This is a genomic window from Butyrivibrio sp. MC2013 (genome assembly GCF_000424585.1).
Classification (GTDB): Bacteria; Bacillota; Clostridia; order Lachnospirales; family Lachnospiraceae; genus Butyrivibrio.
Map to the genome: position 1 here is coordinate 57672 of NZ_AUKE01000001.1, position 57671 is coordinate 115342.

Sequence of the window (57671 nt, forward strand, 5' to 3'; positions counted from 1 at the left end):
TGCAAAATTAGCAATAAGCCCTGAGACCACTGTGCCGATATAGACACCTGCCAGACCTATCTTAAAGGCCAGGACAATGGAGATCACAAGGTTCACTATACCCTGGACAGGGGCCAGGATCTTATCCTGTTCAAAACGTCCTGCTGCCGTCTTGAAATTATTGACCACAGTCCTCTCTCCCTTGAGATAATACTCAATGAGGATCAGTGTGATGATGGACTGAGGCAGTATATAGTTCTCACCAAACATCAGGCTGATAAGGGGCCCCAGGAGCACGTAAAAGCCCGCTGCCGAAAAGCCATAGAGCCACTGCGCGGTAAACCTGTATACCTTAAACATGGAGTACTGCTTGTCTCTGGATTCTGTGGCTATAAGGTTGCCAAAGCCGGGCAAAGCCGCATTAAAAATAGTATTTACAAAGCTTGATACCGTATTTATCACCATGTTAAAGTTGGATACCACGCCTGTCACCGCTACATCTATGATAGTGGTAATGATAGTAGCATCTGTCTGGGTACGGGCAGTATCACCGATCTTGAGCCACATCAGAGATACTGTCTTGTCCTTTACCTCTTTTTTCTGGGCAGCTGATAGCGGTCTGACATCACGCTCCTCCAGATAGGGATAGCGCTTATTCAGATATACGCTTACGAATATCTTCTGGATCAGCTGTACCGCAGCATCTGTAAGCAGATATGCGTAGAAATTGGAAGTGACAAGGAGCACCACTATCTGGCAGCTGACGCTTACAAACTTGGTAATGGTCAGTATGTTGGTCTGTATATAAGTCTTTTGCTCCGCATTGACCAGGGAGTATTTGTAGGATACCAGATATGAAGTGGATGTATTAAAGAGGAATATCAGGTAATAGAGCACCAGGTCCCTTGGAGCTACGTTATGGGCATTCTTGATGATAGCGCCCAGGAAGGGACTAAGGGAGAGGCCTATCACCATGACCACCAGCGCTATCCACCTGTAGGCCTTCTTGTAGAGATGCATATAGGACTTGATGGTCTCTGTATCACCCTCTGCCACAGGCTTATAGAGACTGAAATTCAGGGCAGTACCTATGCCCAGCTCAGTCAGGGACAGGGCTGATAATATCTCTGTATAGAAGCCGTTTACGCCCAGCAGTATTTTGTCCAGGCGCATGACAAAGACCTTCCTGGCCACAAAGCCAAGGAGAGCTGTGATCAGAGTTCCCGTATATCCAAAAAATATATTCTTGACCGTGTTACGTACGCGGCTGTTATCACTCATCGGTTACGACCGTCCTTATTCATATTGACTTAAGCAGCTCATTTTCACCCGTATAGGTCTGTAATGCTGCTAAAGAAGGCTATCTCAGATTACCATTTTCATCGATCAGTATCCAGCCCTTCCAGAGGTCATGGAGCTCTTCAGGGATCGCCTCCTGGTTATTGCGCATCTTAAAGGTCCTGATCATGACCTTGTCCGCTCTTCTATTAAGCCTTGCCCCCCAAAAGGAAAAGGTGGAATTCGCACAGATATTGTATTTGCACTTTGTCATCAGCTGCATATCAAGGAGGGAATCCTTGCCGCTGTTGCCGGTCACTATGGTATAGCGCGCTTTGTCGCTATAGACCTCCTTGCAGTAGTCAGGATCATTGGAAAAGATGTAGAAATGCACATCAGGGTCCTTTTCTGCCACGTAGTCCATAGCAGCCTTGTAATAGGCATCCGTTGAAATATTGCCAAAGAGGGCAAAGTTCTGGGGCTCAGTGAGATAATCCCCGCGCCTTAGGTGTACAGAGCAGGAGGGGCGAGACTCCATCTCCCTCATCAGCTCTTCATTGGCCCTTTGCCCCTCAGGATCAGAATGCTCAGGAAATACAAACTCATCTGCCAGCTCATCAAGTATATCCGCGTAATACTTGTTGGACAAAAAGAAGCCGTTTAAATACTTGTCTTTAAAATCAAAAACTTCAGGATGATATATGCTGCTCTCCTCCCAGATCCTTGAGCTGGCAGGGATCAGCTTGCCAATCACCTTGGAAGCCAGGGATCTGTTTAAGAATCTCGCCTTCTCTTCGTCTGTACACAGATCCATCTTCACGTTCTTAAAATAATATAATTCGCAGTCTCTGGGCGCCAGCATCTTCTCCTGCACTGACTTGTCAAACCAGCCAAGGTCCAGCTTTACCTCTTTGCCCAGCTTCTGCAGCTTCCTGTACATGGCGTATTCCTGCATCTGATTACCCAGGCCGCCTGCGATACGTATAATGATCAAAACCCTCTCCTCCAAATATGGCAATTCCAAAACATTCTTTAATTTGATAGCAGCTAAACAAGTTCTAACAATACCACTTCTTAAAACACTACTTCTTTGAGTAAAGAAGGTAAGTGTTGACTTCACCTTCCCACTCCAGATCTTCAGACGCAATGAGCTCATACTGCTCATAGATATGCTCAGGATCGCCATTTCTGGACAACACAAAGTCGGTCCTGCCATTCCTGATATAATCCCACTGCACCTCTTCCACATCTGTGAGGTTGATGGTCTGAGTCTGAAAGAATCTGCATGTAGGCACTATACCTGTTGTAGTATAGAGGCCCGCATCAAAGCATTGTACATTAAGCAGTGTGGGATCCTCTATCCCGGACTCTTCTATGATCCTGGCAAAATGATACATCCAGAGGTCATCCTTATGATATTTCATAAAAGATATATTCATGGACATGGATGTAGATATGATCGCTGATGCGATCATCGCAAAAAGAGGCAGGCAAAAGCGGCTGATGCTGCTAATCCCCATCGGTATACCTCTTGCGACTGTTCCGACTATTGCAGTATATGCTCTTCCCACTGCCAGCGCAGCAAGGACTGTAAATGTGCACACAGGAAGATAATAATAGGGGAGCTTCACTCCGCCTATATATATCACCAGTACCAAAAAGATGGCCTGCATGAGAACATTTACCTTCTCGATCACTCGCCCCTTAAAGAGGAGGAAGGCCGCTCCTCCTGCTATTGCAGTAAGGCCGCTCCCCGGATTATCCAGGCTGTGGAAATACAGTACCTTGAGCATATTGATAAGACGCTCAGCTATGGGGAGCTTCTCGCTATACACAAAGATGTTGAGATAAAAATATACATAGAGCCAGTCCATGACAGCGCCGTTTATGGCAAAATAGATGATCCATGGAATGGTAGCTATGAGCATGCCAAGGAGAAACAATAGTCCATGTCTGATACAGACAAGGAGCTTTGCGCCAAGGCTCTCTTTCCCCCTTACAAGATCTGCGATGAGTACCATCAGCATCCAGGCAAAATAAAAACCAAGTGAGCTAAACTTGATATTAAGGACGCAGCCTGCAAGGATTCCTCCCGTGACCAGGTCCCTCCTGCTCATAGCCATGGGATAGCGCTCTCTGAAATATCTCATGGATATGTATAAGCCCCATACCAAAAAGGGCAGCAGCATCTCTTCAGCAGAACCTCCCCACCAAAAGGCTCTGGAGGAATATACAAGAGCTGCCGTGACAGCTGCCAGTATCATGGATACCTCTCTTGTAAGATATAGCTCCAGTATCCTGATAATACCGCCGATCATAGCTGCAGCGGCTATGAGCTCTATGATAAATACACCTGTAAAACTATTGTATGATATCAGCGATGCTATTGCGTAGAGAAAATAGTGCATGGGCCCCTTTTGATCAAAGAGGTCCCTGTAGGGCACCAGTCCCTTAAATATAGACTTGCCTACAGTAAAATAGCTGTTGGTGTCGTCCCAGTTGTTAAAGGGATAAAGAGGTGATGACCTGGTGCAGATCAGCATGATCACCAGCGCTGCCACAAGGCAGTAAGCCAGGTCCCAAAGCCCCCCTGCTGCTTTTCTTTTATTTGTCTGTATATCATTTGTCATATTCATCAGCCGGTATCCTAATAGTTTACTCTGTTACTTTGCTCATGTTTTGCGGGTCATAATGTTGTCAATAAGCCCTTAAAATTATACAATGGGTGAGTATCAAGGTCAAAACAGACCTTAAAACTCAAATCAAATCAGCTTTCGGAGGGTATTTGGATTATGGCTGATAAGCCGAAGATTTCCCTGATAATTCCCGTATATAATACAGCAGCATATTTGCCCCGCTGCATGGACAGCGTACTGGCATCATCCATGGAGGATCTGGAGATAGTCCTCGTAGATGACGGCTCTACTGATGGCATCTCCCCCTCTGTCTGCGACGACTATGCAGGCAGGGACAATCGCATCAAGGTCATCCATAAGGAAAACGGAGGCCTGCAGTCTGCATGGATAAGAGGCGTGAGAGAATCCTCCGCCCCGTATATATGCTTTATAGACAGCGATGACTGGCTTGACAGCGAGATATTTACAGAGCTCTATAAGCTCACAAGCGGGATAGACTCTGAGATCATCAGCTCAGGCTATATTATTGAAAAGGCTTCAGAGAGAAAGTATGAATACAACGGCCTGCCCAAAGGCGAATATACAGGCAGCGCCCTGACAGAGCTTCGCAGCCGTCTCCTTGGAGAAAAAAAACGCCCCGTCATCATGTCCAGATGCATGAAGCTGATCTCCAGACCCCTTATAGAGAACAATCTCCATTACTGCAATGACAAGATCCGACTTGGGGAAGACGTGAATATCATGCTCCCTGCGCTCTGCGATGCCACCAGGCTGGTAATATCAAGAAAAGCCTATTACCACTACAGGACAGTAGAGGGCTCCATGGCCAGGGCCTACAGCGAGAAGGTCATAGATGAGATCAGGCTCTTATGCAGCGTATGCAACAATATCCTGACGGACAAAAATATAGATAATGCTGACTACCAGACAGGAAGAGAATATCTGCGTCTGATCTTCGTATATCTTAAGGGCGCACTTAGGGCTCCCGGAAATGAGCACATTCCTTCCGTGATCAGCTTTCTTACTTCATCCGAAGTGACAGACAAGCTTAGCAGCTATCCCCTGGATATAAAGGGCAAGGCTGATAAGCTTCTGTATTTCTGCCTGAAACATCCAAACAGGCCTGTCCTTGGATTTACCAGACTGATCCTAAGTCTCTATGATAGGAAGACCAACTAAATCTTCTGATAGATCTCCACCAGCTTATCCCGCATGGCTACAGCGCTATAACTCTTAACTGCTTTATTCCTTGCTGCAGTCCCGAGCTCTCCACACAACTTAGGATCTGCCAGGAGCTTAGTAATCGCATTTTTAAGGGCAGGCATATCCCTCGGCGGTATCAACAATCCGCACAGCTGCGACTCATCATCCACCGTCATCATATTCCTGATATCTCCCACATCAGATGCGATGCAGGCTCTCTTATAAGCCATGGCTTCCATAAGAGACAGAGGCATGCCTTCATAATATGACGGCAATACGAATATAGGGCAAGTGCGAAAGAGCTCTTCCCTCCCGGCCGGATCCACCCAGCCTTCAAAGATTATATGTTCCGGGTCTCTAAGGACCTTATCCCTTAGGCTGCTGTCCTCAAAGAAGCCTCCCATATGGAGGCGAATATCAGGATAGTCTGCTGCAAGCTCTTCCACCGCATCCACCAGTTCTTCGCAGCCCTTGTCCCTGCATATGCGGCCCAAAAAGAGAATATCATGACTCTTATGATCACTACCTGTCTTATCATCTTCAGGCACTGCCACAGCATTGGGCAGGACATATATCTTATCCTTATCTGTGATGATATCCGAGAAGAAATCCCTGAACTTATCAGCCAGCACTATAAAAGCGCTGCAGGAATTAAGGAGTCTTAGCATCTCCTGCCTTGCAGCTCCCTTTAATGTCCCCTTGTAAAAAGCTTCCACATCTCCGCCGTGCTGATGGATAACCAGCTTCTTGCCCTTTCTGATAGCCATCTTTATAAAGAGACTCTTGCGATAATAGCTGGCTCCGCAGGCCATATTGATGTGGACTATATCATAGCGCCCCATAGAAAGGCCCGCCCTGATATAGGCAATTCCTGCCACAAGGAGCTTTCTTAATTTGCTCCCATCTTTCATCGTAGGGATATATTTGATACTGACCGTATCTCCCAGTCCCGCATCATAGAGATTATTGACTACTCCTGATACCCCGCCCTTTACAGACCTTGCAGGCCCCAGCATCAGTACTTTTATCCTGTCATTCATACCTCGTGATCCTTTTTTTCCACAGTAATTGCATCTGCATTTATCAAGTCATCTTATCAAAAGACATATTCATGATCACCATATCCAGTCTCTTCATCCAGGCATACATTCCCTGCCGCATCCCGAAGTATCAGATGTGCAGCAGAGCCTTCCGGGATATGGATATTATATCTGATAGCTTCGCTCCCGTCTTCTGCATTTGTATATTCCCAGCGCACTTCGATCCTGCCCAGTATAGAATCATAACTCCCCTCTGCATAGCCCAGCTGCCTTCCCGGATAAGGGCAGATAGTGATCTGCCTGCTAGCGGCGTCTATATCCATACCCAGGATATATTGATAGACAAAGCGTCCAATACTGCCACCTGACTCATGATTTAAAGAGCCATTGATGCTATAGCTCCCATCCTCATAGGTCCTGATCGCGCCAAGGCGCTCAGGAAGTGCTGTCAGGTCATATTTATCTAAAAGGCCTCCCCAGCTGTTATCTGCAGTGGACAAAAGGACCCTATAGGCATCATCTACATATCCGCCCTCTGCCAGTGCAGGAAGGAGATATCCCGAAGCCGCATAGCCTGTAGTCTGGCTATAGGCCGCTGCCTCTGCGCAGGTATGAAGATATGAATAGCCCTTATCCTCAAGCTCTGCAGGATATATGTGGAGCCCCAGAGGCAGGCAATATGAGCTCTGTGTCCAGGAGGCTATGATACCGTTCTCATCTATGAATCTGTCCCTGAATGCCTCTATATAGCGTGCTTCACATTCTGCATAATGCTCTGCGTCATTATCTCTTCCTATAGCCCTGCCTATCTCTGCCAGGTAGTGCATGACCCTGATGCAGGATGCTGTATGTACCAGGTCTGCAGGCACATCATTAAGCGCGCTGAGATCCCCGTATTCTCCCATTTCCGCAGGATAAATATAATTCTCGGACCTGCCAAGGAGATATTCTCCGTAAGAAGCCATGGAATCATAATAGCGACTGCAGGTTATATCATCTCCATAATATTTATACAAGAGATAGGGGATAGTCACTCCTGCATCTCCCCAGCCGGGATTACCTATACCGCTCCCCGGGATAAATGCTATATCCTGATAAGCTCCATCAGCTCCCTGAGCAGATACCATTCCTTTCATGAAATGCCTCATGATCAGGCTCTGATCCTCCTGGTATACTCCTGTGGGGGCATAGAAATTATAATCTCCGGTCCATGCAAATCGCTCATCCCTTTGAGGACAGTCGCTGGGATGGTCTACGCTGTTGCACACTCCGGATACATGCATGGCTTCCACCAGCCTGTTCAATATATCGCTGCCGCTGTCAAAGCTGTATACCCTCTTATGAGCACTGCTAATAGACACAGCTACTGCCAGATCATCCCTATCCATATCATCAGCGCTGATACCGCTTATCTGTGCATATCTAAAGGATCTCCAGGTCAGAGTAGGCTCATAAGTACATTCCTTATCCTCGCCAAATATATAATAATCCGTATCTGCTGCCCTGAGGAGATTAGCCGTATATATGGTCCCGGGCTCATCATCTGCGCAGGATAGCATATTGCTATTTAATATCTCTCCATATCTGACAGTGATCAGATCACCCTGAGAGCCCCCTGCATTTATCTTAAGTCTCCCGCTTAGCTGACTGCCAAAGTCAAGGAGCAGAGTATCCTCATAGGGCTTAGTCACGCTTACAGGCTTCCTCTCTTCTATGACCCTGACAGGTGCACGGGGAGATGATGTAAGTTCAGATATACAGCCATTTAATAGAGCTGCTGCTTCCCAGGAGCTATCGTCAAATCCGCTCTCCTGCCAGCCCCTTATTCCCTTCTCATATCCCGCATCATATATCTCGCCCTGATAGAAATCATCAAATCTGACAGGACCCTCACTGCATTTCCAGGAGCTGTCGGTAACCAGGCGCTCTCTGCTGCCATCAGCATATCTGATCTCAAGGCCTCCTATAAAGGCTATCTGATCTCCCCACTTTGCACCTGACCTGTCATACCAGCCGTGGCCCAGCACGCAGGAGATGGCATTGTCTGCTCCCCTTTTGACCAGATCCGTCACATCATAGCTCATGTAATTCACATATTCATCATATGAGCACGCGCCGGGGTCAAATATATTCTCAGTTACAGGTTCTCCATTGATGCTGATATCCATAATGCCAAGAGCCGAAGCATAGAGCCTGACAGAGGCGATATCTTTATCAGCAGTCCCAAACTCCCGTCTGAATATGGGAGCCGGATCCAGGTTACCTCCTGCCAGAGTGATCCCTGCAGGTATGAGAGCTTTGCCATCTTTTATAGTCAGGTACTGAGGAGCAAAAGAATCCTCACCCTCTGCTGCAACATTCTTTTCATCAAAGCTGTAATACTTCTTGCAATCAGAGCCTGCTTCAAGCCTCAGGTCATCTATATAGGCCTTCTTATCCACCCTGTCCTTATAAAGACCTGCCTTTGTGATATCAAAGGGAAGTATAGTTCCCACAGCCTTATATTCGTCAGGTGATAGACTCTCCTTTTTCCCATTTACAGTAAATGAGAGACTATCTGCACCTGCATCCACTGACACCTCGTAGTCAGCCCCCTTGGCAATAGGGCAGGTCACCTTCACATCTGACTGCAATTCTCCATTTTCTGCGCTCTGAAAGATAATAGCAGCCTCTTCTCCCGTATCATCTATGAGGATCACAAAGCCCCTGTCATATAGATCATCCATATCTCCAAGTATGATCCCCGATATAACGCCTTCACCCTCCAGGCTAAAGGATGCTGTAAAGTCAGTAGGCCTTGTTCCGTCATGAGATTCAGAGCCCTGCTCCATATCGGCATAAACGTCTTTGCCATTCTTTAAGTCGTCTGTGTTATACGACTTATCAGCGGAATCTGACACATCTTTGTATATCCACTCTGCATCAGGCCAGTAACTGTTCCAGTCAAGGACCCCTGTTTCAAAATACGAGTCCCCGGATGATGACAATTCTCTCCCCTCATCATCTCTTATGGTCACGCTATATGCATACCTGGTGCAGGGCGAAAGTTCATCGCCGTCATATGCTATGCAGAGGCTGTCATCGCTCTCTACCCAGCCGCTATCCCATACAGCATCCTTGCTGCTCTCTTCTCTCACCTCTATACGGTAAGCCTCCTGCCTGCGTACCTTGCTCCCTTTAGCATATCTCCAGGAGAAAGTTGGCATCTCATCTATGCCTATGGGATCTGTCATGTAGCAGACTGTGAGATCAGTGATCGGTGCACCGCTCTCTGTATTAGTTTCTTCATTAGTACCGGAAGAATTGCCGAGAGGCCCAGCCTCTTCATCTCCTCTCCTGCAGCCTGACAGACTTGTACAGATGAGCACAACTCCCATGCCCAGGCATATCTTCCCAATGATCTCCTTTTTCATTCTATTCCCGACCTTATCCTCTTTTGATTTATGCCAACTTCCATTCAGAAAGAGTTCTCTTCTCCGAATCAAAGCTGACTCCGATTTTGTAAAGAATACGTTTATCTGCCGCATAGGGAAGATCATATTTCATTTTCTCAATCTGCTCTATTGCTTCATCTACACTTCCATCTCTCTTAAATTCAAATATATATACATATCCTCTTGTCTCCACTACGCAATCTACTCTTCCGCTATATGTATGAAGTTCGCAGATAACATATTTACCAAGCATAGTGAAGAGCATATACAATACAGCCTGGAAATAATGTTCAAAGACTGTATCTGCTGAGCTATAGGGAATGCTTGCAAAAAGAGCAGTAACTGCATTCATAAATGCTTCCACATCACCGTTTTCGATAGCATGATCAATGGACAGAATATCTTTGCCTGTTCCTGCACCAATCCCTTTGGCATATACATCCATCAGATTTTCCAGGAAACCATATCTGACCTCGTCATTAGGGAAACCGATCCTGTAACTCTCTCTTATATCATCATAGCCAAGTATTGTAAGATATCCTGTCTGATAGAGAAGTGGCACCGGATTGTCATCATCCGCACGATAGTCTGCTATGTTCTTTTCTGTAATAAATAAAGATCCATCATTAAAGCTTTTGACATCAAAGCTTAAGTCCTTAACTTTTTTCAGCAGAAAAGAAGGTGTGCCGGTCTCAAACCAATATGAACCAAACTGTTTTTTGCTAAATGATTTAAGAAGACTATAGGGATTATATATCCCCAGCATATCAGAGCTAAAGCAATATCCATCGTATGATCTCCTTAGTCTGTCCCTGCAGTCCGTAGTGCTGATATTTCTCGTTCTTGCTACTTCTTCAATTTCAGTAGCAAAATATCTTCCAAGCTCTTCTTCAGTTATTCCGCACAGTCCGGCATATGCATTATCAAAAGTAATATCATCCAACTGGTTAAGATCGCTAAAGATGCTAACCTTATTGAATTTAGTCACTCCTGTTATAAATACAAATTTCAGATAATCATCAAAGCCCTTAAGACAACTGAAAAAGCCTTTAAACACATCTCTATTGTGTTCTGACAGTTCTTTGTTTTCAAAGATATCCAAAATAGGTTTATCATATTCATCTACGAGTACTACACAAGGTTTTCCGGTTTGCTTTACAGCTCTTTTGATCAGGTTCTGAAACCTTATAGCCGGAGATCTGTCCGGATCATCACACCCATATATTGCCTCCCATTCCTTAAGGCAGGTATCCAAAACTTCCTCCAGTGCATTTTCTGACTGATACCCTTCCCTGCTAAAATCAAAGCAAAATACGGGATATGCCTCCCAGCTTCCTCCATCAATCTCCTCCAGTCTCTCTATTGCCAGACCATTAAAGAGCTCTTTTTTGCCCTCCCAATATGCCTTGAGAGTAGATACCAAAAGGCTTTTTCCAAACCTCCTGGGCCTGCTTAGAAAATAAGGGATTCCACTATGTACCAGTTTGTATATATACTCTGTCTTATCCACATAGATAAAGCCCCCTTTCCTGATTTTCTCAAAGCTTTGTATCCCTATGGGAAGCTTTCTTAAGCCTTCTATCGCTACATCGTTTTCCAACGTTGTACCATCATCCATCAGTAGGTCTTGGGCATTCCATCCGGTAGCGGAGAGAACCCTGTCTATATGTCTTTCAAAAAAATTTGGATTATTTACACTGCCTTCCATAAGCTTATCCAATGTAGGACGGGAAACACCTATCTTCTCTGCAAAAAAAGTTTTGCTATATCCCTCGTCTATTACCAGTTTACGTATATTCTGGCCAACTTGTTTTCTCGCTTCAAATAATTCTCTATATTTCATCAAAGCATCCTCCTCGCGTATTGATGATATAATTTAATTATATCTGCTTTGTAAAAAATATCATCAATTTGCAAAGATTTCTTTTTGCAAATTGATGATATTTTTAACAGCAATCTATAATCTTTTTACATTTTAGATTGTAATGTAAAAGTTTTTCCTTTGTGTGAAAAAAAGTGATCACAGCAATTGTGATCACTTCGTTCATTTTTGTTCATAAATTATTATGCGTACTTGAGTCTGAACTTCTGAAGTGAACTGTCATCTGCAACCTTCTCTATCTGAGCACCAAGGTTGCGAAGCTTCTCGTCAAAGTTCTCATAGCCTCTCTCAATATATTCGATATTATCCACAGTGGTAAAGCCCTCAGCCATAAGCCCTGCTATAACAAGAGCTGCACCCGCCCTAAGGTCAGGAGCGGAGATGTCTGCACCAGTATATCTCTCTACGCCGTTTACGATCGCAGAACTGCTCTCCACCTTGATATTGGCTCCCATCTTGGTCAGAGCTTCCACATAACGGAAACGATTCTCAAATATAGACTCTGTCACTATGCTGACTCCACTGGCCACACCAAGCAAAGTAGTGATCTGAGGCTGCATATCTGTAGGGAATCCCGGATAGGGAAGTGTCTTGACATGAGTACCTACCAGTCTCTTGCTGGCAACCACCCTTACAGCATCATCAGATTCGTGGATCTGGCATCCCATCTCTATCAGCTTGGCACTGATAGACTCAAGGTGCTTGGGGATCACGTTCTTGATGGTCACATCACCCATAGTGGCAGCTGCTGCCATCATAAATGTACCAGCCTCTATCTGATCAGGGATAATAGTATAATCACTGCCGTGAAGCCTGTTTACGCCCTTGATCCTGATGATATCGGTACCTGCGCCCTTGACATTGGCTCCCATACTGTTGAGGAAGCTGGCCAGGTCAACCACATGAGGCTCCTTGGCTGCATTCTCTATGATAGTCTGTCCATCAGCCATGCAGGCAGCCATCATGATATTGATAGTAGCGCCTACAGAAGCCATATCCAGATATATATGGCTGCCTACCAGATGCTCTGCCTCAGCCTTGATCAGACCGTGCTCTATACATACTCTGGCACCAAGTGCATTGAAGCCCTTGATATGCTGATCTATGGGACGAAGTCCTATCTCACAGCCTCCGGGAATAGCCACCTCAGCTTTGTGATATTTGCCAAGAAGAGCGCCTATCAGATAATAGGATGCACGTATCTTCTTGATCTGATCGTTTTCAATAGGCTCGTTCCTGATCTGAGAAGCGTTGATAGTGACACTGTGTCTGCCATTTCTCTTAATGATGACACCAATATCCTCCATAGTCTTAAGAAGGGCATTGGTATCCCTCTCATCAGGCATATTATCTATATGAACTGTTTCATCAGTCATGGTGGCGGCTGCAAGGATGGCCAGCGCTGCATTCTTTGCGCCGCCTATCTCTACTTCGCCCACCAAAGGGTTTTTACCCTTTATAACATATTTTTCTTCCATCATAATCCTTCATTCAAGTATATAAGGTTGCAGGTTAACCTAGCACCTTGCATATCCTTTTCACACAAGGATTTATTATAACAACAGTGACGGTCTTTGTAAACAAGTCACTTACTTTACAGTTATATCAATGCTTTAGCTTTTAATTGCCGATATAGCTCAGCGGGTTGACCTGAGTACCGCCTATGAGTATCTCGAAGTGCAGATGCGCGCCGGTGCTGACACCGGTATTACCGCTAAGTGCGATCTTCTGGCCCTGGGTAACCGTATCTCCGGGTGACACCAATATTCTTGACAGGTGTCCATATCTGGTCTGCCTGCCATCAGGATGATTGATATAGACAACATAACCATATCCGCTGCCCCATCCGGCTCTGGCAACAGTACCGCCGGAGGATGCCACAACGGCGGTTCCAACAGGTGTAGCCCAGTCCACACCCTTGTGATAGGTGGATGCTCCCTTGGTAGGTCTGCTCCTTCGGCCAAAGCCAGAGCTGAGTCTTCCTCCGGAAATAGGCTTTATATATGAGGGAGGAACGATAGTTCCTCTTTCAACAATCTTGGGCACAGCCTCGTAGGTCACCTCTTCCTTGACCGTCTCAGTGCTGACCTTATTGTCATTTGCATAGCTGTTTAATACTACGACCTTGTGATGGCCATCGGAAGGCTCCTGCAGCACCACGCTCTTAGTGGTGTACCAGCTGTCATTGTCCACATACTGGACTTCCGCCTCATAGTCTTCCTCATAATACTCCAGATCGGAATGGAGCACTGTCAGCTCAGGCTGGGGAACTGTTACTATGAGTTCATCCTGAGGCCTGATAATGGATGACGCATCATCCAGAGTAGGATTCATTGCTATGAGATCGTCCAGGGGCAGTCCATATTTCTCTGCGATCACACCCAGAGTATCTCCTGACTGGACTTCATATATCTGATTCTTTTCCTGATCCTTGGTCACTTCCTCTATAGCTGCATCCAGAGGAGTGAAACTGTCCTCAGGAAGGTATGACTCCACTATCTCAACCTTATCTCCGAAGTCCAGGCTCTGTACGCCCAGGTCAAACTCTTCAAAGGCTGTATCCTCATCCTGTGTTGGAGCAGTTGCCAGAAGTGCCTTGGTGAGATATGAACTGATGCCTGCTTCCTGAAGAGGATTCTCGTTTATCTCCTCCTCCTCCTTGGCCTGGCGGTTAGTTACTACCTCGGTAGTGAGCACATTGACTTCCCTGTTGCTGTCCAGGACAAGTCTTGCTTCATATTCATCATCACTGTCATACTTATCAAGAGCGGCATTTAATATAGTCAGCACATCATCAATACTGGCCACGCTTACGCTAAAGCCGTTTATCTTCACGGTATAGCCGCGGTGCAGTGTAGTGATGTAATTACGCCTAAGTACCTCTTCCATTCTGTCTGTGACGGTCTTTTCATCATCCACCTCTGTCCAGATGGATCTGGAACCGTAGACGGCGAGTTTGGCATGAGTGAGCACCAGTTCGCTCTCTTCCAGCTGGAGGCGGCGTCTGGCATTTCTCAGGCACTTGTCCGCCAGTTCCTCATCGGATACCATGCCCACGTCTACTCCGTTTAATTTGATGGTGAATACATTATCTCCCGTAAAGTCCGTGTCTATAATGCTGGGCTCCAGGAATATCCAGATCACAGCACATAATAGTGCGGCACGGATGAACCAATATCTTATTTTTCTGTAATGTCTTGTAACGAATCTCATTATCTAAATATATTTAATCCTAGTATCTGTATTATTTCCAAAGCAAAAGCACCGGCGGCAAAAAGGCACGCCAGCACCATGATCCATGTTCTCTTCGAGAGGGCATCGACCCTGGTCTGAAGATCCTTGATCATATTCTCGCAGTCCTCCATGGACCAAGTCTTGCTATCAAGTGCTTTGGCCACGGCTGATGCAGCTTTATCAGAAACAGCAGCCGCGATCCTGTCGTTATCTCCTGCTATCCTGGTCATGAGCACATCATTATTCTTTTCCAGATCAGTCCTGACACTGGCCTGGACATTTCTGTATACCTGAACACCTATATCGTGGGTCTTGTTCTCGATATCCCCAAGTCTCTTTTCAAAATCTGCGGCTTTGGCAGTTATTTCTTTCATTTCCTTTTCATACTGAGCAGCCCTTGCTCTTACTCTCTCTGCTTCAGCTGCCTGAGCTGCTTCATTGGCCCTTATCATCTCCTGGGCACTGATCTTCTCTGCCAGTTTCTCCATCAGATTATCTGTGATCCTTTCTCCAAATGCCTGTCTCTTTCTGACCATGTCTTATCCTCCCCGATAAGAATGCTGTGTAAAAGACCCGCCATATGCTGTTACCTGCTCTGCTCCTGTCTCTCCCTCTCCATAAGAGCTGCTATCTCCTGGATTTCATTATTAAGAGACAGCATACGGGCATCAAGCTCAGAAACCATATGAGCACATTCCGTCAGCTCCGTATTGATATGTGCAGGAGCATTCCCCTCAAATTTGTACTGGATCTTGTGCTCAAGAGAAGCCCAGAAATCCATGGCGACAGTCCTGATCTGGATCTCAACCTTGGTATCTATGATCCTGTCAGACAGACACACAGGGATAGTCACTACCATGTGATAGCTCCTATAACCGCTGGATTTGGGATTCTGAATATAATCCTTGATAGCAAGGATACTAAGGTCGCTCTGATTGCTGATGATATCAGCTATCCTGTATATATCAGAGGTAAAAGAGCATATGACCCTGATGCCGGCTATATCATTGATATACTTTACCATATTTTCTATGGTAGGCTCATAGCCATGTCTCTTGAGTTTCTTTACTATACTCTCAGAGCTCTTGATCCTGGACTTGATATGTTCAATTGGGTTGTACCTGTGTACTTCCTGGAATTCATCATTGATGATCTCTATCTTGGTATTGATCTGCTTGAGAGCAGAATGATAGACCAGCTGTACTTCTTCCCAGGTACGGATATCCTGTTCATTACCTACTTTGAGTTCCAACTCAGATTCCTTTCTTTTGCTGCGGGATCATCTCCCGTATCAGCAGCCTGATATGCTTCTGACAGCGACATGGTAATAGGCATTTTCCCGTTTAATTGTACTGTAAAGCGAGCTTTAATTCCAGTAGTCTTTGTTCAGGCTCATATGCCTGACAAGTGGTCTGGGAATAGCCTTATAAGCGCGTCCCAGCTTAAAGCCCAGATACCTGCTGCCTACCAGCATCAGATAATAAGGTATGCGCAGAGGCCTGTGAATATCCTGGAGGTATCTGATAGTACCACTGACCATGCGCAAGCCCTCTGACTCATTGGACAAGCCCTTAAAGACCTCCGGATGCTCCACCTGTGATACACCTATATCAAAATTCCTGTGAAACTGCTGCCTGCAATTGTAATTGTGGGAGTGGATCACACCTGCCGTAGGCACATACCTTACGGCGTAGCCCTTCTGAATAGCTCCTCCCGCGTAGATCATATCTTCATTAAATATAGTCTTTCTGATAAAGCCTCCCAGCTCATCATAGATCGACCGTCTGTACATAGCAGCTACATTGGAACAAAAATATGTCTTGATCCCCAGCTTTGTCAGGTCCTTCTGAGTCTTCCTGACGGAATTCACAGGGTAATTAAACTTTCTGGCATAGAGCTCCTCGGGGCTGCAATCACTTCTTGGTACCTGCCTGGCATATGCTGCAGCAAGCTTATCATCATCCTTAAAAGCAGCCAGAAGATTCTCTATAAAATCCCTGTCTACAGGAACAGCGTCCTGGGTCATACAGATGAAGAATTCAGCAGCAGATCTTAATACACCTTCGTGCCTTGTCTTGCCATGGTCAAAATCCTTTTTGGCAATATTACAAAGCTCAACAAGGGGATATCTTGTAACAAGCTCATCCGTACTGATAAGCTTTTCAAGCTCGTCCTTCTCGGTATTCATGATCACGATCTTGCCGGGGAGGCGGGTCTGCTCACAAAGGCGGTCCAGAAGGGTAAATAACTCTTTGCCCGGCTTATAAGTCGGGATGATAACATCAACTGTGCTCATCTGGATATCGCTCCTGTCATCAATGTGCCAGCCCTGAAGTCTTGGAAGAGATGACTCCGCTGTAATCCTTGACTGACTGGGATACCTCATAGCCCTCATCACCAAAGAGGAAACCATGGAGCCATTCAACATTGGACTCAAGGGAAATAGGAGCTATCACGCTCTTGCCGCCGACCTTACCTGTGGCTCTCATAGATTCCTGAGGGAAGCCGTCCTCCGCTACAATATTGTAATGTCCAACATTTCCAAGAAGGTCTACGATATCTGTCAATCTAAGGGATGTAGCCATCTTCTTGTCAAAAATGTTATTGGCTGCATCAACAAGAGTATTTTTATCCAGGGTAACAGCCTTATCAAGGATAGCCTGGATCACTTCTCTCTGGCGGGCAGCTCTTGCAAAATCATCTCCTGCAGTATAACGGATACGGCAGTAAGCTGTAGCCTGAAGTCCATCCAGAGTCTGCACACCTGCAGACTTTACTTCTGTATACTTGATGCCCATGCTCTGAGCCATGGTGGACTGATAGTTATTAAGGTGCTCGATCTCATTTTCTTCAACAGATATCTCTACTCCGCCTATGTCATTGATCAGCTCAGTGAGACCGCCAAAGCCTATGGTCACAAAGTCCTTGATATCCATGTCCAGGTTCTTGTTGAGCATGTTGAGCGCCTGCTCTGGACCGCCATAAGCATACGCCTCGTTACACTTACTGTATTTATCACCGCTTTCGCTGCAGAGATTAAGATAAGTATCACGATAAACAGAGCAGAGCTTAACATTGCCGGTCTCTCTGTCTATGGAAGCAATGATGATAGTATCTGTACGGGTACCTGAATCAAGAAGATCATCCCTGGCATCTACGCCAAAGAGGGCGATATTCCAGTATCCCTTCATCTGTGCATTCTCTTTGACAGAGTCTGCGATATTCTCTTCTACTGCATCGCTGTTCATATTGACCTCTGTGATCTTGGTCACATCAGTCCTGAAGAAGAGCCAGTATGCTCCAAATCCGCATATTGCGATGATGATCAGCTCCAGGATAATGATAGCGATGGTGCCGCCCTTCTTCTTGCCGCCTTTCTTTCTTCCGGAAGGAGTGCGGGGGCGGCTATCTCCTCTTACGGGCTGCCTGTTCCTCTGAGGAGCTCCGTTTCTGCCCTGAGGCCTTGAGCCTCCTCTGTTATAGCCCTGTCCATTGTATCCCTGAGGTCCATTGTAGCCCTGTCCATTGTATCCCTGAGGCCCATTGTAGCCCTGTCCATTGTATCTCTGAGGTCCATTGTAGCCCTGACCTCCTGCATTTCTGTTATTATTTACAGGTCCTCGCGAGTTCTGACGCGGTCCTGCCCCATTGCGGCCCTGATTTCTGCCGCCGTTATAATCGTCTCTGGCCATTTTTCATATCCTCCAGTATTTGACATTTTGTGCCTAAAGCATAGTCATACACCATTTTGTATTGTGCCACAAACCACACAAATATACAAGTTGAGCACAAATATAAGCGCGGTGTGCTATGATATTATAAGACGAGGGAGTCAGGATCTTATCTTTACGCCCATCCCGTTATGCGTAAACATAGGTTATCTGCTGATCAAGGATACGGAAATAACTATTAAATTAATGAAAGAGATATACATTAAATGATAAACTCCATTGCCAAGACCATAAACTATGCCAGAAGAAATGGTATAGCAAATACATATTATGCTGTAAGGGAGCGCCTTGAAAACCAAAAAGAGCCCTACAGCTTTATTCCTGCAAGCGAGGAAGAGCTTGCTCGTCAGCGCCTCTTTGAAGAAGAGAGCCGCTACTCCTACGCCCTTCCATCCTTTAGCCTGCTGGTGCCCCTCTATAAAACAGCCCCTGTATATCTCAGGGCCATGATAGACTCCTGCCTGGCACAGACCTATAGCCGCTTTAATCTGATACTTGCAGATGCCACGCCGGATAACAGCCTTTTGGAAATCATCAAGGCCGAATACGCAGGCGATGACCGGATCATCTATAAGCATTTGGATACCAATGGCGGCATATCCGTCAATACTCTTGAAGCGTTAAAGCTTGCAGGCGGGGACTACTGCTGTCTCCTGGATCATGATGATCTTCTGACGCCCAATGCTCTCTATGAGATGGCAGCAGTGATCGCAGAGGCTACGGCCAGAGAAGGCAAGACAAGACCCTCAGATTGCAGCCTTCGCCTGATCTATTCTGACGAGGACAAGTGCGACGGCACAGGAACAGTCTTTTACGAGCCCAATATCAAGCCGGACTTTAACCTGGACTATCTCCTGTCCAATAATTATATATGTCACTTTACAGCCATCAGGAGAGACCTGCTCCTGGGCAATCCGCCCAGAATGGAATATGACGGTGCCCAGGATTATGATATGATCCTGAGGATATGCCTGCCTGCTGCGCTTCATGGCAAGGCCCACGAGATCGTACATATCCCCAAGGTCCTCTACCACTGGAGGTGCCACGACGCATCAACTGCTGCAAATCCATCCAGCAAAAGCTATGCCTATGATGCAGGCCTAAGATCCCTTACAGATAATCTAAAGGATGCAGGTATTGAAGCCCTGGTCACAAACCTTCCTCACCTGGGCTTTTACAAGGTCAGCTACCCCGAGGGTATCTTCAGGGCAAGGGCAGATGTGGGAATAGTGGGAGGAAGACTCATAGATAGCAAAGGACGGATATGCGGAGGCTATTATAATAAGGATAAAAGCACTCAGTTTCTTGGCCTGAACGCTCACTACAGCGGCGGCTTCCAGCACAGAGCAGCCTGTAGACAGGATGCATATGCTGTTGATCTCAGATGTATGAGAGTAAGAAGAGAGCTGCGTCCCCTTCTTAAAGAGATAACGGGGCTGGATTATCACGCTCCCAAGAAGTCAGGGAGCGAACGCATCATCATCCCCGACCAATGGGATGATGCCAAGATAAAAGATGAGAGCATACGCTTCTGCAAGGAAGCCGGAGTCCTTGGCTGGCGCATAGTATGGACACCGGATATGACTGTCAGGATCTGACACAGGGAGGATATATGACATCTAATACAACTGTAGTAATACCCAATTATAATGGAATCTCATATCTAAAGGCCTGTCTTGAATCAATCGAGAAGCAGACCCTCCTCCCTGAGCTTATCATTGTAGACAACGGCTCTTCCGACAAGAGTCTGACCTTTCTGGAGGACAACTATCCCCCTGTAAAAAAACTGCCTGATGGCAGGTCGCTTCATACAAAGATCATATCCTTTGACGAGAACAAGGGCTTTTGCGAAGCCGTAAATGCAGGCATCAAAGCCGCTTCAACAAAATACGTCTTTCTCTTAAATAATGATACTGTCTGCAAGCCTGATGTGGTAGAAAAGCTGGAAGAAACCATGCACCATAATAAAAAAGCTTTCTCTGTTCAGGCAATGATGGTACGCATGGACAATGAATATATCATCGATGACAGCGGAGATTATTACAATGCTCTGGGGTACGCTTTTTGCCCAGGCAAAGACAAGCTCCTGGCCGGAATAAGCGGCAAGAGCCGTATCACCAGCGCCTGCGCCGGAGCTGCCCTCTACAGAAGGGAAGCTTTTGATCATATAGGCTACTTTGACCCTGCACATTTCTGCTATCTTGAGGATGTGGACATAGGCATCAGGGCAGGGCTTTTTGGTTACATCAATATCGCAAGCCCCGAGGCAGTAGTCCTCCATGCAGGAAGTGCCAGCAGCGGCTCACGTTACAATGAATTCAAGCAAAGGCTCTCCGCAGGCAATAACATCTACCTGATATACAAGAATATGCCCTTACTGCAGCTTGTCATCAACTTTCCCCTCATACTCACAGGAATAGCGGTCAAGCTATACTACTTTAGCCGCAAGGGTCTGGGAAAGGCTTATGCAAAAGGCCTGATGGATGGGCTTGGCAAGATCGCAAAAGGAAGGGACAAGCATATCCCCTTTAAGAAAGAGCGTCTCCCCTACTACCTGAGATTCCAGCTGGATCTATGGAAGAACCTTTTTATCATGAGATAAAATACCGCCAGCTGCAGCAGCAAGCAGCAATATCGTCAATACTCTGACATTATTTTGATACTAATCGCCTCTACTCATGCTATAATAGCAGGAGTAAGGGCGGAGGAAGTATGATCAAGAACAATCAAAAACACCTCAACAGACTTCAGGTCTTCATAGACGGTGTTATCGTAGCACTATCCTATGTGCTTTCATATTACATAAGATTCTATTCACCACTTTTTAACCCCAATGATGTAAAGGTCGCACTTTCCATTGCGGTTTATTTTAGTGCCCTCTATTTCATAGTTCCGGGCTATATCATCCTCTATAATATTACCAATCTCTATACACCACGAAGAGCCAGGAAGGTCGGAGGTGAGATCTTCACCATCATAGAAGCCAATATTCTGGGATTCTTTGGCTTTACAGTAGTGCTCTACATGATCAAACAGAACCACTACTCCCGCTGGATGATCTTCGTGTTTGTAGTCGTTAATACTCTGATCATGTCACTGTCAAGGATCATCCTAAGGCAGATTCTTAAATTTTTCAGAAAAAAAGGTTACAACATCAAGCACGTACTCCTGGTAGGCTATTCAAGATCTGCAGAAGCCTATATCAGCAGAGTCAGCGAGAATCCCCAGTGGGGCTATTCCATAGCCGGAGTCCTGGATAACAGGATCCCCCTGGGTACCAAATACCGCGGAGTATCTGTTATTGGCAGGATTGACAACCTGCAGGAACTCATGGCGGCTAACAGCTATGATGAAGTAGCTATAACCCTGCCTCTTAACTATTATGACATGTTGGAAGAGCTGGTCTCCTGCTGTGAGAAGTCAGGCGTCCATACCAAATTTATCCCTGACTATACCTCTCTCTTTCCCAGCAATCCTTACACAGAAGACATCGACGGCCTGCCTATGATCAATATCAGATATGTGCCCCTTACAGATACAGGCAACCGTGCTGTGAAGAGGGCCATGGACATAGTAGGCTCAATACTTGCCATCATCATCTTCTCACCTGCCATGCTCTTTTCTACCATAGCAGTAAGGCTCAGCTCCAAGGGTCCTATCATCTTCAAACAGGAACGCATTGGCCTGGGCGGCAAGCCCTTTATGATGTACAAATTCAGGACCATGGAGGTCCAGGAAGAGAAGGCGGAAGCCAAGGGCTGGACCACCAAAAACGATCCCAGAGTCACAAAGGTAGGACGCTTCCTTAGAAAGACCAGTTTGGATGAGATGCCGCAGTTCTTTAACGTGCTCTTTGGCTCCATGTCCCTGGTAGGCCCAAGACCGGAAAGGCCTCAGTTTGTAGAGAAATTCAAAGAAGAAGTGCCCAGATACATGGTAAAGCACCAGGTACGTCCCGGCATCACCGGATGGGCTCAGATCAACGGTTTCAGAGGTGATACCTCTATCAGAAAGAGAATAGATCTGGACATATACTATATCGAGAACTGGAGTATCTGGTTTGACATAAGGATACTCTTTGGAACCGTGTTCCACGGCTTCGTCAACAAAAACGCTTATTGAGAGGGCGGGGGTCCATGGCTATATTTTCCATTTCGGGGACGCTCTCGCTCCACACGTCCTCGCAGCGGTACTATGCGGCCGTTTCACGCCCGCAAGTGCCGGCGGGCCGTGAGGCCCCTCAATCGGAAAATATAGCCATGGACCCCTCGCCCTTTGTCGCCGTGAGCGCTGAGAAGCCACGGATATATAGCCAAAAATATAAATATGCTAAAGCTCAAGGGATGTCAGTTATCTATTGATATAAAAAAGCAAAATGGAGCTGCCGGCTCAGATGATAGCTATCATCCGCCAGTAGCTCCATATTAAGGAAATGATGTCTCTATTTATTTATCAGATCATTCATCACCAAAGTCCATGAGGCCTTCTGTCTCATCCGTTACTACTTCCTCATCTTCAAGCTCTGCAGAAGAAGGCGTAGGAACAAATTCTGTCATATAGTCCTCGGGGCCCTTACCTGCAAGCATTGCAGGAAGGTTTATTACCACGCCGTCCATGTTGTAGGGAATGGGAAGTGATACCTTCACCTTGCTGGACTTGCCGTTCTTTTCCTTTGTGATCACCAGCTGCATATCAAAGGACTGTCCCATGGTCTCTACCATTCCGCGTTCGCCTTCCTTGAGCCTTGCGACCTTTTCTCCGCCTACCAGTACCTCTACCTTGTAGGGAGCTTCAATCTTATCGCCTGCGCTTTCAAAGGGCTTGTTGTCAAAATAAATGGTATGGCCTCTTCCTATGATGAACATCAAAACCGCTATAGCGATCACAATAAGGAGTGTCACGCCTCTGACTATCCATGTAGCCTTATCTCTCTTCTTAATCTTCATCGCTTACCTCCTGCTGCTGTGCCAGCATCTGTCCTTCCCTGCTCTTGGCCCTTCTCTTACCTGTCTCATACATGATAAGGGCAACGGTGATAACTGCATAGGATACAAACACACGGAAGTACTCTCCTATCATGGAGTCGCCTGTGATAACGGTTCCTGCCTTGGGAGCCACGATGAACATGGTATGGAAGAGTATGATACCAAGGAACACATTGCCTATGGAAGCCTTGTCTACAGAAGCTCCGCCTACCAGAAGGGCTGCGATACAGAACATACCAATCTGTGAATGTGAACTGTAGGTAGCAATGTTACCCATATTCTGCAGGTAGATGATCATACCGATACCTGCAAATACTGTTGAGAGGATCATAGAGATGATCCTGGTTCGCTCTACGTCGATACCTGCATCCCTTGCTACTTCCATATCCTGGCCTACTGCTCTCATATCCTGACCAAGCTTGGTCTTTCTGAATCTCACAATAACGATGCAGAGGATAAATACCACGATAAAGGTAGCCACAGGAATCTTGATGCCTGCAATATTAAGAGGGATCAGGTTATCCAGCTTCTGACGCATGGACAGAAGGGATACTGTATTTCTGATACCATAACCCCTGGGAAGCTTAATGGAACCGTGCTTGATAGGGATGATGGGTCCCATCATATAGAGCACTACCAGCTGGTAGATACCGTTGATAAAGAAGCTGATGATATAACTGGTGATCATCTCCCTGCCCTTGGCCATATTCAGCACCTTGCCGCAGAACAGACCCAGCAGAGCTGAGATCGGTACAGAGATTATCATAGCCAGGATCATACCGGGGATACCCACTATCTGCCAGTCGCAGACCAGTATCAGACCAATCTCACCTGCCATGGCACCCAGAGTCATGGAGAAGTTCAGACCCATACCTGCCATGATAGGAATGAGAAGGCTCAGGATCAGGAATGCATTTCTGCCCATCCTGGTCACGATCTCATTGATAAGATATGTGGGGGAAAGACCTGAAATAGGTGCACACACAGCACATATCAGCACAAACATAAGGGGAACTGAGAATCTCGTAACGAGATCTCTGATAGATGTTTTCTTCATTTTGTTCCCTCCGTTTTTCTTGTAAGTGCATAGAGGATCATACCATTGGATACCACTATCCTGATAACCTCACTCATATCCAGGTGGATCATGTTGTTCATTACCGTAGGAGTCATGGTCACGATACCCTGAAAGAGTATGGTTCCCACTATTACATTGGTGATAGTAGCCTTATTAACTGTAGCTCCGCCGATGAGGATCGCGGAAACTGCAGGCAGCGCCATATAGAAGGGCGCCATATAGAGCTGTACGAATCCAAAGCCCTGCTCATAAACCAGGATGCCGATGGCTGCCAGCCATGTAGACATCACTACAGAGATCAGGCGGATCCTGTCTACGTTGATACCGGCAGATCTTGCAAAGTCCGGATTGGAGCCTACCGCTGTCATTGCTGTACCTGTCTTGGTATGAAGAAATGCCCACATAGCAAAAGCCAGGATAGCAAAAAAGAGGATAGCACCTGTTGGGATAGACAGATTGCCGATGTTGATCTGAAGGATATTGGCAAGAGCCTGTGTATAATATCCCTCCAGTGAAATGGTGGTACGAAGTCCCTTACCTGCCATACCCCATACCATATTGGGGCTGTGATAAGGAAGAAGGAGCCACATCATACACATAAGGGATACAGATGAGAAGCCTACATAGGTAGCGATCATCATCTCTCCGCCCTTGATCTTGTTGAGGAGCCATCCGTATACACTTCCAAATACCAGCGCAAAAGGTGTAGCAAGCAGCGCTGCCATTACAAAAGAGAAAGGACCTGTAAAGCCCAGCTCTATGGAAAGTGTAGCTCCCAAAAGTCCTGAGATGATACCAAGAGGCAGACCAAAATTCAGTCCGCATCCGGAATGTACCATGGGCACCATTGCCAGGACCAGAATGCCGTTCCAGCTGAAACGGTTAATAATATTAGAAATCTGCGTCGGAAGGTCAGCTCCGACAAAAGGAGCGATGATCAGAAGGAGGATCAAAAAGCCTGTAATGATAAGCCTGGGAAGCCCAAAATCCTCTATAAAGTTCTGAACACGCTCTTTAATTGTTATTGACTGAGTCTGTTCACTCATAGATTCTTACTCCTTTAAACCTGCCGCCGCCTGTCAGACATAAGATATTTCCTATGCCTCATAGCAGCATCAGCAGTTCTTCAACATCAGTTCACCAAACTTCTCGCTGCTCTCAGCTGCGGGAAGGATACCTGCCACTTTACCGCCGGATACAATAGCGATCCTGTCGCAGGTCTGTCTCAGCTCTTCCAGCTCGGAAGATACCATAACTATGGTGACTTTCTTTTCACGATTGAACTTCTTAAGGGCTTCCAATACCAGTGCCTTGGCTCCCACATCGATACCTCTGGTGGGCTCGCTTACAAAGAGGAGCTTGGGCTCTAAGGCAAATGCCTTGGCCAGGCATACCTTCTGCTGGTTACCACCGGAGAGTTCCTTGGCCTTTTGCTTGGAATCTCTGCATTTGATCTTAAGCTCATCGATATATCTGTCTGTCACTTCCTTGATGGTTGCATCATCACGCCATTTGATCAGGCCTCCAAGGTAAGTCTTCAGATATTTATTCTGAATCTGCATTGCAGGGAAGGAAACATTCCATTCCAGTGACTCATCAAGGAGCAGGCCCACGCCTCTTCTGTCCTCAGATACAAAAGCAAAGCCCTCGTCCAGACACTTCCTGGGATTATTAAGTGCTATGCTCTCGCCGCCAAATTCCACTTCTCCGCCGGCCTGATAAAGACCCATGATGCCATTGGGAATACCAAGCTTACCCTGGCCTGCCAGACCGCCGATACCCAGTATCTCGCCTTCCTTGACATCAAGGTCTACATTTCTGACTGTTTCACCGGGCATGTCTACCCAGAGCTTCCTGACAGACAGGATGGTCTTGTCGCTGCGCACCCTATCATCCTGCTCCTTTGGAGCAGCTGCTGCAGATACGCTTCTGCCCACCATCCACTGGGTGATCTCTTTGACAGAGGTATCCTTTGCCGGACTTTCATTCACCACGTATCCGTCTCTCATGGTGACTACCTTGTCGCATACAGCCAGGATCTCATTTAATCTGTGAGTGATAAAAATAACTGCTATGCCGCGCTTTGACATACCTCTTATAGACTCGAGAAGGGCTTCTGCTTCCTTCTCAGTCAGTACTGCGGTAGGCTCATCCAGGATCAGGAGCTTTAGCTGCTCTTTGGACAGCTCTCTGGCGATCTCTGTAAACTGCCTGTGTCCTACGGGCATATTATTGATCTTCATGTTACGGTCTATATTGACGCCCATCTTCTGAATAGCTTCCTGGGCGTTATCGTCCATTTTATTGCGGTCCAGAATATCCATTCTGTCACTGACTATCTTGGACAAGACGCTTGTCCTCTTATCCTCTCTGTTCAGAAGGATGTTCTCAGTTGCCGAAAAACCGGGAATAAGCGAGAACTCCTGATGGACCATTCCTATTCCCGCTGCTATTGCATCAAAAGGGGACTGAAAATCAACTTTCTTTGAGTTGATCAGAATATCTCCCCCGTAACCACCTGTTTCCCTGATCACATCTGCCCCAAACAGAATCTTCATCAGTGTGGACTTGCCTGCGCCGTTTTCTCCAACAAGTCCGACCACTTCGCCCTCATGGAGAGTCAAATTGATATCACTAAGGACCTGATTGCCAAAAAAGTCCTTTTTAATGTTCTTCATCTCAAGAAGTGGTGCTTTTTCCATTTTTTTGTAAAACCTTTCTCAAAAATGTGGGGAGAGCTACGTCTCCCCACGGCTGTAGTAAAAATCAGATTACTTGGTTGTGAAATACTTTTCAGGAACTTCTACCTGTGTTGAACCCATGTACTTGCCGGGATCTCCCATGATGTATGTATCCTGATAGATCAGGAAGGTATTGTCAGCCTTAACGCCTGTATCTGCATTGGTGTAGTTGGAACCATTCCACTCTGCACCGGGAGAGAATACTTCGTATGCAGCAGAGATGTCATCGATATCTGTCAGATCGCTCTTGCCATCGATAACGTTCATAGCGTGCTGTGCAAGTCCTGCGGATACTGTGTAGCCATAAGAGTATGCCCATGTACCGAATCTGCCTGCGCCGCCTTTCTCTACGATAGCACTCTCAACCTTGGCAAGGATCTTGGCAAAGTCGCCTGCTTCCTCAGTCAGGTCAAGGCCCAGAGCTCCGGGATATCCCATAAGAGGTGAAGGAAGGTCAGCTTCGATGAAGTAACCACCGTTCTCTAACAGTCCTCTCAGAAGGGGCTCTGTGTGAGCATCATTGGTACAAAAGTATGCAGAATTCTGGCCATATTTCTCAACCCATTCCGGAACATGCTCTGCGATATAAGCCTGAGCACCGGGAACACCTACGTCTGTGGTAGGATCGGGAGCGGATTCCATAACGAATTCCATACCAAACTCCTCACAAGCTGCCTTCATGATAGCAACACGGCGGCTCATGGTCTCGTATGAAAGATGACGAGGGAATGAAATGTGTACGAATGTGTCGCAGCCAAGCTCGTGAGCAGTACGGATGATCAGATATCCTCTTGCTACGAAGTCGTTGTTACATACAAGATCAGCTGCGCTTCCGATCTCGGGAAGGTCTTCGTGAGACTCACCTGCGATACAGATGATGTCAGGTCTTCTCTCCTTGATCTGACGGAAAGCTTCTGTTGTTCCGGGGATAGCCTGGTTTACAACAATAGCCTTCATATCCGGATCATCAGACAGGTTAACGATTGTCTGAATAGTGGTTTCAAGCTCTTCTGTGAAGTTATCAGGATATGTAGCAAGGATAACCCTGTCCTCACCATACTGTGCCTGGAATGCCTCAGCACCACGTCTGTCATCCTCAGACTGAGATACTGAACCGGTTACGATACCAATGTGGTAATCGCCTGCTGCCTCTACTGTCTCCTCAGCAGCCTCTTCCTGCGCTTCATCAGCTTCTTCTGTCTCTTCTGCAACATCTTCTGCGGTCTCTTCCACAGTCTCGATGGTTGCAGCTGACTTGTCTGCGCATCCTGCGATCATGGATGATACCATTACTGCAGCTGCCAGAACACTAACCAGCTCCTTTTTCATGTTCTTCCTCCTTTTAAACCTTTTAAGTGTTAAAGTGTTACCCTTTAAAAGTATATAGGACAGATTAATTTTAGACAAGAAGATTAATTTTACTACATGCATAAATATGCTGACCTCTTTTTATTCAATTTTTATGACATATACGTCACAAGCCAAATGGCGATTAACGATTCATGCTCCTATGATTTTTTACCATTTGGTCAAAATGAATAAATTCTTATGATTAACTGAATAGGCGCCAAGTACATGCCCTGTCGTAGTTAGAGTTTTCTTGGCGATGCAGCATAAGTTTTTTCTCGTTCATGGCACTACAAATGGTATTTGCTCACAGTGGAAATAACAATTGATGTAGTACTATTATGTAATATCGATGTTGATCTTTGTACTATTTAAGCCAAATACATGCCCCTCAGATCAATTATTTATCTGGGGGGCATGTATTTAAATTAACCGTTATCTGATATACTTCCTGTATCTGTACATGTTATTTTGAAAGTACCAGCTTTATAGCTAGCCCAATTTTTTGTTTTATAAAAATGATATGATACTTTCGCATAAGCACTTCCTATACTAACATAATCAGTTGTTTTATCTGTTATCCACTTATTCTGTGATGAAGAGATACCAGATTCAAGTTTATAGGATGCTGACATAGATTTACATTTTACATATGAAAACATTCCTTCTGTTTTCCATTGAAAGGATGCTTTTAATGTGACAGTTGCATAACCTTGAATTATTCTTTTTCGAGTTACAGAATCAGAACCATTTTTACTCATAGAGCCAACAGGGATATCTGAGATATCTGTAATGTAACTACCTGAGGCATCCCGATATATCTTTTTTATTGTTATACGCCCATTCTCAAATGATTTATATTGAGTTATGAATTTATAGTCGGGTGACAAAGGATCAATTTGTAATAGTTCAAAATTAGTCGAGTCAGCATTGGCTCCTATATTTGGGGTTGAAGCGATTGAAACTATGGATATATTAACAAAGAGAGCTATTACTACCGTTAAGGTCAATACGGAAATAACTGCTTTTTTCATGGTTTATCCCCCTTTTTAGTTTAGTTATTTATATAATTTCCAACGATCTTAGTATTTCAAATGTTTCTTTTATTGAAACCATTTGTAATCTGAGTTTCTCAATACCATCTTTCGTAAGTGTATAATATTTACGAGTTGGACCATCAGACTCATCTCCATAATATATTTGAGCCAGCCCATCGTTTTTAAGTCGTCTAAGAACAGCGTATATAGTGCTTTCCAACGTGTCAGGTAGTATTTGACTTATTTTCTTGACTATCTCGTATCCATATAGATCATGTGTTTCAAGTTCTTTTAATATTATGATTTCCAAAATTCCTTTTTTTATCTGGGCATCCATGATTATTACCTATACGAATAATTGTTATAATTGTTGCAAATTGTATTATATAGAGAGCTAGCTGAATAGAAACAAATAGAAATATCCATTCCTGAACACTTTTAGTTGAAGATATTCCATGAAGATTTGCTGTAGATAATGCTTTTTGATAAATAATAATAAACAGATTATCGAATAGCATCTCATTATAGGAATCTTTGAAATATACTATGAATAGCAGACCTATAACAGGAATCAATCCAAAATCTATTCTTAGTAGTTCATCATATAGAGTCCATAAATCTATTTCTCGAACAAACAAAGCAAAGCAAACAACCGTTATATCATGTAGCATGGACAATGCAATAAGAAAACAAGCTACATGATGCAACTTGATATAATCAGAAACAAAAGAATCTACTGATAATCTGTTTTGTCTGCAAATGTGTACTAAGTATAAGCTATTCAGAACAGAAAACAAAATTGCGAACAAACCATAATGAGTATTCAAATCCGTGAGATATTGAAAGAAGACAACAGAACAGAACGTTAAAACCAGAAATACTGATTCGCTACCTGATACAATCTTACCCAAAATTATACTGGCTTTATTTCTGCCGTCTTCGGATGCCGTCTGCCAAACAAAGTCCTTTGGTTTTTCGTAGACTATACTATGCTCGTATAGTGATTCCTTATAATCTGACGATATTTCCAACCTTTCTGATCTAGTGTAAAAAAAAGAAAGCCAGATATGTAGTTGCCTTAATTTATGACATAGAAGTGCATCGTGTAAATCATGATTTTTCATATGCATTTCTCCCTATCGAGATATTGCCACATATAGAATCTATTACAAGTAGAAAGAATACTACTGTATTATGCACAGTAGTATAATAACACATTTATAAAAGTTAAGCAATCATTGTAATTCCATTTTAACCAAAATATATGCGCCCCGGATCAATTTGATCCGGGGCGTTTGTATTAGATTTTATTACTGTCCAATCAGTTCCTTAACAGCTACTGTGAGCTCATCTTCAAGCTCCTTGGCATCTTCCAGGCTCTTGCCCTTTACGCCCATGTAGAACTTGATCTTGGGCTCTGTTCCTGAAGGTCTTGCGCAGCACCAGGAATCATCATCCAGTGCAAAATAGAGAACATTGGAGGAAGGAAGTCCTGTAGATGTCTTGGTGTCATTAACATAATTCACCAGCTCATCCTTCTTGTAATCTCTAAACTCCTCTACAGTCCACTTGCCAATCTTCCTGGGGGGATTGCTGCGAAGTCTGTCCATAAGTGCAGCTATCTCCTTGGCGCCTTCCATACCCTTCATGGTGATGGAATACTGGCCTTCCTTGTAATAGCCATATTTCTCATAGATATCGATCATGGCATCCCATGCGGTCTTGCCCTGAGCCTTGTAGAATGCTGCCAGCTCGCAGAGCATCATAACTGCAACGATAGCATCCTTGTCTCTTGCATGAGTTCCTGCCAGACAGCCATAGCTCTCTTCCAGACCAAATACATAATTGTATTCATCATTATGCTCTTCAAAGAGCTTGATCTGCTCGCCGATATACTTGAAGCCTGTGAGTACTTCGATATAGTGAAGGCCATAGCTCTCTGCAATGCGCCTTGCCATATTGGTAGTAACGATAGTAGTAACAAAGGCAGGACGCTCAGGCATCAGGCCCAGAGCCTGTCTCTCTCTCAGGATGTATTCACCGATCAGCATACCTGACATGTTACCTGTGAACTGCTTGTACTCACCTGTAGCTGTATCCTTGGCATATATACCCAGACGGTCAGCATCAGGATCTGTAGCAAGGACGATATCAGCATCCTTTTCCTTTGCCAGCTCCAGAGCCAGTTTAAATGCCTTGGGATCCTCAGGATTTGGATAATCCAGTGTGGTAAAATCAGGATCAGGAAGCTCCTGCTCCGGTACTACATATACATTGTTAAAGCCCAGCTCCTTAAGGATACGCTGTACAGGCTTATTACCTGTTCCGTGGAAAGGCGTATATACGATAGTGAGCTTATCTGCCATCTCCTTTATAGCTTCAGGATGGAGGATCTGCTTCTTCAGCTCTACCATGTAGTCATCATCTATCTCGCTGCCGATGGTGATATAGAGGCCTGCTGCCCTAGCTTCATCTTCAGACATGGTCTTTACTTCATGATAATCTGTGATAGCCTTGACCTCTCCTATGATACCTGTATCATGAGGAGGAGTCACCTGAGCGCCATCCTCCCAATAAGCCTTATATCCGTTATATTCCGGAGGATTGTGGCTGGCTGTGACCATTACACCTGCGATACATCCCAGCTTCCTTACTGCAAAAGACAGCTCGGGTGTGGGTCTGAGCTCATCAAATACATAAGCCTTGATGCCATTGGCTGCAAGACATCTTGCTGTCTCATCTGCAAACTCAGGCGAGAAACGACGGCAGTCATAAGAGATGGCAACACCCTTCTTTTTGCCCTCTTCTCCTGCAGTCTTAAGGATATAATTTGCAAGACCCTGAGTAGCCTTACGAACTGTGTATTTATTCATTCTGTTAGTACCTGCGCCGATAACTCCTCTAAGTCCGCCTGTACCAAACTCCAGTTCCTGATAAAAACGATCCTGAACTTCGTCCTTATCATTTCTGATAGCAAGAAGTTCTTCCTTGGTTTTGTCATCGAAATATGAGTCATTCAACCAATATTCCAGCTCTTTTTCAGCATTTCCCATAGTATTCCTCCTGGTTAAATAAGCTATGAATTATAAATGTATTTCAGAAAACCACATTTAACTGTGGATTTCGTGATGCCATTATATTATACACGTATAGCTATAATATGAATACTTTAAAAATATAAAGCTATATATTCTTAATTATTAATTATACCTGAGATAATGCTACTAGAAAGCATTTATTCTGTTCAGCAGCTCATTTTTGATATAGCTGTTATAATCCTGCTTTTCAAGAAGATCAATAGCAGCTTCTTTAATCAACTCAAGCTTGGAATTGTTATTATCAGAGTAAAGCTTTGCCATCAAAAACATCATATCCAACAAGTCTTTTCCCACTATTATTTTTGAGAGCTCTAAGTAGAGTTGCTCTGCCTTATCACTAACATTTAAAAACACTAAAGCACGAAGATACTGAATACATATCTTGTAAAATGTATCATCTCTGCAACTGGCTTCCTTTATAACTTTTTTTTCCTCAACGATCTTAATTATCTGTTCATATTCTTCAAGAATAGTCAATACTTCAAGATAAACATACAAAGATGAGTTATTCGAACTATCCTTATAATCCTTCTTTACTTCATCCCTAACTGCTTTATATTCGCCATTCATTAGTCTCAGTAAATATAATTGCATGGTAAAAGAAGCACTTGCCTCTGCTCCTTCGATAGCCAGTGCTTTATTTGCAGCTTCTATTGATTTCGAAATACAATCTCGGGATTTTTGAAGAAGCAGATGGCTTTTGAGAGCATAATACTCAGCTTTATCAGCTTCGCTGATACTGTCATCAGATATAACACTCTCTATCATTGAAGACGCCATGTCATAGGAATACTCGTCGCGTAAAACAGAATACTTCAAAATGATATCGCGAATACGCTGATCATCGGCAATATCAAAAAGATAGTCCAACGAGACGTCAAAGAACAGAGCAATTTTGGGCAACAAAGCTATATCAGGAATACCGTTCCCGGCTTCCCACTTAGACACTGTCTGAGGTGTGACGAATAAATACTGTGCCAATTGGCTTTGTGTTATGTTTTTTTGTTTCCTTAAGATGCCAATCTTTTTCCCTATACCATTATTCATGGTCAAACGCCCTCAAGAAACAATTTGCCATCTCTCATGGTATATATAATATCATATTTTTGCTTATGCTGTTCACTTTGATCATGGCTGATACATATTATCATCTTATCTTCCAGTTCCAAAATACTGGATTCTATAAAAATCTTTGTTTCGTTATCGAGTCCATTTTCAAACTCATCCAGGATAATAATATCTTTATCAAAAAGGAATAACCTTGCCAAGCATATTCGTTGCTTTTCACCTCCTGAAAGATTTGAGCCCAGTTCCGTCACCATTGTATCCAGCCCATTGGGAAGTGAATCGACAAGCTTTCGCAATCCGGATCTGATCAATGAAACATTGATTTGGTCTATGGGAATTGATTCATCATACATTGATATATTATTTCTAATCGTATCCTCAAACACAAACGGATCCTGGCTAAGATATCCTATTTTATGAAATATACTTTTCGTTGTTAATTCTTTCAGGTTCCTATTACCAACCTTTATACTACCAAGATAGTAGTCATAATATTTAAGCAAAAGTTTCATGATTGTCGTTTTTCCTGCTCCACTATCTCCGGTTATAAGGATTTTTTTGTTACCCTTTATTTCGAAAGAACAACTATTCAATACAGCTACATCATTTTTTTCATAAGTAAATGATACATCCTTGAATGATATATCAGTATCAAGCTCATCCAAATCATTAGTCGTTTTAACTACAGATGATAAGGTTTCTTCCAGTTCTCTGACAATTGGAACTGAAGCCTTCAAACCTGCCTTAATATCTACAGCAGATGAGATTGGAGAAGATATTTTCCCCATTAGTTGAGAAAAAGCAAGAATAGATCCAACAGAAATCAATCCATTCAAAGCAAAAAAAGCCGCGATGCCTGTAACTAATACGGTCGACAGTAATCCCACTAATTCTCCCGAATAACTCATATGCATCATAGCCTTGGAGCTATCTATTCTTGCCTTTTCCAAGCTACTGTTTATATTCTCAAACTCCTTATTGAATTGCCTTTCTGCATTAAATGATTTTACTATTATAAAACCATCAAGATAATCCTTTATCCTTTGGGTATAACCGGAAGTTAACCCCAGAAGTTTTTCTGACTTATCCTCTATCCTTTTCCCAAAAATATTTGTAAAGTGCACAGTCAATAATCCCAACACCAACATAATCACCAACATAACCCAGTTAAGTATTATGCAAGCAATAATTGCTGAAGTAAATGAGCACACCAAATAAGGAAGACTAAGAATGTTTTTAATGTATTGTTCTGACAACATATCAGTCTTAGTAGTCATTTGGCTTAGATAGAAAGCACGTCCTTTTCTTTCAAAATCAGCTATATCCTTTCCTATAACAGCCTCAAACAAGTCATTTTTGACATTGATACGAACACCCATAAGTAAATAATATTTAGTATAAGTATATATATATTCACACAATACAGTAAAAACAACATATGAAATCGCAAAGAATACAAACATAATCAATTTACTGCTTGTTCCTTCACCTGCCAAATCTATCAAATGGCTCATTATAAAGGAGAAGCCAGTTCCAAGTATAGCTGATATAATAGCCATTATTATAAACAATGTGAATTTACTATTCTTCAATATATATTTATACATTATCATTCTCCAGCAATAATCACTGCAAATTGCAAAAACCGGCGCATTTCATATCTCTAACGGAACGATTCTCCAGCATCAACGACTGTTCATACTTCAATATTTCATTTGAATAATCCTTAATTCTATGTTTTTTTATATCTCTGATATACTCATTCACAGAATATGTAACAAAAGCATCACGTGGAATCATATGACAAGGTCTTACAAAGGCATTTGGATCTATCACAACATTTGTTTTCCCGGCAGAGCATTTAAAGATCAACCTTTCATCAATAGCATTTAATTCATTCCCTTTAAATGCCAATCCCGTATATGGCAAAAAATCTATCTTGCCTTTGTACTCATAATCAAGCCCTTTTATCTCCTGAACAACCATTTCTTTTTCATTTTGTGATAATTCCAGGTGTTTATCAGATTCTTTTGCTCTCCCTAATGGTATACTTAATCCAAATGCTACTCTTCTGACATTTAACGATACAAGACACTCTATAATACGTCTGATGTTTTTGAAGTTTTCTTTAGTTACAATAATAACAACAACATGATCTATTTTTAGACGATTCACCATATGAATACACTTTTCTATTTTCTGAAAGCAATCCCTTGCTCCTGTAAACAAATAATAGCTTTTCTCATCATATCCATACATTGAAATCTGTATATAATTGACTTTTTTTAACTCCTCCTCCGGAATTCTTGATATCATTAGACCATTACTCAATAAGAACACATTGAAAGAATCATTTGCCACTTGAAGTATTTGAGATATTCTGCTATGAGTAGTAAGCTCACCACCTGACATAATTAGATTAGGAGTCTTGTTCTTAAAGACAGCAACAATTTGAGTAAAATCATCCCACGACATTTCTTTAAACTCTTCATATTTAGCATCTCTATAGCAATGCTTGCATTTTAAATTACACTTATCTGTCACTTCCATAAGAATAGAAAATGGATACCGAAATCCTTTTTCACCACTAAGAGTTATTGCAGAGTAAACTTCAGATAAAATAACATATTGCTTTCTCTCAAGATTATTCATTACTTTATCAAATGCTTTTCTTATATCGGAATCTTGACTATCTACGCCAAAGGACTTACAAACCTCCAGGTAAAGGACATCGATAGTTAGTTTTTTATTAGAGACCAATTCCAATATACAAGCATACAATCCTGATACTTCTACGTATTTGTATAATGATTCATAAATTAAAATACTCTCGTCCCAATAATGAAACGAATACACAGAATTACATACACAATACATGTCTTTCTCTCCAAGAAAAAAGGACGCTGCTATCTTAAAGATTGCTGCATCCTCCTTTCAAACTAACAATAGACCCAATAAACTATTCATTAAAGCAATGCAACGTTGATGATACTTAAACAATCCGTTGATAATGTCTGCATGGATAAGGAACTGCTTGAATAAGGAAAGAAGGTTAGATGATTATGACATTTTTTGATAATTAAAGAAACTCGCCAATACCGAATGCACTTTCTTTTAATATGCAAACGTGTACTGGCGAAGTGGATGAAGATATTATTCTAGTATTGTATCTGTGATTATGTCCTGCTTTATCTGGTGGATATCTCTATCCAAAAATAACCGTTTATCAGTGATCACCCAGAACAGCCGATCCATGACCTTCTATGTTAATGGAGAAGTCGCTGCGGTCCAGAGAAAAGTTGGGATTGTAATAGGGATCACCCTTTTCAAGGACTTTCTTCCACTTAGTCCTGAACTTCTCAGATTCACGATCATACCTTGCAGCATTCTCCCCCTGAAGGTCCAGACCCCTGGATGCTGACTCATAATGGGTCAGCTCTGCAAAAGGGGTAAAGACGTTGAGAAGACCTTTTTCCCTGAGCTTTAAGCAAAAGTCCACATCGTTGAGTGATACTTCAAAGCTCTCGTCAAGTCCGCCTACGCTGTCATAGTCCTGTCTGGATACCATAAGGCAGGCACCGGTCACTGCACTGACATTCTGGGCATAGCAGAGACGTCCCATATAGCCCAGATTCATTCCTTCCTGGCCATAATGGGAATGGCCTGCAGTCCTGTGAGCACCCAGCCCCAGCACTACACCAGCATGCTGTATCTTCCTGTCAGGGAAGTAAAGCTTGGCTCCCACAGCGCCCACATCAGATCTCTGTGCGTACATGAGCAGCTCTTCCATCCAGTTGACACTGATCACTTCCACATCATTATTTAAGAGGATGATATATTCTCCGCTTGCATGGCTTACACCATAGTTCACGATCCTGGAATAATTAAAGGCGCCGCCTTCCTTGTAATCTACAACCTTTACAAAATCGCTCCAGGGAGCCGTTTTAAGTTCATCATAGTAGTCAAGTATTTCCTTGCCCTTTGAGCCATTCTCCACTACGATGATCTCATAATTGTCCCAGGTGGACTTCTCATATATAGACCTGATGCAGCGCTTCAAGTCATCTGCATGCTCCCTGTTGGGGATGACTATGCTGATCTTTGGAGTACCTTCTATCTCATAGCTGATCTTGAATATGGTCTCAAAGGCTCTGGTAGAAGTGATCTTAAAGTTCTTGTAGCCATGCCTCCTTAGATGATCCGCCACTGCTCCTCTGGCGGCTTCGATGGCATAGGTCTTGGCTTCGATGCCTGACGCCACTGACCCTGCATGGCTTCTCCAGTAGTAGAGTATCCTTGGTACGTGGACTATCTTTCCTGCAGCATCTGTCAGACGCAGGATCATATCATGGTCCTGGCTTCCGTCAAACTCTTTTCTAAAGAGCTCTGTACCTTCAAGGAGAGTTCTCTTGAATACAGAGAAATGGCAGATATAATTATTGGCCCTTAATGTATCTACGCCGTAATCAGGCTTGAAATGCATGGTGGCCATCTTGTCGATATTGCCGCCCACAAAGGTTGTCTCATCGCAGTAGATATAATCCGCACCCTCTTCATTTATAGCCTTTACATAGGTGTATAAGGCTTCGGGATGAAGGATATCATCATGATCCAGGAGGCCTATATATTCTCCTGTTGCCAGCTTCAGGCATTCGTTGGTATTGCCTGAGATGCCGTCATTAACTGTCAGCTTCTGATAAGTGATCCTGGATCTGCCGTTTCTAAGCGCGGCATCCTTATCTGCATACTCCCTGCACACTTCTCCCACATAGGAATGCTCATCATCAGAGCCGTCTGCCAGGCAGAGCTGCCAGTTCTCATAGGTCTGGTTCATGACTGACTCTATCATATCCCTCAGGAATTTCTCAGGAGTGTTATAAAGGGGTGTAAGGATACTGATCTTCACCGGCTTATCAAATACAGTCTCTCTCTGGGCCTTAATAGTCTCCTCACTGGGGAATGAAGAAGTCCCGTAATAGCTGTATGCCTTTCTCTCCCTCATCTTGTAACGGACCTTGGCCAGGACTCCTCTTAATGAACCCTGATTTCTGATCCTGTCTCTTTGCCTGATCACCCAATGCATGGATTTTCTTGCAGGAGTAGAGAGCTTCCACAGGGGATGCTCTTTGATATGGTCTACCTTGGCCTGCAGCTCTCTGTTCTTATCCTCAAGCTCGGCCACCTTTTCTGCCAGATCGGCGTTTCTTAGCCTCTCATGCTCATATGCGCTCTTATAATCTCTTTCCATAATCTCTTTATTCCTCCGGCTCTACAGTGATGCACCTGATCCACCAGTTGCAGATCCTGCTTCGGCTGGTCTTGTCCATAAACAGCATGCCTATCCTGTATGTACCCTTTTCAAGGGCCCTGTCTCCTATCCTCATCCTAAAGCCTGTCAGCTCCATACCCTTTTGACCTTCAAGATTCTTAAATACGTCTCGCCTTGCCTGGTCATAGATATCAAGCATCAATACCTTATCATCCAGAGGCTTCATACTGCTATCATCCTCAACCCTGCGAAGGAGAAGTTTCCTGTCATATATGGCATTGTCAGAGCCCAGCACAAAGCCGTAGCCCTTGATAAAATATCCGTCACCGGGCCCGTCCTTCAAGCCAAAGAGCCTGTTCCATCTGCATAGTCTGCCTGCAAAGTCCACTCTCACCCAGGCGCATTCATCCACTCTGGCTCTCTCCATGACCCTGGCAGCATCCCGGGGCACAGAAGGAATTATCTCAGCTATGGTCTCCTGCAGGGGATCCTGGAATTCATATTCCGGTACTACATTGGATGAGTCAAGGTGCCTGTTATAGAAGGGGTCTCTCTCATAGATCCCGGGGTGCTTGTCACATAAGATATCATTTTCCGACATCAGACGCTCTGTCTTGACAGCATCTGCATTATCATCTCCCCTGCTCAGGGATTCATGATGGATGAGATGATATGAGTTGCAGCAGACATTATAATAGCCTGCTTCCAATATCCTGTAGCATAGGTCCACATCATTAAAGGCTACTGCCAGATCCTCAGAAAAGCCTCCTACTTCCTCAAAGACAGACTTCTCCACCATGAGGGCAGCGCCTGTCACACCAGCCATGTCATGGATGCCTCTGTTGGCACCAAAGTATATCTCAGAAGAATCACTCATCCTCTGCATCTTGTGCATAGGGCCTGCATGTATACCTGTGATACCCGCATGCTGGATGATATCCCCTCCAGGATATAGGAGCTTGATGCCCACCGCTCCGCAGCGTTTTCTAAGGGTGATAGCCGTCATAAGGGGCAGGAAATCGCCGCCCACAAGCTCAATATCATCATTGAGGAAAAAGAGGATATCCCCCCTGCTATTGTCTGCACCTATATTACACATTTGGGAAAAGTTAAAGTCCATGGGCCTGTAGAAATATCCGGCCGGGCAAAAGGCCTTCATCTCATCAATTAGCTTCTCATAAGCAGCCTTATGATCCGGAGAACTGCCATTATCAACGACTATGATCTCTAATGAGATATCAGCTGATGATCTGTTCTCAGATACACTGCTCTGTGATGGATCATCAGTAAGTGAGCTATTCCGGGCCCCTGCCCCAAGGTATTTCCTTATGGAATCAAACAATACCTTTAACACCTCAGGATGGTCCTTGGATGGGATCACCAGGGATATGAGGCTTCGGAATGAAGCCACATCAGATGAGCTATTATCTTTTATCCTCACAGAATTGTCATCTGTGGAGCCATTGCCCCCTATCTGCAGGGCGCTGCCAAAGCTTCTTCCTTTAAAGAGGTCAGCTCCTTCATTTCTATGAAATAGTACGTCTTCAATATGACCTACAGGAAAGCTCATGCCTTCTCTCTTGTCAAAGCCTCCTGATAAATAGGCAAGCTCTCCAAAAAGGCGGTCCATAACTGACGAAGTATTTATAGTAAAAGGCGCTGCCGCCTTGTCCCTAAGGCGCCTGAGGAGCCCGGCCCTTACTGCGTATACACTTCCGATATAGAAGGCATCCAGATATGAATCAGGGGACCAGTCCGGCTTAAAATATGGATTTCTATAGCTGCCATCTGCTGTCATGGTATCTTCATCAGCATATATGAGATCTATATCCTGATCTGCTTCAAAGGCAGCGGAGAATACGTCAGAAGCGCAGTCTGGGAGCCTGCCTTCCACGGCTGCTATGATTACAGGACTCTTATCATCCAGCTTGCTGATCATAGCATATACCCTGTCGCCTGCTCCATCGCCCCTTATCAGGGCATCAGCATCGATAAGGTCTTCTGTGATAACAGGCAATTTACCCTCGCGCAGCTGTGTATATCCGTTATTTTTCTCATATTCAGCTATATAATCCTCATAATCAAAAAGCAGGCGCCGGACCCTTAATTCATGTATCCGGCGCTGCCTGGTGATTAAGAGACTTCTGATCTTCTCTTTGATCATTCCATTCTCCACACTCATATTGTGTTGATCAGTTTTTACGATTTCTGCTCTTTAGGAGCTGCTTTAATTTACCAAAACCGTCGCCTCTGTCTTCTTCAGGCTCTGCATACTGATAGGATACCAGGTCTCTTCCCAGCTTCTGGGGGATGGGAGTCATCAGTATCCTGATATGCATCCTGTTCATAGCTCTCTTCTTTAGAGCTTCCCCGCTCAGGTCAAACTCTATCTGGGGGTCGTCGGAATCAAATACTATGCTTTCATCTGAGAGCCATGCACCATTGGGATGTATCTGCATCAGGCTGTCATTCTCCATCATGCTCACATCATTCCAGAGCACCCTCTTCACGGCCACAATGCAGGGATGCATGGTAGGATCCAGGCGGATCTTCCTCACGTCACTCTCCAGCTCCAGCTCAATATCAGCTATGCCCTGTTCATTGTAGATAGCATCCAGATATTCAGACTCTTCTTCAGAATAGCCCTCACCCAGATCATAATAGAGCTGGATCTTGTCAGGCTCCTGCTTGTGTTCCTCGCCTCTCCTTTGAAGCTCCTGAGGTACGGATACTTTCCTGCCGATAGCAGTCCATATCTCTACCAGAGACTTTCTGCCGCCTGTCACATATTTCTGAAAGCCTGCCTCTTCCTGCAATAGTCCTTCCACGTCTGCATCGGTGAGACCCAGCAGGTTGTAATAGCGGCGGGGATCCAGCTTCTTTCTCTTCTCATCCTCTTCTATATAGCAGTAGAGGGCTCTGAAAGCTATCTCCCTTGGCGGGATCTTCTTGCCATAGGTCCATTCATAATCTATAACAGTCCATACTGTGCCATTTACCAGTATGTTGGGGAATATCAGGTCATAGTCTGATACTGAGGCTTCTTCATTGTAGGAGATACGCTTTAAGTATTCCTTAAAGAGCTTGTCAAAGCCGTCCATATCATCTCTTTCCAGACATCTGTCCATAAGAGCTGACAGGGGCTCTCCGTTTACAAAGGAAAATACAGCATTACCTGTCGCAGGATCTATCTTGCAGTCATTGATCTCAAGACCGCCTCCCTGATATCTGTCCTTGAGAGCCAGGTATGCATCCTGTATGCTGCCTATATGCTCAGCTGCTTCAGGGCAAAGAGCATGCTTTTCTATGAGCTTCTTGCCCATCCTGTCCAGGGATATAGATGTACGTATCTTAAATTCATCCGCCCTGTCATTGGAATACTTGCAAAAGACAGTGGGGAATTCAGGTCCTAATATCACTTCAAAGGAATTGGCAAAATCGGGATACATTCCGTCCTTAACAAGAGAATCAAAGGCATATTTCTCATTAAAGAGCTTCATCCTGTTGTTATCAAAATTGTGAACATTATCAAAGAGCTCACCCAGATCCGGCAGATAGTAGTCGGAATGGAGCATGGTCATAAGCTTGTAGTCGGGATAAGGATAATAGAAATGATAATCCCTGATACCGCAGCTCTTAAATATATTTATCAGTCCGTTTCTGGTAAAGGTCCTGGCAACAGAGTCTGCGCCGTAGCCTTCTATACCGGAGAAATAAGTCCCAAGATGGTCCTCTCTGCAGCCTGCAAAATACTTAAGTCCTGTCCTGTTCTCAATGGCAATGACGATCCTGCCGCCTCTCTTTAAGTGCTTCCTCAGCAGCTGCAGAAAAGTCTCGTAGGGATGATCTCCCCCGATATAGCCCTGACCGTATTCAAATACTCCTATCAGGAATATATAATCAAAGTCTGCAGGAAGATCAGGTTCTATATCCCTGAAATTACCTACATGGATAGTGATATTGTCGCAGTCCTTGTTTCTAGTGGCATTTATCGTGCTGCGCTTCTTGGAGAGGTCTATACAGGTCACGGAAGCTGACTTTTCAGAGAGCTTGCCTGTAATGGCACCGCAGCCAGCACCCACTTCCAGGACCTTCTCATTACCCTTCATGGGTATCCACTCTATGATATTGCTCCTCATCTCACTGAGATGATAGAGCACAGGCCAGCTGCCCTTCTCTTCTATAATGGCAGGATAATCCTTCCTGTCATTATTCTTCACTATATTTAATATCTCGTCTTCTATTTCACCGTCGCTGTAGAGGTCCATACCGCTGTAGCGGCTATAATCCAGAAGGACCTTACCTATTCTCTCAGTCTTTGCCATAGCTTACCTTCATCTGATGTTCATTATCAGTAATATATCTGCCGCATATACGACATCCTGGTTCCTTGCTTTATCAGGCTTATGATCTGCATAAGCTCATGCATCTGCAACGCTGACAGCAGAATTCATATCATAATAGCCTACTGTATTCTTGTCTGAGATCACTGTGATATTAAGAGCATCATATAGCCTGTGATAAGCCTTGAATACTTCAGCCTCAAAGCCTGTAACACCAAAGGATATGAGATACTCGCCCCCCTGAAGATCCATTTTTTGTCTGAAGCTGATCTTCTTTTTGTCACCGGCCTTTACAGGTTCCAAAAATGCTTTTTCAAACATGGTATTGGTTCCGGTGATCTCTATTCCCAGTATATTTTTGATAGTAAAAGCAAATATAGGTGCAGAGATGTCTTTGTCAAATTCCACGGTCATGTTGATGATGAATTCAGAGCCCTTGATAATGGAAGTGGTCCTAAGGCCGTTTTCGTCAGTCACATAATACTCTGTGATCCTGGCTCCACCTTCGCCGTATTCAAGAAGGTCATCTTCAGCAGGCTTTTTGACCTTGGCATCCGAAGCCTCAACATCTGCTCCTGCCTTTGCTCTGATCTCTTCATCCTCCAGCAGGTTGTCCCCTTCCTTATCCAGAGGCTTGTACTGGCCTACCAGCACCTGCTTGTAGATATCGATCATCTCCTTGGGCGAGCCTTCGCCTATCTTCACACCCTGGTTGATGAGCACTGCTCTGTCACAGTATTTGCTGATACTGGACAGGTCATGGGATACGAAGAGAATGGTCTTACCCTTTTTCTTGAACTCCTCAAACTTGTGATAGCACTTGGCCTGGAAGAATACGTCTCCCACTGAGAGCGCTTCATCTACAATGAGTATCTCAGGATCTATATTAATAGCCAGTGCAAAGGCAAGCCTTACAAACATACCTGAAGAATAGGTCTTAACAGGCTGGTAAACATACTCACCTATATCAGCAAAATCCAGAATTGCATCCATGCGGTTTGTGATCTCTTCTTCGGTAAAGCCTATCATCATACCGTTGAGATAGATATTGTCGATACCGTTGTACTCCATGTTAAAGCCTGCGCCCAGCTCAAGAAGAGCAGAGATATGTCCTTTTACTTCCACGCTGCCGCCGGAGGGAGTGAGCACTCCTGTTATGATCTTTAAAAGGGTAGACTTACCGGAACCATTGGTACCGATGATACCTACGGTTTCCCCTTTGTGAACAGTCAGATCTATCCCGTTTAAGGCCACCTTTTCATGATATTTCTTTTGCCTGCTAAGTCCCAGGGCTTCCTTTAGCCTATCGCCGTTACTATCGTAAAGCTTGTATATCTTGGATACAGACTGTACGTCAATCACGGTCTCGTTGTTATCTATCGCCATATAGTTTCCTTTATCGCATACTGATCACAGTACATCTGCAAAATGCACCTTGGATCTCTTGAAGATCAGCGATCCCAGTCCGAACAGAGCCACTACCACGATCCAGAAATATGTTGAAGAGTAGAAGTGCTCCCAAAACCAGGTCTCACCGTAAATAGCCTGCCTGTAACCTATAACAATATAGGTCATGGGATTGAGCTTGACGATCCACTGCAGCTGCCAGTCCAATACCCCGTCCAGATTCCACAATATAGGAGTAGCCCACTGGCCTACCTGCAGAACAATACTGATGATCTGGATCATATCCCTGAAGAATACCTGTATTGCAGAGGTGGCATAGCTAAGGGCCAGCATCAGCATAAATAGGCAGAAAACATAATAGAACAATTGCAGATCATATATGCTGGGCGGAAAGCCTGCTGCCCAGGCCACTATAATGACCAGCCCCACAAAGAAAAAGTGGATAAAAGAAGCTCCGATTATCTTGATAAGAGGCAGGATACTGATCTTGAAGACAACCTTCTTAACAAGATAAGAATACTCAAGAAGAGAAGTGGTACCGTTGGACAGTCCCTCCTGGAAATAAAACCAGGGCACCAGACCTGCCATGAGAAAGAGGATATAAGGTACCTCCAGTCCTCTTCCTGCGATCTGGGATTTCTGGCCCATGATCCTCTCAAATACAAACCAGTACATGACCACTGTGACCACAGGCTGGACAAAGGCCCAAAGGGCGCCAAGATATGATCCGGCGTACCTCTTCCTGAAATCATTAAGGGCCATCCTCCAGATCAGCCTGCGGTTATCCCACAGCTCCACAGGAAGTACCATGATCCTGTCATAAAAGACCGCAAAGACAATACAGGATAATAGTATGAGAACACAGGCGCATATTTTCTTTATAAGCTCGACTCCGGGATCTGCGCCGGGATTGTAGTGAAGCACTATCACCAGTCCCAGGGCCAGGGCCATAGCCCAAAAAATCAGAGTTCCTTCCCATCTGGGAAGAGCTCCGATTCCCGGAAGGCGACGTTCTCCCGCCGCCTTTTCTTTCTTTTTGATCATAGTCAACGCAATATTCCCCGTTCCTCTTTATACTGCCTGATACCGCCCCACTTAGGATCCTTTTCGGAGAAGATCAGTTCTACGCCTTCCTGAAGAGGCCACTCTACGCCTATCTCAGGATCGTTCCAAAGAAGTCCGCCTTCATCATCGGGATGATAAAAATCTGTAACCTTGTATGCAAACTCGGCATAATCGGACAGAACCAGGAAACCGTGAGCAAAGTTCTTGGGAATGAAGAACTGCTTCTTGTTCTCCTCTGACAGGATCACTCCGTACCACTTACCAAAGGTAGGTGAATCCTCTCTAAGATCCACAGCTACATCATATACTTCTCCCCTGAGTACTCTCACCAGCTTGTCCTGAGGAAAGTTCTTCTGAAAGTGGAGTCCTCTGATAACACCACGCTTACTTGCAGACTGATTATCCTGCACAAACTCCATATCTATACCTGCTGCAGCATAATCTCTCTTGCTGTAGCTCTCATAAAAATATCCTCTGGAATCGCCAAAAACCTTGGGTGTAATTACCTTGAGTCCTTCTATCTCGCATGTTTCAACACTAATCTGTCCCATTTCCTCTTATATCATCCTTTCAAAAAGCACATATTATCCAGCTAATACCGGATCTGTCAAACTATAATCATTATTAATCTTTGTGATTAGAATAATCTCTAAAATCATCAGTTAAGAGGCCCCGGTGTCATAGCCTCTGCAGAAGCATCCACACCGTTATCATTGCCCAGTCTTACCCCGGCTTCTGATGAAAGCGCTTCTGCCGCATTGGAGGGCAGTATATCCGTTCCCTGTATCTGACCGGGATTACCGATGATATTGCCATCAACAGGATAGTCTATACCCGGAAGGGCAAAATCCACAGGAGTATATTCACTGGCATCAGTGCCTGCATTATCAGTCCCCAGTGTTCCCGCCTGATCAGCATTAAGTGGATCAACAGTCTGAGCTGTATCTCCTGCAGAAGCTGCAGAAGCCTTAGATACAGTGACTGTCCTTCCTGACAGCGGCACATGATAGCCTTCTCTGGGCTGGAGAGTCACTACATACTCCCCCTCAGGCAGATCCTCGATCAGGATCCTGCCGTCCCTGTCATCGTCCTTGTAGACTGTCCCGTCTCCCTCTCTGTCGCCTGCTTCCTTGAGAAGCACAGCAAAAATGGTGCCTGTCTCCAGGCCACCTCTGTCGTTCTTGACCGCTATTTCAATAGTACCCTCTCCGCCCTTGGGATAGAGAGAGACACCTGTGACATCCTCGGCATAAACCTCCGAGACATCTTCAGGCTCATCAAAAAAATCCTTATCCGCAATGAATCCGTTCAGGTCGGACCCAATCTGCTCTCCCAGGCTGATGCCTTCGGAAGGAAGCTCTGTGCTCATGCCGGCAGTTTCCTCTGCATCAGAGGAAGATCCGTCCCCGGAAGAACGGATCCTGTCAGCATTCTCAGCATACACTATCACTCCTATCAGGATGAGAAGAGCTGCGAATACAGCTGCAGCAAGTCTTACGACTTTATAGTCCATTTGCTACCTCGATGAGATATTTGCCATAGTCTGTCTTCATAAGAGGCTCAGCCAGTGCAAGGAGCTGATCCTTGTCTATAAAGCCTCTCTTATATGCTATTTCTTCTATACAGGAGATATACAGGCCCTGTCTCTTCTGGAAAGCACATACAAAGTCAGCTGCATCCAAAAGTGCATCATGATTGCCTGTATCCAGCCATGCAAAGCCCCGGCCCATTGTCTCAACATAGAGATTGCCTCTTCTGAGGTACTCGTTGTTGATAGAGGTGATCTCGATCTCGCCTCTTGCGCTGGGCTTAACATTCCTGGCTATCTCTACCACATCATTGTCATAGAAATAGAGTCCGGGCACTGCATAATTGGACTTAGGATTCTCAGGCTTCTCTTCAATGGATACTGCCCTTCCCTCACTGTCAAACTCTACAACGCCATATTCTCTGGGATCTCTTACATAATAGCCAAAGATGGTGGCGCCGCTTCCCGGAGTATCATGCCTCTCGCAGACAGACTTAAGGAGCTTTGAAAAGCTCTGGCCGTAGAAGATATTGTCTCCCAGCACCAGCGCAGCACTGTCGCCGCCTATAAAGTCCGCACCTATGATAAATGCGTCTGCCAGTCCTCTGGGACTCTCCTGGACTGCGTATTCCATCCTCAGTCCCAGCTGGCTGCCGTCTCCAAAGAGCTCTTTAAATACAGGGAGATCTCTGGGAGTAGAGATGATCAGGATCTCTCTGATACCTGCCAGCATAAGTGTTGATAATGGATAGTAGATCATGGGCTTGTCATATACAGGCATGATCTGCTTGGATACTGCCTTGGTCAGGGGATACAGACGTGTACCCGAACCACCGGCCAATATAATACCTTTCATATCTGTCCTTTCTCCGGATCACGAGCCTGATCAGTCTTCAAGCCTCTTACCGTACATACTGTCATAATACTTTTCATAATCACCGGATGTGATGTGCTCCATCCATTCCTGGTGCTGGAAATACCATCTGATAGTCTTGCGGATGCCTTCCTTGAACATAGTCTCAGGCTCCCAACCGATCTCAGCCTTGATCTTGTCAGGTGCGATGGCATATCTTCTGTCATGACCCTTACGATCTTCTACGTATGTGATAAGGTCATAGGTCAGATGTCCGCGTCTGGGATCATCCTCTGCCAGCTCTTCTCTGAGTAGGTCGATGATAGTCTTTACGATCTCGATATTCTGCTTCTCATTGTGACCGCCGATATTGTAGGTCTCAAAGAGTCTGCCCTCTTCCTGTACCATGTCGATAGCCTTGGCATGATCCTCTACATAGAGCCAGTCACGAACGTTCTTGCCATCACCGTATACGGGAAGCTTCTTGCCTGCAAGAGCATTGTTGATGATCAGAGGGATCAGCTTCTCAGGGAACTGATAAGGTCCATAGTTATTGGAGCAGTTGGTGATGTTGGCAGGGAACTTATAAGTATCCATATATGCCTTTACCAGCATGTCAGAGCTTGCCTTGGATGCTGAGTAGGGGCTGTGGGGATCATAGGGAGTAGTCTCATAGAAATAACCGCCCTCTTCAGGAAGTGATCCGTATACCTCATCTGTGGATACATGAAGGAACTTCTTGCCTTCCTTAAAGCTGCCGTCAGCATTCTCCCATGCCTTCTTGGCTGCATTGAGCATTGTAGCTGTACCAAGAACATTGGTCTCTACGAAGATCTCGGGATTAACGATAGACCTGTCAACATGACTCTCAGCTGCAAAATGTACAACCCTGTCTATATCATATTCTTCAAAGAGCTTATTGATAGCATCACGGTCGCAGATATTGGCCTTGACGAAGATGTAATTGTCTCTTCCCTCAAGGTCCCTGAGGTTCTCCAGATTACCTGCGTAAGTCAGGGCATCAACATTGATGATACGAATGTCGTTGTCATACTTGCGGAACATGTAATGGATATAATTTGATCCAATGAATCCGGCTCCGCCTGTTACTAAATAGGTTCTCATATATATTTCCTCTTTCCTGCGCATGATCAGCGCATATTATCCATTCTTGGCATAGTCGCAGATATTATATCACAACTAATCAAAGCTTGCATTCTTTATCATTTCAGAGAAGGTAAAATATCAGTATACCGCTAATGATAAGCCCCATTCCCAGAAGCTTTTTAAGGCTTATCTTCTCTTTAAAAAAGAACCTCGACATAAACATGACCAGGATATATCCCACGGGCTCTAATATCACCACCTTCATATAATCCATTCTGCTGTAGCATACAACAGCTATGATCATGGATATCCCAAGGAGGCCATAGCCCATTATCACCCACACATTGAGATATTGCCTTATAAAATTGCTATAGTGTATCCCTGCGCTCTTCTTAAGGAGTATCTGAGAAGAAGAAGCAAGGAGCTGCCCCAAAAGGGCCAAAAGAACAAATATGACCATAATATCCGACCTTTATATCAATCCTTTGCCTCAGCGCTTTTAGTATCCGTATTTTCCTCTAAATCTCCATTAAGTATCACAGTGCCTGCAATGACAAGGAGTACGCCTACAGCCTTGCCCCTTGTCACGCTCTCTCCAAAGAGCAGATAACTCCACAAAAGAGACCACAGGAGCATCACCGCCTTATTGGCATAAGCCACAGACAGCTGAAACCTTGGAAGGAGCTGCTGCCAGAATATGGCATATGCCCCAAGCGCAAGGACTTCCAGGGCCAGGAGCCCTATGGTCCTGATGCTGAAAAGGCCATGTGAAGAGAGGCTGATCCCCACATATTTGCCTATTACAGTATTTATGCTGTAGATGGCTATGACCAGCTGCAGCAGGCTGATATTTACAAGCTTTTTCATCGTCTCATTCCAATCATATCGCAAGGATAGCGGCACAAAACCGGCCATTTCTTAATCAGACTTTACCCCAGGGCTGTCAGGATATATGAGCTTGGTAAAGTGATAAGCTACGTACTGCCTGGCCTTAGGCAAAAGTCCTGTATCATCTGACATGTATTCATCCTTGTTATCCTGACTGATAAAGCCGTCAAGATTATCTATAAAGCTGACGTTCTGGGATTCACAGGCCAATATCACTCTGCCGTAGTAATCATTTAATACGCCATTGCCCATATTGTAGACATCCGCATCCATGGGATTACCCTCGCCGTCTCTGGCCTGTACCCAGGTAAAAGAGTTCATGACTATCCTGATATGGGGATAGGCTGCATGGATCCTTCTGATACCGTATATAAAGGCACCCATATAGGTATATCTGTCAAAGTCATGATCAGGATCACGTACAATCCCTGTCTCATCCTCCATAACATCAGAAGGATTGTAGAGGAGCTTGCCTGAGAGATAGTCCCTGGCATCATACATAATGGATATGGTGTCCACAGCATTCATATCTACACCCTTAAGAGCAGCTGCAGCTTCTATGGCATCCTCGCCAAGGCTGTCAGCCGTCTCAGTGACCAGCCCATAATCGCCTGTAGCTATGGCATCAGCCACCGCTGTAAAACTGACACCGTCAGGAGTCTGAGGAAGGTCAAGTCCGGGGAAATTAAGCGCTACGCAGGATCCGGGAAAAGCTGCACTGATCACCTCTGCGCCTGTCATATCACCGATCATCTGCACCAGTCCGTCTCCGCTATCTTTGTCATCACAGTAAACATCATTGCCCAGGCACAATATGACCTCACGTCCGTCATCCTCTCTCCCCTCTATATCCGAAGCAAGAGGCAGCAGCACTATGTCCGAAGCACTAAGGCTGATATCCGGCTCATAGTTTGGATCATAGCTAAGATGTACGCCTCCGAACTGAAACTTGTATATCACCATGGCAAAAGCTGCCGCAAACAGTAATATGATGATCAAAAGAAATACGGGCAGGGACATCTTAAAGCCGTTTCGCCCTCTGTCTCTGCCGCCTCTGCTGTTAAGTTCTCTTAAATTGTCTTTGCTCATGATCTTTACCTATTCAACCTCAGAATCTAAATATATAGAATATCCGTCTGTCTGAGCCTTGAGTACAAGGCCATAAGAAGCAGGATCGGAATCAGCCGGTATGCTCATGTTGAGTATCAGATATTTGCATCTGCTCTCTCTGGTAGCAGCAAGCAAAGGCTCCATCTTGTAGCCTGTATCAGGAGTAACATTCATCTGTTCACATACAGGATTCCAGTAGTCCCACTGAGCTTCCACATAATCCCTGCCATAGGGCATCATGATATCAGTGTCATACTGCCTGATGAAATATACCAGTTCCGGAGGAAAAGCCGCCCTGACCCTGTCCGCCCCCTCTTCAGGAGAAATGATATTGCATATATTGATAGCAGCATCAGGGATATGGAAGCGGTTCTGAGCTTTAGTAATATACTGACTCCTGTATACAAGAGAGCCTCCGCTGACTACTATCACCGCCAATATGCTGACTATAAGACCTATGATCCTGTGCTTGTCAAAGAGCCTTGCAGCGCCGTAAGCCGTAACCACTCCCATGGGGAAGAGCCAGAGGATCCTGTAGTAGGTATTCTCTTCACTGGCCAACTTCTCGAATATCACCCTGCTAAATGGGAAAAAGAATATAAAAGTCAGTAAGAGGGGCATGACTCCCATGATCATCCTGATCCATTTCTTTTTTTCCGTGACAGTGATATATATGGAAGATATGAGTGCCAAAAGGGGCAAAAGACCCGCACCCATATAGCTCTTTATGGTTACTATATTTGAAACAAAATAATCAGTCATCCTTTTAACCTTTTCCCATCATAATGTCATATTAATAGTACCTAACAAGATAGAGATAAAGCGCTGCATATAAGACATTGGGTATGCAGGCGATGAAAGCTCTAAGGAGTATACTCAGCTTCTTATAAGATATGCTCAGTATCAGCGCGCCCAGGCCTGTAAGTGCTGCAGTCAGCATGACGCCCATTGATGAGAACACACCTGAAGATATATTTACAAGTATCAGCGCTATATATGGTCCCCATGGATTGTAGTCCCTGCTTTTGACCACTCCTGTACCATGGTCCTCTCCTATCCAGAGCAGGATAAATACCACAAGGGGAATGGCAATATTGGCCAGCATGGACTTGCCCTGCCATGTCCTTGTAAGTAGAAATGTCTCCGAGGTAGAGATAGAGGTGTGGCCAAACATCACAAAGAAGGCCATGATCACCATAAACATAGGCCTCCTGTCAGGCTTCCTGGCAAAAAGGATCCTGGAGATGGCGCTGTATATCAGATAAGTAAAGGGTATCAGAAAAAACGGCAGTACAGTATGGGCCAGGATAGTAGTATGAAGACCTGTGACCCTGCCAATAAATGCGATCCACATGGTGATCACTGCCAGGCAATGTCTAAAATCCAGACTGGTAGTGCCTCCGGTATAGGGCAGGATAGTATTCATAGTGTCTGTCTCATAAGACAGGAGCGATTCTACTACATAATAGGCATCATCTCCGTCAAAAGAGGCTCTGGTCACTGCCATATATACCTGAAAAAGCATTATAAAGGCAAATACGACCCATAATATCTTGCCTTCCCTGCTGTATCTTTGCTTCCTGCCATAGAGGTCCCCTCTGGGATCAATATATTCCTCCGCCTCAGCATGAAGCTCTCCGGGAAGAAGCGCTTCCACTATACTATGGAGACTCCTCTTATTAACACCGGACTGAAGGTCAAGGGAAATAGTGCTAAGACGCCTCTTCTTTCTGACCATGAATATACTATGGATCACAGCTATAACAAACAAGGCAAGCTCAGAAGCTCCAAAGATCCTCACACAATATTTAAAAGCTCCATATGTCACCAGGAGCATACAGGGTACGGATATCACAAAGAATAATGACAAAGACAAGAGCTGTCCTAATATAAAAGTGATCGGCAGTGTACGTCTCCTGTCAGTAAGTAGAGAAGCAGGAATAATACCTATCCCCAGAGGGATGAGCATTACCCATACAAATAGCCCCAATATAGAAAGTATAGTTCCCATTAAAACTTTTCCAACCATCCCTTATCTTCATATTACTTTTTTTCAAAGCCACTTCATTTTATCATACAATACACCCAAACAAAAGAAATGCAATAAAAGGCGCTCCCGTATCCGGGAGCGCTGCTTGCTGGTACAAATACATATGTCAATTCTAACTTTGTTAAACTCGCAATCGCTTCGCTTTTTGCTCGTTATAAAATCACTGCTGACGCAGTTCTACGGGTACGGGGCTTATAACCCCGCACCCGTAATCAAGATATTCCCACCACCTAAAGGTGGTGGGAATATCTTGATTATTTTATATATTATGCCTGGTACTTCTCAAGGCTGGAGAAATCACTCATCATCTCCATGATCTTCCTGCGTCCGGGCTTATTGAGCTTGATATACTGCTGCATAACCTTGCTCTCAATGATCCTGTTGCTCATAGCTGAACCCTTATCAAGGGGAGTAAAGTCAACGGGGTTGAGATTAAGTGCTTCACACATACGGATAACTGTTCCGTATGCCATACCTTCTATTCCACGTTCAAGAGCAGTAACCAGGGTACTGTAAGGAATACCCAGATCGATAGCAAAACGTCTTACGCTCTTGTACTGATTAAGGATCTCTTTTTTTAGTATTTCTGCCTTTGTCATGATGTAAACCTCCTAAAAATGCGCAAAAAATTACAAGTGTGGGAGCCTGTACGGCAAAAACAAGCCCCAAACCAACACTAGTTTCAAAGTATAATGCATATACTTTTTTTCGACAACCCCTTTTTTCAAAAAATATCCATGATAATTTGTAGAATATATGAACGCTTTTTTGGTAATAATTTAAAAATGCCCAATTTGTGCACCATTAGCTATTATAAGCCTCATAGTCTATATTCAAGGCCTTTAAGCTTTTATGGCGATCAAACAGGGCATCAAAAGATTAAATTTTTGTGAATAATACACAATTCAATTAGTACACTAAATAGCGTACACATGCATATAATGAACTATCGAATTATAGCATACCGGAACTTTTTTGCAAGAGCCAAAGACTCAATATGGTCAAGAAGCACACTACGTGCCAGTATTGAGCGGGACAAAATAAGGAGACCTCCCTCTCTGATCTTCTCAGAGAGCTTATCAGCCATAAGATAGGGATCTTCCGCTCTCATAAATATATCGCAGGCACAGATCAGGTCAAAGAATGACTCGCTGCCGGGTATATTATCAGGTTCTATCCTGCCACTGGTGATCCTGGCCATATAACGTCCAAGACCTGCTACAATAGCATTTTCTTCCATGCCGTAGAGGTCACTGTTCTTCCAGGTATGGGCAATGGATGAGAGATTGGCACCAAATCCACAATCAATCTCCAAAAGAGTAAAATACGCATCCTTATTATCCAAAAGGCGCCTGCCTTCAAACTCATGCTCGCCCACAGCTGCTATTAGCTCATCGTATATACCCTCGTAGTTCCAAATATCAAAGCCCCATTTGTCTTTGAAACGGAGCCTGCTGTCTTCCAGCACTATTCCGCCGCTACCAAAGCTCTTGCCGTTTCTGGCTCCGCCCTTGTGATATACAAAGCTGTTGTAACACAAAAGACATCTGTAGCCTGCCTGGCATAGCCTCACTCCCAGATCATCATCCTCAAAATACGCAGGACTGAAGCGATTATCAAGAAGCACCCTCTTGCCTTTTAGTTTTCCGGCAGCTTCAGGAAGACCATAAAGGCCAAAGCCGGAATCTATCAGTATATTATCTGCTGCCTCTCTCCTTATGAGCACGCAAAAGCCGGTGAGCCTTGCTCTGTTCTCATATGGATGAGCTGACGGAATATTATTGTTATCGCCAAAGAGCATATATGCAGACAGATCAGGAGCTGCATCAGAGCCCTGAAAGAGCAAAGGCCTCTCGCCGCCCTGGGGACCCTCCGGATACTCATCCTCATCAATAGCCAGATCCACGGTCTGTTCCAGCGCATTATTGGATACAGGTCCAGTGGCTCCCACGCTTCTATCCTCATACAGGCCCATCCTCAGATAAAAGAGGGAATCCCTGGTAAGAACAGCATCATTATTTAATAGAAGGATGTCTCTGCCCGGACTGCATTCCAAAAAACCGATGTTGCAACCTGGCGCAAAACCCACATTGTCACCTGATTCAATAAGGCGTATCCCATCCTGATCCCTGAGAAAGTCCACTACTCCATCTGTTGAAGCATTATCCACCACAATTATCTCATCTTCAGGAGAAATCTCTTTTTTTACAGCTTCCAGACACTGCTTCATCAGATCCTTCTGATTATAGGAAAGGATGATGACAGATATGGGATTAATAGCGCCGCCCCTATCAGCAGCCTCTTTGACAGACTTTTCTATCTCCTGCCTGTCAGCAGGATCAGTGCAGCTCTTAAGAGCTCTCTCAAAACAGAGCATCGCTTGGGAGGGATTAACAGGAAGATACCACAGTCCCAGCATATAGCTCAGCTCAGAATCATACCTGGCAGATCTGCAGCCAATACCTCCGGACAAAGCCAGAAAGCTCTCCTTCCTGCTGCCCAGAGCAGTAAGGGCAGAAGCTGCATAAAGTGCAAGCTCAGCGCACATATCTGCATCTTCTCCTGCTACCACGATAGGTTCCTTGCCGGGATCGCTGTCCTCCCCTGCAAGCCTCTTTAGTTCTCTCCGGCAGGCTTCGAGGCCTTTATTATATTCTTCCTTGTTGATCAGATCCGCGATGTACTCAAACATATGCTTCCTCCGCCAAAAGGGCATAATAATGCACGATATTACATATATTATTTTATCATATTATGATAAGAGGAGTAGCATAGTCGGATAAAAATCCAAAAAACTTAGACTAAAGAAAAAAGTCTGAAAAATCATCATAAATTCACAAATAACTATTGATTTCCTTGCCTTTTTATGATAATATTGAGATGAGTAAATCTGGATACAAAGCCGGAACCTCGCCCAGCAGGAAAACCAATGGATTGGTATGAGAAAGGATGATACCTGCTTATCAAGGAAGAAAGGAGGGCTCGGGTATGGCTAATGTCAATATGAGTGGCGTTTATAACCACTTCCTAACATCGTATGCGCCGAAGGATATCACTAAAGCAGATTCCCATAAAAAGGATGAGCTTAAGGATATCTATAAGTCTATTGTGCGCATAAATAAGGACTCCCCCCTCTATCTTCAAAGTCAGGATGAGGCATTGGAAGAAAGTGCCATCACCCTCAAAGAGGCTGCCCGCAGATTCCAGGCCCAGCTAACTGAGCTTAAGGGTGCAGGCGAGAATGACTTTGGTTCCAAGATTGCATATACCAGTGATGAAGAAGCAGTAAAGGTCACCTACATAGGTCCTCACGATCAGGATGCTCCTTCTTTTACCATGGAAATCGATAATATAGCTGTCCCTCAGGTAAATACCGGTTCTTACATGACAGATTCCAAGACCAGCCTTGAAGCCGGCAGCTACTATTTTGATGCCAGGATAGGCAATCAGAATTATGAATTCCAGTTCACCATAGGCGCGGGAGACAGCAACAGATCCATCCAGAACAGGATAGCAGGACTGATCAACAAAGCCGGAGTTTCTCTGAGCGCAGAAATCATAGAAGGCGACAATGATACAGCAGCCATCAAGATCAGCTCTGATCTTGTTGGTAGTCCGGATAATAATAACAAGATCTTTGAACTAAAGGATGCTCTTACAAGTCCCAGGCACGGTATAGTGCCTTACTTTGGACTGGATCTCACAAGCCAGTATCCACTTGATGCCTCCTTCTCCGTCAACGGTGAGCAGCATCATTCCTCTTCCAATCATTTCACGGTTGGTTCTGTATACGACATAGAGATACAGGCCGCTTCGGATGCGCCCATATTCATAGGCACCAAGTCCGATGGCGACACAATCATAGATAATGTAGCCCGTTTGGCCCGCAGTTACAATCACTTCCTGGATGAAGTGTCAACAATAGGCGGCGGAAGCTTTAGCCACGAGAAGGTTGGCAACGCCATCAAGTCCTTCTCCGGTCCTATCCGCAGTTCACTGGAAGATATTGGCATCAGCAAGAGCGAAGACGGCAGGATTGTATTCGACGATTCCAAGCTTCGCGCCATGGGCTCCGAGGAAGAACGTGAGGAAAAGATCCAGCCTATCAAGGATCTAACCGACAGCTTCTACGAAATGACAAAGGACATCATGCTGGATCCTATGAAATTCACAGACAGGCCCATCGTCAATTACAAGAATCCGGGCCACGGCTACAACAATCCCTACATCACCAGCGAATACTCGGGTATGATGTTCAATAACTACTGCTAAATATTTTA

Annotated in this window: 45 protein-coding genes (2 of these 45 cut by a window edge); 5 read left to right on the top strand and 40 right to left on the bottom strand. The window is 44.7% G+C overall.

Annotated elements, in window-relative coordinates; genetic code table 11:
• The 3 genes from G636_RS0100240 to G636_RS0100250 all read right to left on the bottom strand — a co-directional run.
• On the bottom strand, positions 1-1260 hold the 5' portion of the coding sequence (locus G636_RS0100240) for a lipopolysaccharide biosynthesis protein (protein WP_026506371.1). It extends 276 nt beyond the left edge of the window; only the first 1260 of its 1536 coding nucleotides appear in the window; the start codon lies at positions 1258-1260; its stop codon lies beyond the left edge, outside the window.
• A 79-nt stretch (positions 1261-1339) separates the two neighbouring features.
• Positions 1340-2251, bottom strand: coding sequence for an alpha-1,2-fucosyltransferase (locus G636_RS0100245; RefSeq protein WP_026506372.1), 912 nt, complete (start codon positions 2249-2251; stop codon positions 1340-1342).
• Between the two features lie 88 nt (positions 2252-2339).
• Positions 2340-3887, bottom strand: coding sequence for a hypothetical protein (locus G636_RS0100250; RefSeq protein WP_196802988.1), 1548 nt, complete (start codon positions 3885-3887; stop codon positions 2340-2342).
• A gap of 162 nt (positions 3888-4049) precedes the next feature.
• On the opposite strand from G636_RS0100250, the gene G636_RS19115 reads away from it, so the two are divergent.
• The gene (locus G636_RS19115; RefSeq protein WP_051226342.1) at positions 4050-5072 is read left to right on the top strand and encodes a glycosyltransferase family 2 protein; all 1023 of its coding nucleotides are present in this window, start codon (positions 4050-4052) and stop codon (positions 5070-5072) included.
• Here G636_RS19115 and G636_RS0100260 read toward each other — a convergent pair.
• From G636_RS0100260 to G636_RS16600, 9 genes are all read right to left on the bottom strand, one after another.
• Complete coding sequence (locus G636_RS0100260; protein WP_026506374.1) at positions 5069-6136, bottom strand: glycosyltransferase family 4 protein; 1068 nt, start codon at positions 6134-6136, stop codon at positions 5069-5071. The genes G636_RS19115 and G636_RS0100260 overlap by 4 nt on opposite strands.
• Positions 6137-6192: 56 nt before the next feature.
• On the bottom strand, positions 6193-9549 hold the full coding sequence (locus tag G636_RS0100265) for a family 78 glycoside hydrolase catalytic domain (RefSeq protein WP_026506375.1): 3357 nt from the start codon (positions 9547-9549) through the stop codon (positions 6193-6195).
• A gap of 28 nt (positions 9550-9577) precedes the next feature.
• Positions 9578-11413 carry an AAA family ATPase gene (locus tag G636_RS0100270; RefSeq protein ID WP_081668186.1) on the bottom strand — a complete coding sequence of 612 codons (1836 nt, stop codon included), beginning with the start codon at positions 11411-11413 and terminating at the stop codon, positions 9578-9580.
• A 221-nt stretch (positions 11414-11634) separates the two neighbouring features.
• Positions 11635-12930 carry a UDP-N-acetylglucosamine 1-carboxyvinyltransferase gene (locus G636_RS0100275; RefSeq protein WP_026506377.1) on the bottom strand — a complete coding sequence of 432 codons (1296 nt, stop codon included), beginning with the start codon at positions 12928-12930 and terminating at the stop codon, positions 11635-11637.
• A gap of 142 nt (positions 12931-13072) precedes the next feature.
• Positions 13073-14665 carry a M23 family metallopeptidase gene (locus G636_RS0100280; RefSeq protein WP_026506378.1) on the bottom strand — a complete coding sequence of 531 codons (1593 nt, stop codon included), beginning with the start codon at positions 14663-14665 and terminating at the stop codon, positions 13073-13075.
• Positions 14665-15222, bottom strand: coding sequence for a hypothetical protein (locus G636_RS0100285; protein ID WP_026506379.1), 558 nt, complete (start codon positions 15220-15222; stop codon positions 14665-14667). Before G636_RS0100285 ends, G636_RS0100280 begins: the two co-directional genes overlap by 1 nt.
• A gap of 50 nt (positions 15223-15272) precedes the next feature.
• Complete coding sequence (locus G636_RS0100290) at positions 15273-15938, bottom strand: GTP pyrophosphokinase (protein ID WP_026506380.1); 666 nt, start codon at positions 15936-15938, stop codon at positions 15273-15275.
• 114 nt (positions 15939-16052) lie between these two features.
• Positions 16053-17072, bottom strand: coding sequence for a glycosyltransferase (locus G636_RS0100300; RefSeq protein ID WP_242826891.1), 1020 nt, complete (start codon positions 17070-17072; stop codon positions 16053-16055).
• Entirely contained in the window at positions 17002-18378 is a 1377-nt protein-coding gene (locus G636_RS16600) for an LCP family protein (protein ID WP_035778334.1), read from the bottom strand. Before G636_RS16600 ends, G636_RS0100300 begins: the two co-directional genes overlap by 71 nt.
• Positions 18379-18623: 245 nt before the next feature.
• On the opposite strand from G636_RS16600, the gene G636_RS16605 reads away from it, so the two are divergent.
• The 3 genes from G636_RS16605 to G636_RS0100320 all read left to right on the top strand — a co-directional run bounded on the left by G636_RS16605 (position 18624) and on the right by G636_RS0100320 (position 22539).
• The gene (locus G636_RS16605; protein ID WP_051226343.1) at positions 18624-20015 is read left to right on the top strand and encodes a glycosyltransferase; all 1392 of its coding nucleotides are present in this window, start codon (positions 18624-18626) and stop codon (positions 20013-20015) included.
• 14 nt (positions 20016-20029) lie between these two features.
• Complete coding sequence (locus tag G636_RS0100315) at positions 20030-21019, top strand: glycosyltransferase family 2 protein (RefSeq protein ID WP_026506382.1); 990 nt, start codon at positions 20030-20032, stop codon at positions 21017-21019.
• 110 nt (positions 21020-21129) lie between these two features.
• Positions 21130-22539 (top strand): undecaprenyl-phosphate glucose phosphotransferase, encoded by a 1410-nt coding sequence (locus tag G636_RS0100320; protein WP_026506383.1) that lies wholly within the window; start codon positions 21130-21132, stop codon positions 22537-22539.
• A gap of 335 nt (positions 22540-22874) precedes the next feature.
• Here the strand turns inward: G636_RS0100320 and G636_RS0100330 are convergent, their stop codons facing one another.
• The 27 genes from G636_RS0100330 to G636_RS0100465 all read right to left on the bottom strand — a co-directional run bounded on the left by G636_RS0100330 (position 22875) and on the right by G636_RS0100465 (position 56083).
• Positions 22875-23363: a DUF6672 family protein gene (locus G636_RS0100330; RefSeq protein WP_026506385.1), complete on the bottom strand. Its 489-nt coding sequence runs from the start codon at positions 23361-23363 to the stop codon at positions 22875-22877.
• Positions 23353-24459, bottom strand: a complete 1107-nt coding sequence (locus G636_RS0100335) for an ABC transporter permease (RefSeq protein WP_026506386.1) — start codon at positions 24457-24459, stop codon at positions 23353-23355. The genes G636_RS0100330 and G636_RS0100335 overlap by 11 nt, the downstream gene beginning before the upstream one ends.
• Positions 24456-25526: an ABC transporter permease gene (locus G636_RS0100340; protein WP_026506387.1), complete on the bottom strand. Its 1071-nt coding sequence runs from the start codon at positions 25524-25526 to the stop codon at positions 24456-24458. Before G636_RS0100340 ends, G636_RS0100335 begins: the two co-directional genes overlap by 4 nt.
• Positions 25527-25595: 69 nt before the next feature.
• Positions 25596-27182 (bottom strand): sugar ABC transporter ATP-binding protein, encoded by a 1587-nt coding sequence (locus tag G636_RS0100345; protein WP_026506388.1) that lies wholly within the window; start codon positions 27180-27182, stop codon positions 25596-25598.
• Positions 27183-27251: 69 nt separating this feature from the next.
• Complete coding sequence (locus G636_RS0100350; protein ID WP_026506389.1) at positions 27252-28550, bottom strand: DUF3798 domain-containing protein; 1299 nt, start codon at positions 28548-28550, stop codon at positions 27252-27254.
• Positions 28551-28996: 446 nt separating this feature from the next.
• Positions 28997-29602 (bottom strand): hypothetical protein, encoded by a 606-nt coding sequence (locus tag G636_RS0100355; protein WP_026506390.1) that lies wholly within the window; start codon positions 29600-29602, stop codon positions 28997-28999.
• Positions 29603-29630: 28 nt separating this feature from the next.
• Positions 29631-29942: a PadR family transcriptional regulator gene (locus G636_RS0100360; protein WP_026506391.1), complete on the bottom strand. Its 312-nt coding sequence runs from the start codon at positions 29940-29942 to the stop codon at positions 29631-29633.
• Between the two features lie 973 nt (positions 29943-30915).
• A complete protein-coding gene (locus G636_RS0100370; RefSeq protein ID WP_026506393.1) occupies positions 30916-32658 on the bottom strand; it encodes a phospho-sugar mutase in 1743 nt (580 codons plus the stop codon).
• Between the two features lie 171 nt (positions 32659-32829).
• Positions 32830-33750 (bottom strand): helix-turn-helix domain-containing protein, encoded by a 921-nt coding sequence (locus G636_RS19120; protein WP_026506394.1) that lies wholly within the window; start codon positions 33748-33750, stop codon positions 32830-32832.
• Positions 33751-33752: 2 nt separating this feature from the next.
• Positions 33753-35384 (bottom strand): ABC transporter ATP-binding protein, encoded by a 1632-nt coding sequence (locus G636_RS0100380; protein WP_081668187.1) that lies wholly within the window; start codon positions 35382-35384, stop codon positions 33753-33755.
• Between the two features lie 13 nt (positions 35385-35397).
• Positions 35398-36531 (bottom strand): radical SAM protein, encoded by a 1134-nt coding sequence (locus G636_RS0100385; RefSeq protein WP_196802990.1) that lies wholly within the window; start codon positions 36529-36531, stop codon positions 35398-35400.
• 466 nt (positions 36532-36997) lie between these two features.
• Positions 36998-39019 (bottom strand): glycosyltransferase family 2 protein, encoded by a 2022-nt coding sequence (locus G636_RS0100390; protein WP_051226344.1) that lies wholly within the window; start codon positions 39017-39019, stop codon positions 36998-37000.
• 7 nt (positions 39020-39026) lie between these two features.
• Positions 39027-41222 (bottom strand): glycosyltransferase, encoded by a 2196-nt coding sequence (locus tag G636_RS0100395; RefSeq protein WP_081668188.1) that lies wholly within the window; start codon positions 41220-41222, stop codon positions 39027-39029.
• A 10-nt stretch (positions 41223-41232) separates the two neighbouring features.
• Positions 41233-43365 carry an SAM-dependent methyltransferase gene (locus tag G636_RS19830; RefSeq protein WP_081668189.1) on the bottom strand — a complete coding sequence of 711 codons (2133 nt, stop codon included), beginning with the start codon at positions 43363-43365 and terminating at the stop codon, positions 41233-41235.
• A gap of 96 nt (positions 43366-43461) precedes the next feature.
• Positions 43462-44769 carry an ABC transporter ATP-binding protein gene (locus tag G636_RS0100405; protein WP_035778337.1) on the bottom strand — a complete coding sequence of 436 codons (1308 nt, stop codon included), beginning with the start codon at positions 44767-44769 and terminating at the stop codon, positions 43462-43464.
• A gap of 24 nt (positions 44770-44793) precedes the next feature.
• Entirely contained in the window at positions 44794-45834 is a 1041-nt protein-coding gene (locus G636_RS0100410; protein WP_081668190.1) for an ABC transporter permease, read from the bottom strand.
• 2 nt (positions 45835-45836) lie between these two features.
• Positions 45837-46406 (bottom strand): dTDP-4-dehydrorhamnose 3,5-epimerase, encoded by a 570-nt coding sequence (gene rfbC, locus G636_RS0100415; RefSeq protein ID WP_026506401.1) that lies wholly within the window; start codon positions 46404-46406, stop codon positions 45837-45839.
• 107 nt (positions 46407-46513) lie between these two features.
• Positions 46514-47368 (bottom strand): hypothetical protein, encoded by an 855-nt coding sequence (locus tag G636_RS0100420; protein WP_026506402.1) that lies wholly within the window; start codon positions 47366-47368, stop codon positions 46514-46516.
• Positions 47358-48239, bottom strand: coding sequence for a glucose-1-phosphate thymidylyltransferase RfbA (gene rfbA, locus G636_RS0100425; RefSeq protein WP_026506403.1), 882 nt, complete (start codon positions 48237-48239; stop codon positions 47358-47360). Before rfbA ends, G636_RS0100420 begins: the two co-directional genes overlap by 11 nt.
• Before the next feature lie 30 nt (positions 48240-48269).
• On the bottom strand, positions 48270-49361 hold the full coding sequence (rfbB, locus tag G636_RS0100430; RefSeq protein ID WP_026506404.1) for a dTDP-glucose 4,6-dehydratase: 1092 nt from the start codon (positions 49359-49361) through the stop codon (positions 48270-48272).
• A 103-nt stretch (positions 49362-49464) separates the two neighbouring features.
• On the bottom strand, positions 49465-49803 hold the full coding sequence (locus tag G636_RS0100435) for a hypothetical protein (protein ID WP_035778339.1): 339 nt from the start codon (positions 49801-49803) through the stop codon (positions 49465-49467).
• A 17-nt stretch (positions 49804-49820) separates the two neighbouring features.
• Positions 49821-50210, bottom strand: coding sequence for a hypothetical protein (locus tag G636_RS16620; protein ID WP_051226345.1), 390 nt, complete (start codon positions 50208-50210; stop codon positions 49821-49823).
• Between the two features lie 51 nt (positions 50211-50261).
• Positions 50262-51320, bottom strand: coding sequence for an SGNH/GDSL hydrolase family protein (locus tag G636_RS0100445; RefSeq protein WP_026506406.1), 1059 nt, complete (start codon positions 51318-51320; stop codon positions 50262-50264).
• 9 nt (positions 51321-51329) lie between these two features.
• The gene (locus tag G636_RS0100450; RefSeq protein ID WP_026506407.1) at positions 51330-52103 is read right to left on the bottom strand and encodes a hypothetical protein; all 774 of its coding nucleotides are present in this window, start codon (positions 52101-52103) and stop codon (positions 51330-51332) included.
• A gap of 31 nt (positions 52104-52134) precedes the next feature.
• Complete coding sequence (locus tag G636_RS0100455; RefSeq protein ID WP_026506408.1) at positions 52135-53352, bottom strand: DUF6077 domain-containing protein; 1218 nt, start codon at positions 53350-53352, stop codon at positions 52135-52137.
• A gap of 305 nt (positions 53353-53657) precedes the next feature.
• Positions 53658-53990 (bottom strand): helix-turn-helix domain-containing protein, encoded by a 333-nt coding sequence (locus G636_RS0100460; protein WP_026506409.1) that lies wholly within the window; start codon positions 53988-53990, stop codon positions 53658-53660.
• Between the two features lie 347 nt (positions 53991-54337).
• Positions 54338-56083 carry a glycosyltransferase gene (locus tag G636_RS0100465; protein ID WP_026506410.1) on the bottom strand — a complete coding sequence of 582 codons (1746 nt, stop codon included), beginning with the start codon at positions 56081-56083 and terminating at the stop codon, positions 54338-54340.
• Between the two features lie 296 nt (positions 56084-56379).
• Here G636_RS0100465 and G636_RS0100470 point away from each other — a divergent pair, with 296 nt between their 5' ends.
• Positions 56380-57663, top strand: coding sequence for a hypothetical protein (locus G636_RS0100470; protein WP_155832280.1), 1284 nt, complete (start codon positions 56380-56382; stop codon positions 57661-57663).
• Between the two features lie 5 nt (positions 57664-57668).
• On the opposite strand, the gene glf is transcribed toward G636_RS0100470, so the two are convergent.
• Positions 57669-57671, bottom strand: partial view of a UDP-galactopyranose mutase gene (gene glf, locus G636_RS0100475; RefSeq protein ID WP_026506412.1) — the 3' portion only. 1206 nt of this gene lie beyond the right edge of the window; the window shows 3 of its 1209 coding nt (coding positions 1207-1209); the start codon falls outside the window, past its right edge — the gene reads right to left on this strand; its stop codon occupies positions 57669-57671.

Bases quoted from the DNA above. Each gene is read 5' to 3' on its own strand.
- G636_RS0100420 (WP_026506402.1), bottom strand. From the start codon at position 47,368: ATGGACTATAAAGTCGTAAGACTTGCTGCAGCTGTATTCGCAGCTCTT.
- G636_RS0100335 (WP_026506386.1), bottom strand. From the start codon at position 24,459: ATGAAGAAAACATCTATCAGAGATCTCGTTACGAGATTCTCAGTTCCC.
- G636_RS0100340 (WP_026506387.1), bottom strand. From the start codon at position 25,526: ATGAGTGAACAGACTCAGTCAATAACAATTAAAGAGCGTGTTCAGAAC.
- G636_RS0100390 (WP_051226344.1), bottom strand. From the start codon at position 39,019: ATGGAAAGAGATTATAAGAGCGCATATGAGCATGAGAGGCTAAGAAAC.
- G636_RS0100250 (WP_196802988.1), bottom strand. From the start codon at position 3,887: ATGACAAATGATATACAGACAAATAAAAGAAAAGCAGCAGGGGGGCTT.
- G636_RS16605 (WP_051226343.1), top strand. From the start codon at position 18,624: ATGATAAACTCCATTGCCAAGACCATAAACTATGCCAGAAGAAATGGT.
- G636_RS0100270 (WP_081668186.1), bottom strand. From the start codon at position 11,413: ATGAAATATAGAGAATTATTTGAAGCGAGAAAACAAGTTGGCCAGAAT.
- rfbB (WP_026506404.1), bottom strand. From the start codon at position 49,361: ATGAGAACCTATTTAGTAACAGGCGGAGCCGGATTCATTGGATCAAAT.
- G636_RS0100315 (WP_026506382.1), top strand. From the start codon at position 20,030: ATGACATCTAATACAACTGTAGTAATACCCAATTATAATGGAATCTCA.
- G636_RS0100360 (WP_026506391.1), bottom strand. From the start codon at position 29,942: ATGGATGCCCAGATAAAAAAAGGAATTTTGGAAATCATAATATTAAAA.
- G636_RS0100395 (WP_081668188.1), bottom strand. From the start codon at position 41,222: ATGAGTGTGGAGAATGGAATGATCAAAGAGAAGATCAGAAGTCTCTTA.
- G636_RS0100435 (WP_035778339.1), bottom strand. From the start codon at position 49,803: ATGGTCATATTTGTTCTTTTGGCCCTTTTGGGGCAGCTCCTTGCTTCT.
- G636_RS0100380 (WP_081668187.1), bottom strand. From the start codon at position 35,384: ATGATAATGTATAAATATATATTGAAGAATAGTAAATTCACATTGTTT.
- G636_RS19120 (WP_026506394.1), bottom strand. From the start codon at position 33,750: ATGAATAATGGTATAGGGAAAAAGATTGGCATCTTAAGGAAACAAAAA.
- G636_RS0100445 (WP_026506406.1), bottom strand. From the start codon at position 51,320: ATGAGCAAAGACAATTTAAGAGAACTTAACAGCAGAGGCGGCAGAGAC.
- G636_RS19830 (WP_081668189.1), bottom strand. From the start codon at position 43,365: ATGGCAAAGACTGAGAGAATAGGTAAGGTCCTTCTGGATTATAGCCGC.
- rfbC (WP_026506401.1), bottom strand. From the start codon at position 46,406: ATGGGACAGATTAGTGTTGAAACATGCGAGATAGAAGGACTCAAGGTA.
- G636_RS0100465 (WP_026506410.1), bottom strand. From the start codon at position 56,083: ATGTTTGAGTACATCGCGGATCTGATCAACAAGGAAGAATATAATAAA.
- G636_RS0100460 (WP_026506409.1), bottom strand. From the start codon at position 53,990: ATGACAAAGGCAGAAATACTAAAAAAAGAGATCCTTAATCAGTACAAG.
- G636_RS0100405 (WP_035778337.1), bottom strand. From the start codon at position 44,769: ATGGCGATAGATAACAACGAGACCGTGATTGACGTACAGTCTGTATCC.
- G636_RS16600 (WP_035778334.1), bottom strand. From the start codon at position 18,378: ATGGCCAGAGACGATTATAACGGCGGCAGAAATCAGGGCCGCAATGGG.
- G636_RS0100345 (WP_026506388.1), bottom strand. From the start codon at position 27,182: ATGGAAAAAGCACCACTTCTTGAGATGAAGAACATTAAAAAGGACTTT.
- G636_RS0100265 (WP_026506375.1), bottom strand. From the start codon at position 9,549: ATGAAAAAGGAGATCATTGGGAAGATATGCCTGGGCATGGGAGTTGTG.
- G636_RS16620 (WP_051226345.1), bottom strand. From the start codon at position 50,210: ATGAAAAAGCTTGTAAATATCAGCCTGCTGCAGCTGGTCATAGCCATC.
- G636_RS0100370 (WP_026506393.1), bottom strand. From the start codon at position 32,658: ATGGGAAATGCTGAAAAAGAGCTGGAATATTGGTTGAATGACTCATAT.
- G636_RS0100330 (WP_026506385.1), bottom strand. From the start codon at position 23,363: ATGAAGATTAAGAAGAGAGATAAGGCTACATGGATAGTCAGAGGCGTG.
- G636_RS0100300 (WP_242826891.1), bottom strand. From the start codon at position 17,072: ATGAGGTATCCCAGTCAGTCAAGGATTACAGCGGAGTCATCTCTTCCA.
- G636_RS0100350 (WP_026506389.1), bottom strand. From the start codon at position 28,550: ATGAAAAAGGAGCTGGTTAGTGTTCTGGCAGCTGCAGTAATGGTATCA.
- G636_RS0100410 (WP_081668190.1), bottom strand. From the start codon at position 45,834: ATGATCAAAAAGAAAGAAAAGGCGGCGGGAGAACGTCGCCTTCCGGGA.
- G636_RS0100355 (WP_026506390.1), bottom strand. From the start codon at position 29,602: ATGAAAAAAGCAGTTATTTCCGTATTGACCTTAACGGTAGTAATAGCT.
- G636_RS0100280 (WP_026506378.1), bottom strand. From the start codon at position 14,665: ATGAGATTCGTTACAAGACATTACAGAAAAATAAGATATTGGTTCATC.
- G636_RS0100285 (WP_026506379.1), bottom strand. From the start codon at position 15,222: ATGGTCAGAAAGAGACAGGCATTTGGAGAAAGGATCACAGATAATCTG.
- G636_RS0100320 (WP_026506383.1), top strand. From the start codon at position 21,130: ATGATCAAGAACAATCAAAAACACCTCAACAGACTTCAGGTCTTCATA.
- G636_RS19115 (WP_051226342.1), top strand. From the start codon at position 4,050: ATGGCTGATAAGCCGAAGATTTCCCTGATAATTCCCGTATATAATACA.
- G636_RS0100260 (WP_026506374.1), bottom strand. From the start codon at position 6,136: ATGAATGACAGGATAAAAGTACTGATGCTGGGGCCTGCAAGGTCTGTA.
- rfbA (WP_026506403.1), bottom strand. From the start codon at position 48,239: ATGAAAGGTATTATATTGGCCGGTGGTTCGGGTACACGTCTGTATCCC.
- G636_RS0100455 (WP_026506408.1), bottom strand. From the start codon at position 53,352: ATGGGAACTATACTTTCTATATTGGGGCTATTTGTATGGGTAATGCTC.
- G636_RS0100275 (WP_026506377.1), bottom strand. From the start codon at position 12,930: ATGGAAGAAAAATATGTTATAAAGGGTAAAAACCCTTTGGTGGGCGAA.
- G636_RS0100470 (WP_155832280.1), top strand. From the start codon at position 56,380: ATGGCTAATGTCAATATGAGTGGCGTTTATAACCACTTCCTAACATCG.
- G636_RS0100450 (WP_026506407.1), bottom strand. From the start codon at position 52,103: ATGACTGATTATTTTGTTTCAAATATAGTAACCATAAAGAGCTATATG.